This is a genomic window from Pseudoalteromonas sp. Of11M-6, assembly GCF_022347905.1.
Lineage (GTDB): Bacteria > Pseudomonadota > Gammaproteobacteria > Enterobacterales > Alteromonadaceae > Pseudoalteromonas.
This window is the reverse complement of sequence record NZ_JAKRFW010000009.1, coordinates 1-57,671: the sequence shown is the minus strand read 5'-3', so window position 1 is coordinate 57,671 and position 57,671 is coordinate 1. Positions and strand designations below refer to the sequence as shown.

The following is a 57,671-nucleotide window of genomic DNA, read 5'->3' as shown; positions in this document are numbered from 1 at the left end:
TGAGCCTCCACTTTCTTTCGCTCAGCCTCTTTTTCAGCAACATCTAAACGCATTTTATATTCTTGATATAGGTGCATTTGATTCACCTTCGCAACAATCGCACTATGCACACCTTCAGGAATATCAACCTGACGAATAAGCATATCGTCTAAATTAACCAAATTGTGCCCTTGCATTTCGCTTTTTTCTTGTTTGAGTATCGACTTCTCTTGTAGCTGAACTTCTCTCAACACAGTGCTTAACAGTTGATCTTGGATCTTTAATCGCTGATTAGCATAAACCTCTTCAGCGGTATAATCAGAAACAATCATGCGAACCGCTGATGCAACTTCAGGGATCACAATTTCATCTAAATAATCCTCTCCAACTAATTTATGTAGGTAGGGAATATGTTCCACAACAGGACGGTATCGCACTGTTATTTCCATTTTGATCCTGAGCCCCTCGGAGGTAATGGCGTGGATCTCTGTGGTCGCAGTTTGAAATCGACTCGAATAAATCGTCAACGTATCCCAGGGATAAACCAGCACCGTGCCCTCATAAAATGGATGTTCTACGAACGTACCGCCGCCAAGGCGCTTCCACAGCACTCCAACTTGACCTGAGTCGACTTTAATAAAAATAACTTTGACCAATGCAACGGCAATAAACAGTAGAATAAGTAACGTCACACCTGCGCGAAAACGCCAAGACAAAATACGCTTATGCCACTTGGGCTTGTAACGCTTTAACACCCGCATGAGCAAATTAGATAGGATCAGTGCCAGTATTAAGCCGCCGGCGACGAGTAAGGCAAAATCCCCTGAAATATTAATGTTCATGATGGTACTCCATTACTTTCACTGTCGAGGTGTGCTAACAACTGACCTTCCTCCATTTTTAAGTGCACATCGGCCAAATGGAAATAGGCGTCGTCATGGGTGATGGCAATAATGGTGTTACCACGCGCTTTTAAACGAGGTAACACTTGTTCGTAGAATTTTCGTCTAAAGATAGGATCTTGATCTGCCGCCCACTCATCAAAGATGTAAATGGGACGATTTTCTAAAATGGTACTCAAAAGCGCTAAGCGCTTGCGCTGACCTGATGATAAATCTATGGTGCTAAACGCCCCATTTTGAATACCCACTTTGGCGCGCATCTCTAAAAAGTCCAACCATTCGTCGATTTCTTCAGTACTCAAATCACGAATACCATAGAGCTGCTGGAACAAATGAAAATCTGCAAAAACGGCTGTGAATAGGCTTCGATAAGCAAGGCGATTATCTTCCGTAACCGCTTTGCCATTCAAAAGGATTTGTCCACTCTGTAATTCATAAAGGCCAGTCAACATCCGTATAAACGTTGTTTTACCGCTACCATTACCACCGGTAATAAAAGTGATTTTTCCTTGCTCAAAGGTGATATCCACCGGCCCCACGGCAAACGGACGATCGCTCGATTTTTTCTGATGTTGATAAAACGCCCCCGCTAAGGTGATGGCACTAAATGAGGTTAGGCTTTCACTCGGTTCAGGTCGTTTAACCTCTTGCTCATCTTGGACATTTTTTAAATCGCGCTCCAATGCTAAGACGTTTTGCGCCGCCTCTGTTGCGGTGGTGAACACAGGGATCCCACCAACAATACTGGTAATAGGGCCGATTAAAAATAGCGATGCGGTGGTGACTTTAATGACCACATCGGTATACACGTCAGAGAGCATAGGGACGATAAACACCATCGCGCCTGTGGCTGCGAAAAAGGTGATTTGCGACAGAATAAAGTCGGTCGCAAACAAGGTTTGGGTTTTGGTTTTTGCACGCCTTGCACGATTCGAATCACGGCGGTACTCATGTTCTAAATCTTCCGCTCTTGGCTCACTGAGCTTTACTTCTTTAAAGCCATCGAGCAAGTCAGATAAGCGTTGAATAAGCTGGTTTTCGCTTTCAAAAGAAATGCGCATGTTGCGCTGGATTTCATTGGCGCGTAATCGGTGAATACTGGCTCCGACCAAAATCAGTGTCGAGATAACCATAAAAGCCACAAAAGAGTGCCAGGCAATATAAAGAGATGTGAAAAACACCAAACTGATGGATTGACCAATGATCACAAACAGCTGCGCCGACTGAGATATGGTCTGTAACTCTTTGCTGATGGTATTAAAGATCCGCTCCTTGCCAATTTTCTCTAGCGTTGACAGTTCGGTATGACGAATGCTTTCAAACAGATCGACTCTCAATTTATCTATAGCACGCTCCACCATTTGCGCGGCTTTAGTCATCAATCTTTGCTGAGTGAAACCATATATTGCAATCGTCAGTGTAAATAGCACCAAGTAGTAAAGAATATGATTTTCTTTATTAATATCAGAGATATTGGCAGCTACGTTGTTGATAAGCGCAAGCACCAACGCGTTGGCCAAACCAGAAATACACCCCAGTGCAATAAAGGTCCTTTTCTTTATCTGAATATGTCGGCGAATTAATTCGTACAATACCATTGTTATTATCTTTTATTGTTATTGGGCTACCGCCCGCGCATGCTACTTAGCATAGTCCCTAAAAATCAAAACTGCCTGTTGGATTTAAATAAATATTGCATTAAAACATTAAGTTATATTTATAAATCGCCCAGTTTTACCGGCAATGTAAGATCTCATTCCTCGTCATTCACCTCTGTGGGCTTGCGCTTTTGCCCAACTAGTAAAATGATCAAGCCAACAATAGGCGTAAACATCAACGAAATTAAAAAGAAGCCCACAGGTCCGGCAAAGGTGTTTCGTCCCCAATAACCAGTTAAAATGCATAACACTAAATATAAAGCGATAAGCATAATTTTCTCCAAGTTGTTGATAAATTCGGTGCGAAGAATAAACCAGCAGTTGCCTGCCGGTTTATGTCAGCCAGTATCGGTTATACTGTGGCTTTTTCCGCTGTAGCTGTTGCGTCCGCATTCCCTTTATTTGCACGATACTTAGCTGCGATGTCTGCGATATCCCCTTTCATACTTGCTAGATTAAGGTCTATCAGCGTGCCGCCATTTTCAAAGTGTCGAACAAAAGTTGCGCCTACTGCGTGTGTTGATGCCGCAGACACAACAGGCATAAATGCGATTGCGCTTAACGTGCCAAGGACAGGAACCGCCTTCAAAAAGCTGCTTAGTCCCGCGCCCCCTAAGGTTTGTGGAAAAGAGCCGCCGATCAATGCGCTTACTGTGCCACGCAGCTTGTTGTCACCATATGATTGACCATAGACTTTTGCTACTTCGCCTATCATCTTCATTTGGATCCCTGTCAACGCCACTAAATCAACCGCAGGAACGGGAATAAACCCAGAGCCAAACGACCATTTTGTGTATTTGTCGACAATCAGCTGAGCAACGGCTGCTCTGTCTTCATCAGCAACAAGTTGTGATTCCTGTTGTTCTGGAGCGTCGCTCGCCTTGTCATCCTTCGCTGTTTTTGTCACTGCCATAATTCATCCTCTATGATTTATTTAAACAGTTGTCGAACTCATCAAGCACCATGTTGGCACTTGCCCTAGTACCCAAAATCAAACAAGTTGCACTTATTCAACTCTGAGCTTTACCGCCTTCATCCATGATGAAGAAGTAAACCTAAGAACAACCAAGGATTTGCACAGTGTCACAAATACAACTGAGCGAAACGTTGCCACCTACTGCAGGCGTTCTATTAATTTGTTTAACCGAGCACGAAAGCTCGGTATTTTTCCCTACCGCGTTATGCCTGATTCAAATCTTGCTGGCATTGCTCGGTACGGTGTTTATCACTATAGAAGATAATGTTGCGGATCTCCTTGGCGATACAATCTGACTCAATCCCCTCTTTCACATAGTTGCTAAACACCATGATGCTTTGATCTCGTTCCAGTAAACGGGTGAAACTGGTCACCCATGAATAGGGGTAACTACCAGAGTACTGTAAAAATTTTTCATACATTCTGAGATTTGCATCGGCTGGGTTTTCGGGGCAATTTGCCACTTTGCCGTACTGGTTTGGGTCGACATAAGTCACAAACCAACCATAGCCATAGTATTCACACTCGTCGCTGCTACCAGTGTTAGAGTAGGGAGCAAAGGCCGCTAGTTTCTGGGTATCGTTTAAGATTTGAGTGCCATACAAGCCTTGATCCCACTTATGCATGTCTTCCACTGTGGAATACAAATCTCCAGCGGAATACAGTACCAAAGGGTTGCTATATGGATTCACTAAAATGTCTTCGTAAGGTGCAGGTCCACCTGTAGCTGGTGGACGACCATTGGCAAGGGGTAAGTATTGGTTTTGATTATAGATATAGCCTGTGGTCATATTTGAATAGACACCAATCGCACTGTAAGAGCCGCTGTCCGTCATGCTAAGCGGGTTTAGAATTTGCTCTTGAACGATATTAGCAAACCAATACTCACGACTAATATTGCCTTGTTTGCCAGCCGCTAGCTGCTCAATGATATTACCGATGAGATAATAGTTACAGTTGCTGTATTCATACTTGCTACCCGGGGTAAATGACGGTGTGCCACTTTGCCCCGCTTCGGCACCACAAGTGCAAAAGCGATTACTAAAATCTTCCGGACCGTTAAGATCTAGACTCGAGTTATATAAATAAGGCCGCCAACCGTAGTTATCGTATACGGCTTCGTTGTCGCTGTAGTTATTGATCCCAGACGACATGGTAAGCAAATGATGTAGCGAAACATCCGCACATTGGTTATCTGGGTACCAAGGCAAGTGATCGCCAATGGTTTCCTGCCGTAAGTCCTTACCATCTAACATCTTCATTAAAATAGCAGCCGAAAACGCTTTGGTATTGGAACCGATGCGATACTTGGACTTAACGCTGTTATCAACATCATATTGCATGTTCTGTGGTCCGCAGTTGGACTGGTACACCACCTTATCAACCGAGGTGATATAAACCGTGCCAAAGAATAGGTTGGCATCGCAATATTCCTTCACCACCGCCGCTATCATTTCTAATTGATTAGGCATAATCGTGTGATTATCTGCGATGCTCTTTTTCTGCAAACAAGAAGCCAGTGCTAAGGTGATGCAAAATAGCATCATCATTCTTAGCCGTAGTTGTATTAGCCATTTCATTTTTTCATTCCTTACATTGCCAACCACGTAACCACTAACAAATGTTGTTGCCCGATTTTCATCGGAATGAGTACCAACTAGTTATGCTGACGCGATATTTGCCATGCCAACTAGTACTTTACGAGTGCCTGTATAGGCCTCTCTGCCATGAGTAAACAGCATATTATCCAGCAGCAAAATATCGTTTCTTTGCCACGGGTAAGCAAAAGTGAGGTCTTGATAAACCTGATTGATGAGCTTGATGTCTTGGTCACTTATTTCGCTACCATCACCAAAAAAGGCGTTACGAGGTAAAAATTCGCTGCCGATACTGTCACGCATTTGTGCACTGAGTTGATTATCTAGGCTCGAGCAGTGGAACAAGTGAGCTTGATTAAACCATACCTTTTCACCACTTTTTGGATGGCGCATGACCGCCGGACGCCATTGCTTGGTTTGTAGCCTTTTATCATCAAGCCAAGTAAATTCGATTTCATTTTGTCGGCAATATTGCTCAACTTCGGCTTTACTCTCAGTCTGAAAAACCTCTTGCCAAGGTAGGTCGATATCACCGTAGTTACGCACGTACTGCACACCTAAACGCTCAAACTTGTCTCTTAATTCACTGGGAATACGACGATATACTTCACGGCTGTCGGCAAGTGGTGTGCACCCACCCGTGGTTGCTGGGATCACACAAAAAAAGCCCATTCGCATCGGCCAAACATTGGAGTAAGCATTTTCGTTATGCTGCAGGATCACTTGATCGGCATGATATTCCGTGGTGGTGTAAATATTGTTGTTCAGTGCCGTTCGTGGCGAAGAGCGATAAACATACTGGCTTAAACGCTCACCAAACAAGGTCTCAAGTATGGCGCTAAACTGATTCGTGCTCACAATATTTAAGCCACGAAGCAATGCAAAACCATCTCGCTCAACCCAGTTATTCACCTCTTGAACGTGGTTTTTCACCCATGCCATACCGCTTTGTTTAACCTCAGATAAGTCATGTATCCGAGGGTCTGCTGCAATCGATGTCGGATCCAATTCCAAAGAAAGTGCGTGATCCATTGTTTTCCCATCCTTAAAAGTATGTACTTTTGCTAGTGCAACACATAGTTGCGCTCAATTATGTTAACCAACTGCCCTACTTGCTCGGCTTGCAGGCAGGACAAATGATCTCCTTTGACTTCATAACAAGAGAGAGAGTGACTAAATGGTTTCCATCCCATGTCTTTATTCACAGGATGGCCTTCAAATTCTTGCGTTTGCTGCGTTTTTACAACACAGATTAGGGTGTCGCTAAGCATAGACGGCATCTCAATATTTGCTCGCAGTTGGGCACTAAAAACTTGTTGAAAGTGGCGTAAATGCGCATCACTAAAGTTAAATCCAGCTTGATGTATCCAGTGATTGAGATAGGCAATGCGTGCTGGAGCATCACCTTGCTTATAGGCACTGATTTCAGCATCAGAGACACTGAGGCGAAAAAACGTTATCAGATTATCCAGCATCATTTGTGCGATTTGCGCTTCATCTAAGTTAAGCGCTGGGTTGCTCGGTACAGGCGTATCAATCACAGTTACCGAACAGCCAATTCGACCTTGCTGCTCAAGTAAAGTGGCAAGTTGATAGGCGATAAAGCTGCCAAAAGAATGTCCGACCAAATGCACTTGCTCACCAAGTTCAGCGCCTGCTAATACACTCAAGTAATACGCTGCGGTGTGTCTAATCGAGGTTAGCGTCTCGGGTTCCTCGGCTAGCGCCTCTGGCTGCAAGCCATAAACGGGTATACGGCTATCAAGCCCATTCACTAACGCATGAAATGCCATTAACCAACCCCCCGCTCCCGCAATCAACACCACTGGTGTAAAACCAAGCTCGCCCTCTTGCAAACACACTAAGGTTTCAAGCGATTGAGGTTTACCATGACATTCGCCGAAACTATCCCTCAATGCTTGAATATACTGGCTGAGCCCACGCACAGTCGGATGCTCAAAAAGTGCCGACAGTGGCAAATTGAGTTGTAGGTGCTGATTAATATCACCCACTAAACGCATCGCTAATAGCGAATGACCACCTAAATTAAAGAAGTTATCGTCAAGGCACACTCCATCCACCAGCAAACGACTAGCAAACTGCTGCACTAATTGAGTTTGTAGTGGTGTAAGCCTTTCCAGCTTAGCCTCTTGCCGCAAGGGTTGAGGCGGAGTGTATGATCCGGCCAGCGCAATGAGCTGTTTGCGATCTACTTTGCCGTTCGTTGTCAGCGGAAGTTGGCTAACTGATTGAAACAACTCAGGGACCATGTAAGTGGGTAGTACTGCGCGTAATTGCGCTCGCAGAGCTGCATCATTCACTTCCGTATGTTGCGTTGGCTGCACAAATGCCACTAATTGCGCGTTGTTACTGCTATCTTCACGCACCACCACAGCACACGCAGCAACTTCGTCTAGCAGCTGAAGTTGCCGCTCAATCTCACCCAGTTCGATGCGGTAACCGCGCACTTTAACTTGGTCATCACCACGGCCTAGATACAGCAATTCATTTGAGGCTAAGCAGCAAGCACGATCGCCGGTTTTATAAAGTCGCTGGCCGCTATTTGGCTCAATGATAAAGGCCTGCTGCGTCTTTTCTTCGTCATTGAGGTAGCCTCTGGCAAGGCCAATACCTGCAATGTATAAATCCCCTTCCACACCGGTAGCCACCGCTCGAAGCTGTTCATCAAGTAAATATAAAGATAAACCCTCGACGGGTTGACCGATCGGCACGCGTGCACCGCGGAAGTGTGTGACATCATTAAGGGTTGCAGAAATGGTTGCTTCGGTCGGGCCATAGGCATTAATAATTCGAATATGGTCGCCATAGCGCTGCTGCCAATCGGTGAGCGCGGCAATCAGCATTTGCTCGCCACCTATGGTGATGATCCTCAGCGAGGTTGGCAAGGTGACTGAAGTCGCTGCAAGTTGATGCCAATACGCCGTTGGTAAACTCATCAGTGTTAACTCGGCATCTTGGCTTAATTGCGCCAGCTTGTTGGGATCCAACATGTCGTCTGTCGGTGCCATCACCAAGGTTGCACCACGAAGTAAAGTACAAAAGACCTCTTCCGCAAACACATCAAAGCTCATGCTAGCAAATTGCAGGTAATTGTCGCTGGGCGTAATCGCATATTGCGAGGCTAATGCCTGCACATAATTGGCGACACTGGCATGCTCCACCATCACCCCTTTTGGCATGCCCGTGGTGCCCGAGGTATAAATTACATAACAGAGGTCGTCAACCTGGCATGGCGCAGTAAAGCAACGGCTAGGCTGCTCAGCCAAAGCGCCCTGAATACTATCTAAATCGACTTGAGGCACCACCTGCTCCGAGCTACCCTGCCAATATTCTGTTTTAGAAACCAGCATGGCTGCATTGGCATTTTGCAGCAGCAAACGACGTCGAGACTCGGGTAGTGTTGGTGCAATTGGTAGATAAGCTGCGCCCAATTTGAGCACCGCAAGCATAGCCACAATAAGCTGGTAATTCGCCTCTAGACACAGGCCAATAATAACGGGGGCCGTACTCGGCTCTAGTCGTGAAGCAAGGTAATGGGCGAGCTGATTGGCGTCTTTATCCAGCTGTGAATAGCGATAACAGCGAGCCTCCCCAGAGGCGGTACTATATTCACGAATAGCAATATGCTCAGGAAATTCAGCAGCAACTTGAGCAAATAATTGCTGAATTGGTATATTTGGCGTTTGATATTGCACCGCTTGCGCCAGTGAAAAAGTAGGTAGAGGCAATGCCTTGCTGTACTGCGCGTGTTGAGGCTGCCAAGACAATTTCCCAAGTGTTTGTTCGGGCTGTTGTGTCGCAGCTAACATCAGCTGCTGCATCGCCGCAAGGCTTTGCTCGATAAACACTTCATCAAAGCATTGCTGCTGATAGCTCAGCGTGAGCGATAAACTCGCCCCTACGCCGACCACAAAGGTCAATGGGTAATGTGTTTCGTCAACTTCGCTTAAGGTTGTTGCAATAAATGGCAGCGCAGCGCTATTTTGCAACGGATCTTGCGGATAATTTTCAAAAACATACAAGCAATCAAACAATGGACTGTCGTTCTCAATACCCGACCACTGATGAACTTGTGTCAGTGGTGTATGCGGGTGCTGCGCCAATGCCGTAAGCTGCGACTTCACCGCTTGCAGGTAATCTTTCACACGCGCAGCTTGATCTATCCCGACATGGACCGCTTGCGTATTGATATACAAGCCAACGCGCTGCGCCATTCTACTAAGCGCTGTAGGTCTGCCCGCAATGGTTTGACCAAATAAGGCATACGGTTCGTTGCAGCAATTTGCCACCCAATACGCCCAGAGCCCTTGGATAAACTGATTGACGGTAAGTCCTTGTTCGCCTGTAAAGCGAGTCACGGCATCTTGCAGCGATTGCGGTAAAGTCACACTAAGTTCTTTAACACCAGCCGCTTTATTTTCAGTGTGATTTTCAGTGTGAAGTACCTTTTCGCTGAGTAATGTGGGCGCGGTAACTCCACCCAGATACTCCCGCCAAAACGCTTCGTCGCGGTCAACATGCGTATGCAAATATTCGATATGATCGCGGAAATTATCTACCACAATGGGCCGTAACTCACCTTGGCAACGGGCTTGATAAAATGCCAATAATTCAGCAAATAATACCGGCAGCGACCAACCATCCATGATGAGATGATGATAAGTCCAAACCACCCCAACATTGCCATCCTCAAAAGCAATTAACTTCAATCGCATACAAGGCGCTTGTGAAAGCCTAAGCGGCTCGGCAAGCTCCACCGCGGCCTGTGATTTCACTATTTGCGATTGCTCTTCTGCAATGACACTGCTGTGCAGCAGTTTGAGTGGCACATCGGCATGTTTACAGACCACTTGCAGCGGCTCGCCAGCAACGTCTATAAATGCCGAGCGTAATATGCTGTGCTGCTTAATCAATTGCTGCCAAGCATAACTCAGCGCTTCAATATCTATACTTCCTTGCAACAATAAGCTGGTTTGCTCGACGTAAGGTAGCGTGCTTTGAGCGTGCGCCTCTCGTGCCGTTTGACTGTGAAACCACATGCCTTGCTGCAAACCAGTTAGAGGGTAAATATCCTCAACTTCACCTTCAACCTGCTCAACTATGCGCTGTAACTGCCGTTCAGAAATGCCGCTGAGAAGTGCAAAGTCACTGACTGTGTAATGACGTTGAGGCTGGGATTGGCAATGCTCGATGACCTGAATTAGACTTTCGAGTATCTCTTTACTTAATCGCTCTGCTGCTTCAGATGCTAAGCGCAGGCTGTCAAACTCTAACGTTAACGCCAATTGACCATCGACAACTGCCGCCGTTAGTTGTGCTCCAAAGTAACTGAGGTTTGACTTTGCAACCAAAGTGCCAGTCGACTCACGAGCATCTCCCAGCAAACCTTGTTGCTCAATAACTGTATCTAGCTGGCCTAAATAGTTGAAAAACAGTAAACCTCGGGTATCAATCTCAAGCGACGAGCGAACGTTTGGTTCTGGGTGTAAATACCGCGCTGCACCATAACTACTGGCGACTTTAGCGCTCCTTTCAAGCTCTGCCTTGATACTGCAAATCACATCATGCAAGCGGCTACCATTACTAAATAACTGCATTGGATAGAGCGCCGTTAACCAGCCAATGGTCCGGCTGCTATCCAGTGATTTCGTCAGTAACTCACGACCGTGTCCTTCTAGCATGATCACTTCACGGTCTACACCGCGCTTTTGCGCACACCAAGCAAGCGCACTAAGCAGCAATGCTTGCGCCGTCGTACCGTAACTGGTGTTGGCGGATCCCAGTAGCGCACGGGTGTGCGCTGCTGACAATGTGTGGCGAACTTTGGCTATGGTTGGGGTCGCGCTTGTATCTTTAAGACTCAATAAGTGCGAAGTTTCAGCCAGTGCAGCCACCTTCTGCCATTTGCGCAAACCACGCTCATCGGTTGCAAGTTCACGATAAAAATCGGCAAGTTCAGCCAAATTCGCGCTTGCAGCAGGAAGCTCCAGCGGCACATTGTTTGTTTGCTGCTGTAATAGCTGACTTACATCTTCAAGTAACACACGCCAAGAGACGCCATCCACTAGCAAGTGATGTGCGCTAAACAGCAAGCGATTGTTGGCTTCGCCGTCAGGTGTAACAAATAACACTGCTTTAAACAGTGGCGTGCCAGTAAACGCAAAACCTTGCTGCACTTGCTCACTGAACTCGCTCAGCTCAGCTTGCCATACGTCACGCTCAAGCGTATGCGCCGTAAATACCTTTTTAATATCAATGCCATCATGTACAAATAGGGTATTTTCATCCGCAACCACCAAACGTAGCGCATCGTGCTGAGCTATCAAGTACCCTATCACTTGCTTGAGCTGCGCTGGTGTGACGGATTTATCTACACTCACCAACACGCTTTGATCCCAATGACTGGGTTTGGCAAATTGTTGGGCGAAAAACCAATGCTGAATTGGTAATTTATCGAGTTGACCAACCAATGGCTGCCTTTCTTTACCCATAGTCAGGCGAATATCTTGCTGGGCAAGTCTTGCTGCAAGTGCCGAAACACTGGGGTAGGTAAACACGTCGGTAGCACTAACAGGTAACTTGAGTGCTTTGGCTTTACTTGCGATTTGAATACTCAAAATAGAGTCGCCGCCCAACGCAAAATAGTCATCTTCAGCGGTCATCGATGGTGTATTTAATACCTGCCGATAAATCGCCAGTAACTGGGCTACGATGCTGTTAGCCTGTGGTGTGACCGCGCTCGGCTCGGTTACTGTGATAGTCTGTTGAGTTTTACCAAGTGTTGCCAAGGCACGATGGTCAACCTTGCCATGCGGTGTCAAAGGTAGCCTTGCGAGCATAACAAAATGCTCTGGCACCATATAACTTGGTAGTCTTTCCTTTAGCTGGGCTTGAAGCACTTGAGGCTCAGTTGTTGTTACCACAAATGCCTGCAACTGTGGCTGCCCTGATGCGCTTGTGGTTATCTGAACCGCACATTCTTGTACGCTCGATAGCAGCCCAATTTGCTGTTCAATTTCGGCCAGTTCAATACGATACCCTCGCAGTTTTACTTGTCCATCGTTACGACCCATATAGGCGATACGGCCGCTGCTAAGCAGGCGAACCAAATCTCCCGTTTTATAGGCTCGCACCATGTGCGAGGGAGAGACTTGTAGCTCAACAAAACGCTCAGCACTAAGCTGTGGTTGATGTAAATATCCACTGGCAAGTCCTGCTCCTGTTACGTATAACTCCCCAATCATCCCCTGAGGCACAGCACGCAGTTGTGGGTCTAAAATAAATAGCTGGCTATTGTCGACGGGCAAGCCGATATCTGGCACCTTTCCGTCAAACTCAACCACACCTGAAGTCGCGACCACCGAGGCTTCGGTAGGTCCATAGTTATTGACTAAGGTAAATCCGTATTCTTTTGCTTGAAGCGCACCGAGTTTATCGCCGCCAACCAATAAATAGCGCAAGCTTTGCGGGTTAAACAAAGACTCAGTGAGCAGCGCTTGAGCGATTGGCGTTGCAATAAAACTATGCGTGACTTGGTGTGTATTGAAACAGGCTGTTAATTCGGCCGGTGACTGTAGCACCGCTTTTGTCACACACACGAGGCTCGCGCCAGCACATAAATAAGGCCAAATTTCCCATGTTGCCGCGTCAAAGGCGGGGTTGGCGGTTTGACTCGCAACGCTATGATTATCCACCGCAAAAGCTCGTCGGTGCCAACCACATAAATTCGCCAACCCTTGGTGGGCTATCATCACGCCTTTAGGATTACCTGTTGTGCCTGAGGTATAAATCACATAGGCCAGCTGCTCCGCTTTAACTTTTGGAAACTGCTGAGGTAGTGATATTGTCGCAAGGCGCGCCTGCACGTTGGCGTCATCAACACAAATGACATGTGAGGAGCGATATTCAGCCTCAATGTCGTTATCATCTAACTCTGCTACCTCAAAGCGAGCGGCAAACTCACACTTGGTTAAAACCAGCGCAGCGCTGCTGTCTTTAGCGATGTAATTGACTCGCGCTTGAGGGTAATGAGGGTCAACAGGCACATAACATCCACCCGCTTTTAACACAGCCAACATCGCCACAATGAGATCTGCGCTGCCCGTCATCGCAACAAGCACAGGCTGCTCTGGTTGCAGCCCTTCACTTAATAACAGCGCCGCCAATGCCTTGGCTCTTTCATTAAGCTCACCATAACTCAAGGTTTGATTTGAGTTTGTGTCAATTACTGCGAACCGCTCAGCTTGTGCAGGCTCTGCCATATGTCGCTCAATTTGCTCAAGCACTGACTGCTCAAAGTGTTCCGGCGCTGATTTGCCTGAAATCGCATGACTCTCTAGCTTCTGCTCCTTGCAAAGTTTTATATCCGCAAGTGCGCAATCAGGCTGCGTGAGTAACTGCGCGATCACAACATTAAAACACTCTGCAATGCTAGCTACGGTTTCTCTTTCAAATAATCCACTGTTGTATAGCCAGTGCAATCTCAACCCTTGCCCATTTACTGTTGCGCTGAGCTCTAGATCAAACTTGGCACGCGCGTTTTCCGACGCTAAAACTTCCGTGCTGAGCCCCACAAACTCTGGTGTGTGCTGTGGCTCGGGATTAAACGCAAAACTCAACTGGAAAACACTTTGGTGACTTAGCTCTCGGCTAACACCAAGATGGTCAATGAGCTGCTCAAAGGGAAGTGATTGATGTTGATGTACTTGCTCAATCTGCTCTCTTTGTATATCGAGTAGCTGACTGAAACTCTGCTGCCAATCGACCTTCACGCGAATTGGCAAGGCATTGACGAAAAAGCCAATCAACTGCTCCACTTGTGGGTGATGCCGCCCTGAAAATGGCGCACCAATCACAATATCATCCACTTGGCTAAACTTAGCAAGCACCACCGCATACGCGCTATGCAACCAAATAAACGGGGTTATTCCCAAACGCTGACAAAACTGTTGCAGCCGTTGCCATGTCTCTACGCTTAGCTGCTCAGTAAATGCTTGCGCGCTATTGTTCACGGCCTGCCCACGAGGCGTATCGAGCGGTAATTGATGCAGTGGCGGCGCATCGTCAAGATGCGCAGACCAAAATGCCATGTCTGCACTTTGCTGCGCGCCTTGGCACTGTGCTCGATGCCAATGGGCATAATCCGCGTATTGCACCTCAGGTGGCGCAATCAAGTCATGGGCAAGTTCACAGCCTTGGGTGTAATGGGCATAAAACTGTGTGAGCTCTCGCATTAATACTTCAATAGACTGAGCATCACTAGCAATATGGTGCATATTGACGATAAGCCGATGGTAGCCTGATGAGAATCGAACTAGAGTTGCACGGATCATTAGATCTTTACTAAGATCAAAACCCTGCGCTTGGTCGTCTCGTACCGCGCGCTGCCAAACCACAGTTTGCCAAAGCGGTGATTGCGTAGAAACGTCAATAAGCGTAACAAAATGCTCAGGCAAAGTGACAAGGTACTGTTTGGGCTCATCGGTAGTGTTGATGATAGCCGAGTGCAACACCTGATGCCGTGACAGCACCTTTTGCCAACTTTGCTCGAACGCGCTCAGATCAAGCTCCCCTGAAAACGCCAATAACGCTTGAATTTGATATTGCTGGCTGCCCTGCTGCATTTGATCTAATGTCCACAAACGTTGCTGAGCAAAAGACAGCACCACGCCATTGCTTTTATCCACCACAGCAATAGTACTTAGCTGCGCGTCTTGTTTTTCAAGTGCTGCCGCCAAGCCGTGCACCGTAGGGTGCGTAAAAATCACTTGCAGCGGTAACTCAATGTGCAGCGTCTTGCGAATATTATTTGCCAGTTTTGCAGCAAGTAGCGAGTGCCCGCCGAGTCTAAAAAAGTCGTCATAGCGACCAACTGATTCGCGCTGCAAAGTCTCGGCAAAATAGCTTGCAAGTTGGGTTTCAAGCTCGCCAATCGGTGCTTCATAAGTGTTTTCGTTAAAGCTTGTATCAAGTTGCTGCAGTAGTGCTTTTTTATCTACTTTGCCATTGCTGGTCAGTGGCATAGCTGCCACCGATTGCACTTTGGCAGGCAACATATGGTCGGGTAAATTTTGTTTTAAAAACTGCTGCATGACTAAAGTGATGTCGTCGAACTCGACCTGTTTGTGTAACACCACAAAGGCGCAGATCCAGACATTTTCTGGGTCTTGCCGATTTAACAGCACAGTGACCTCAGCCACTTCGGGATGATGGCGCAACTGGTTTTCAATTTCGCCTAATTCAATGCGATAACCCCGAACTTTTACCTGGTCGTCAATTCGGCCAACATAACTCAGCTCACCGCTGGCCATTAAGCGCACGAGATCGCCTGAGCGATATAATCGCTGCTCAGACGCTTCACTAAACGGGTTTTGAATAAAGCGGGTCGCGTTTAATTCGTCACGTTGCCAATACCCCCGACAAACCCCCTCGCCCCCTACGTACAACTCGCCCACGGCACCTTGCGGCAAGAGCCTTTGCTTGTCATCAAGTACATAGCAGCTGGTGGTCGGAATAGCACGACCTATATTACTGGTGCCAAGCGCCATATCCGCCAGTTCCAGCGCTTTAAACGTAACATGTACCGTGGTTTCGGTAATGCCATACATATTGATTAACTGGCAATTTGGTAAGTGCTGTGCCCAAGGTTGTAGCTTACTTGGCTGCAACGCTTCACCACCAAAAATCACGTACCGCACTGCACATTGGCTCGCCAACTGACTGTCATTGAGTAGCGTGGCTTGTAGCGCGTAAAACGCACTTGGTGTTTGATTTAAGACCGTAACCTGAGCATCAACCAACAACTGAGCAAAAGCTTGAGTGTCTTGCGCAGTCGCTTTATCCACAACCACAAGGCGACCACCAAAGAGTAACGCGCCATACATTTCCCACACTGAGAAATCAAAGCAGAAGGAATGAAACAAGGTCCAAACATCTTGCTCATTAAAATCGAATAAGTTGGGCTCTACATGAAGTAAGCGCACCACATGACGATGCTCAATTTGTACGCCTTTTGGTCGCCCTGTGGTGCCCGAGGTATAGATCATATAAGCCAAGTCTTGCGGCTCAACCTGAATAGCATCAAGCTGCTTGAGGGCTTCGCGGCTGGCCTGATGCTCTGCCTGTGACACATTAATTAGCTGGTATGAAAGCTGACTAAACTGTGCCTGCGTAGCGTTGTCACAAAGTAGCCATGGGCTTTGCACGTCTCCCAAAATATACTCAATGCGCTCTTGCGGGTAGTCGGGATCTACTGGTACGTAGGCAGCACCGACTCTAAGCACTGCTAGCAAGGTCACTATCATCTCTATGCTGCGTGATACACTCACCACCAGCATGGTTCGTGGCGTGACCCCTTGTTGTAACAGCATTACCGCCAGCGCATTGACTCGATCGTTAAGCTCACGATAATTCAGCATAGTCGTGCTATCTTGCACGGCTGTACGTGTGGCAAAGTGCTCGGCGTAGCGCGTGAATAAACTGGTGATGGTGTCTTGCTTAGGCCAAGTTGCCGCTTGGCATTGAGCGCCCGTTATTAATGCTTGTTGCTGTTTTTGGTTCAGTAACGCAAGTTCACCAACGGCGGTATGAGGGGCTGTAACACAAGCTTGAAGCAGCGTATGGAAACAATCCGCCCAATGCTTGATGGTCTCTGCTGTGTAAAGGTTGCTATCAAACTTCCAATGTAAATAAAGTGCCTGCTCATCAACTACGGCATTGAGTTCTAAGTCGCATTTTACTGCTATGCTATCCGCCTGTTGTTTTTGCACTTCTTGAACCGATAATCCCGGAAGCGTAAAAGCACGCTCATCACGGGTTTCCAGTGTAAATAATATTTGCACTAGCGGATGGTGACTTAAATCTCTTGGAGCACCAACCGCTTCCACCACTTTATCAAAAGGAATATCGCGATATTCAAACGCCGCTAGGTTGAGGGCTTTTTGTTGCTGCAACCATTGGCTAAATGGCATATCACTGTCGAGCTTTGCATGCATCACTAAGGTATTAACGAACAAGCCAATTAACGGCGTTAATTCAGGATGATGACGGCCAAGCTCTGGCGTGCCTACAACTACCTGCTGCGATTGCGTAAGCCTTGCGATAAACAACATAAAGGTATTGAGCAGCCACATAAAGGGTGTGAGCTGGAGCGACTTCGCCTGTGTCGAGATCGCCGCAAATAACGACGCATCAAGCGCTTGGCGATATACCTTCCCCGTTAACGACTGCACCGCAGGACGGACAAAATCACAAGGCAATGACTGCAACGGCGCTAATTCGCCAAATTGCTGTTTTAGTTGCGCCAGTGGTGCCTCGATGCGATCTGGCGTTAGCTGTGCTCGCTGCCACTGACTAAAATCACTATATTGCACCTGCATAGTTGCAAGCGGTGTATAAGATGCGCCTATGTGTTTGCAATAGCCAGCCTCTATCTCTTGTGCAAGTAGCGCCATTGACGCCCCGTCAGAGACAATATGGTGCATATTAAAAGCAAGGTGATGCTCATCGCCATTACTTACCACCAGCACGCGAAGCAAACAATCATGAGCCAAATCAAAAGGCTTGTTCTGATGTGCTGCGATGCGCGAAGCAATGTAGGCTTGCCGTGTTTCCTCAGCTGCTACACTGGCATCAAGCCACTCGAACGGCTCACTAATATCATCCGTTATTTGCAGCTGGGGTTGGCCATCTTGTTCATTTTTTACAAACCTAGCGCGCAGTATTTCGTGGCGCTGCACCACATCTTGTACAGCGCTGCGCATTGCTTGAATATTAAGCTTGCCGCGTAACAAAAACTCGGCGGGCATATAATACTGCTTGCTACCTTGCAGTTGCTCAATAAACCACAGTCCTTCCTGCGCAAAGCTCAGCGGTAAGATTTTCCCCGCGCTTGGCTGCGCGACTATTTTCGGCGATGAGCTCGCCACATCATGGCTTTGTTGCTGAAAATAGGCAATGATCTCTGATTTATATTCAACCACCTGCTGTTTTAACTGTGGAGGAAACCCAGCGGTTTGCTTAAATGCCAAGCCACCGTTTTTTTCATACAAGGTCACGCCAGCTGCTAATGCTTCTGCGATCAATGCCTCTATCTGTCTTTGCTGTTCATTCATCACAAAAACATCTCCTCAGACTGACCGTTTTCGTCCGCCGCTTTGGCTGCACGATGGATCTCACACCAAGTTGCAAGTGCGCTTACGCTTGGCCGCTCGAACAATATTTTTAAGGTAATGGGCACCTCAAGCGCCTGTTCAATTAAGGCAACCGCTTGGCTTGCTGATAAAGAGTGCCCCCCTAATTCAAAGAAGTTACTGTTAATATCTCGGACTTGAGTATTGAGCACTTGAGCAAAAATTTCTGCCAGCAGCGTTTGTAGTTCAGTCATAGGAGCTAAAGGTGCCGTAAGCACTTGCGCCTGTTGCGATTGCACCAGTTGTGCAAGTGCTCCCGCATCTACTTTGCCATTATTGGTGAGCGGCATAGCAGCCAGTGCATACAGCTCGTAAGGCAACATATAACTTGGTAGGACCTCTGCTAACAAGGCTAATATCTGAGTGTGTAGCGTCTGTTCAAGCTCATAAATGGCATCACTGTGCGATGGTGTAGTTAGCACCACACAGCCCAGTAAGTTATCTTTACTTTCATTAAGTAACACATGAGCTTGTTGCACTGCATCTAGTTGCTCAAGCTGGGCCGCAATTTCTTCAAGCTCGATGCGATAGCCACGCAGTTTAACTTGGTTGTCTCGACGACCAATAAACTGCAGCACACTAGGGTTGCCCTGTTCATCTAGCAGCCAACGCACTTGGTCGCCCGTCTGATAATAACGCTGTGAGTCATTGTTCAAAGACAATGACACAAATCTACTGGCGCTGAGCTCTGGCAACCCAAAATACGCCTGAGCCACATTATCGCCTGCGATGTATAGCTCACCGGGCATGCCCATCGGCACCGGCTGTTGATGCTGATCTAATACCACCAAATGAGTGCCCTGAATGGCGCTACCGATTGGCACAAAACGCTGAGATTGCTGTGCAAGCGAAACTGCATCTTGGCCGTTACAGCGATACACACAACAACCGACCGTTGCTTCTGTTGGGCCATATTCGTTATAAAAATAAGCCTGTGGCAGCAGTGCCCCAACTTGAGTAACCACGCTGCTAGATAAGGCTTCTCCCCCCACCACAATTTGGTGCGCAGCATTGCTCGGTTGTAATCGCGCCAGCACGCCTTGCAAGTGGGCTGGTGTCAGCTTAAACAGCATCGCCTCATCACGCGCTAAACACGCACTAAGCTCTGTGATTAACTGCTCGCCATCATTCAATAATACAACTCCAAGGCCATTAACCAGCGCGCCCCATAAGCTCGTTACTGTCGCATCAAACGCTAAAGGCGTGCTGACAACACTCTCGTGTATATCGCCTTGGAGATAACTGTGGCTAACATGCTCAAGGTAAAGGTGTAGATTACGATGGCTGATCACCACACCTTTGGGTCGCCCTGTAGTGCCAGAGGTATAAATCATATAAGCAGGCGCATCAATATCACTTAACGGCGCAAGCGCTTCTACAGGCATGTTCTGCCAATGCTGTGCGGTGTCCATTAGCACCAAACGGCAGCTAAGCTCTGCGCTGTTAGGAAGTAGTTCTGAGATGGTGATAAGGCAAGTCGCTTTACTGTCACGCAATATATAGTGCTGACGCTGACTCGGTGCATTTGGGTCAAGCGGCACATACACGGCCCCAACTTTTAAGGTTGCCAAAAGTGCCACAACTTGCTCACAGCTTGGCGCTAAGCTTATTGCGACCTGCGACCTTGCCGTTACGCCTTGTTCAATCAAGTAACGCGCAAGTTGATTACTTTGTGACTCCAATTCGCCAAAACTTAACCGCTTGCCAGTCATATCTCGTACAGCATTTTGCTGTGCACTATGCTGAGCAAAGTCCCGTATTTTATCGCTGATAAACCAAGGAGATTGCGGCTGCGCTTGCGTGGCAAACCCTAACTCGCTGAGTACTTTGCTATCAACTAATGGTAAGGTATTCACACTTTGCTCAGGGCTTGTCAGCGCCGCGTCAATTAACGTCACAAAAGCATCAACCATCGCCTGTACGCTAGTGTGTTTAAACAAGGCTTTGGCATAATTCCACTGCACCGTGATCTCACTGCCCGATTCTTGTGCATTGACTTCTAAGTCGAACTTCATTGCAGGCTTAAGATCAAGCTGTTGCTCGATTTTTAGGTGAGGTAGCTTGAAGTTACTTTGTTCGTTATTTTGTAGTGCAAAGAGTATTTGTAATATGGGCGAATGCGCTAAGCTGCGCGGTGGATTAATGGCATCAACAAGCTGCTCAAAGGGTAGATTCTGATGGGAAAAAGCCGCCAAGATCACCTGTTTTTGTTCACTTAGCCAGTCGTTAAATGAAGGCGACCCCACTTTGCGAGCGCGAATAGCCAAGGTATTCACAAAGCACCCCAGTAACCCCTCTAACTCTTTCACCTCACGTCCTGCAATGGGCGAGCCAATGACAATATCCTGCGTTTGACTAAGACGAAGCATCAACAGCGAAAAGGCAGTTTGCAACCACATATACAAGGTCACCCCTTGTGCTTGGCAATGCGCTTTTATCGCCTCAACTTGCGACGTTGTAAGAGTATAACGAATGCATTCACCATCAAGGGACTGAACTTGTGGTCGCTCAAAGTCCAGCGGTAATTCATGAACAACTGGACACTGCTGCAACTGAGTTTGCCAATAAGAAAGATCTGCCTGATAGCTATCTTGCTGTTGCTGCTGCCAGTAGGCAAAGTCTGCATACTGCACCGCTAGCGGTTTAGCGTATTGCTCTGGCAACGAATACGCTGGCGCTTCACTAAAGTGCCGATAAAACGCCACAAATTCTTTGGCAAGCAGCGCCATCGACCAACCATCGCTGGCTATGTGATGCATGTTAAACAAGAGTCCAAATCGGTTGTGACTAAACTGCACACAGATAACGCGCAGCATAGTGTCTTGGCATAAATCAAAAGGCTTGCTGAGCGATTGCTGCTGTAATGTTTGCCAACGCTGCTGTTGCTCGGCGGTATTCAGCCCAGACAAATCTACTAATTCCACAGGACAGGCTACTTGATCACGAACCTGTTGCACAGCACCGTGATCACCACTTGCAGGAACGATGACCGTACGGAGTACTTCATGACGTGCAACAATCGCGCTTAACGCTTGTGTTAAAGCGTCAATATCTAAGGCACCTTCACACCAATAGCTCGCTGGCATATGGTATTGCACACTCTGCTCATGTAACTGGTCAATTAACCACAAACGCTGCTGAGCAAAAGACAGAGGTAACGCTTGGGCTCTTGATACTGGCTCAATGGTATTGCTGTGCGCAATCATCGAACTTGCGGTTATCACTTCAGCAAACGCTGCAATTCTTGGCGCATCAAAGAGTTGTGGCAAGGTGATATCTCGCCGCTGCTCACTGCGCACTCGGCCGATCACTTTTATGGCAAGCAGTGAATGCCCGCCTAAGTCAAAGAAACTGTCGTTAATACTCTGTACTGGGCTCGGCAGTAGCTCACGATATAACTCAAGTAAATAACGCTGTATGTCTGTGAGCTTAGATCCATCAATTACCTCGGCGACCTCTTGGCTTTTCGCCTGTGCCTGATAGGCAAGCTGTAATGCTTGCTTGTCTACTTTTCCGTTTGCAGTCAGTGGAAGATCAGCAACGATATCCAGCGCGGCAGGTAACATGTAACTGGGCAGCGACTGCGATAAAGCTTGGCGCAACTGCACAAGTGTGAGCTTAGCCTCACCATTTAAAACCACATGAGCCACTAGGCTTTCTTGTGCTTCATCAACACTCACTGCGCAGCTTTTTACTTGCGCCAACGCGTCGATTTGATGGGCGATTGCCACAAGAGAAATACGGTAGCCTCGCAATTTTACTTGCTCGTCTAACCGCCCCAAATAACAAAGGTAGTCAGCCTCTCCGCGCGCGTTCGCCTGCCACTTTGCCTTGTCGCCACTGCGATACCAACGCAAGCTTGAAGTACCTGACGCAGGCACTGCTTGCTCAACAAAGCGTGTTTGCGTCACACTCGCCAGATTAATATAGCCTTCACACACCCCATCTCCCGCGAGCCAAAGCTCTCCGGGCATATTAGGTAAAGCCAGTTCGCCAAACTCGTCGACTACCGCAAGTGTCATATTATCGATAGCATGACCAATAGGCACTTCTTCGTGGCTCGCTAACAAGTGGCGCGACTCATGGCTTACAGCATAGATACTACAGCCGACTGTTGCCTCTGTTGGGCCATATTCGTTTATCCACTGGGCGTTAGGGAGCTTGTCCATCAGCTTATCAACCAAAGCTGCGCTCAGCCCTTCACCCCCAACCACAAATCGATGGGCAACATTACTATGAGTTTGTGCGTCACTTAATGCGAATACCGCGCGTAGGTGCGCCGGTGTTAACTTGAATAACTTGGCTTCGTTAGCTGCAAAAATCTGTGTTTGTAAGGCGGGCAACAATTCGACGCCCGAGGGAAGCAACTCAAGCTCACCACCTCGCATTAAGATAGGCACTAAGGCGGTCACCGTCGCATCAAACGCCAGCGGTGTACTGAGTACTGCCTTGGTTATATCACCGGATTGTGGCAGATAACGCTGACACGCAAAGCGCAGATAATTATTGAGGTTGCCATGACTAATGGGCACCCCTTTTGGCTGCCCGGTTGAACCTGAGGTATAAATAACATAGGCAAGCTCGGCCTCGTTAAATGCAGATGCGTCTTCATCTACCAGCAAACTGGTATCATAAAACGCAAAGTTCCCCTCGGCTTCGAACAGATCATCAAGCAACAAAAAGTCACTACCGGCTTCAATCAAGCGCTCGGCATCTTCACTTAGCGCCAGCGTCAATACGATGTCTGCATCATTCATGATATAGGCTAAGGTATCGGTTGGCGTGTCATGATGAATGGGCACATAGGTATGGCGCGCTTTTAATATTGCCAGCACCGCGGCCACCATGTAACTCGAAGACGGCAGTAAAATAGCAATGCGACTTTGCTCGGCAAATGCCATTTCTAATAAGCTATTAGCAAGTTGGTTCGCGCATTTTTCTAAGGTGAGATAACTACAAGTGAATTCCCCCATGCGCACCGCAGTCTGTAGTGGAGTCTGAAGAGCCGCCTGACTAAACTGAGTCACCCATGGCTGTTGCTCTGTCACTTCTACCGCAACACTTTGCAGCTGTTTTAATAGCGCTAACTGCTGCTCAGCGGGCCACAATGACAATGCTGACAACGGAGTATTTGGCTCTGCAAGACACTGCGATAACACATAACAAAACTGCTGATGGAAACTAACTACACTCGCTTCGTGCCACAAATTGCTGTCATAAAGCCATTCAACGGTGAGTACATCGCCCTCGTCTATCACTGCGACTTCCAAATCTAATTTGGCACCGCGTACTTTACTTTGGCAGGGCGTCACTTCCAATTGTTCTAGCCTAAGGTTTTCATTTACCTGATTATTTACCCGAAACACGATTTGATGCAGCGGATGCTGGGCGCTTGAGCGTTCAACGTCTAGCTCATCCACTAACACATCGAAGGGAATATGTTGATGTTGCAATGCGTCGTTGAGTAAGCCTTGGGTTTGCTGTAGCGCTTGGGTAAAACTGGTGTCTTCACTCCATTCGCTCCTAAGCACTAAAGTATTGATAAAGTTACCAATCATATTTTCAAATGCTTTGAGGTGACGTCCTGATACCGGCGTACCAACAACCACGTCGCACTGTTGAGAAAAGCGGCTTAACCACAATGAAAATAGCGTTTGCAGTAACACAAATAAGGTTTGCCCTGAGCGAGTTTGATACGCTCGAAGCGCACTGACCAGCACTGCAGGTATGGGCTCAATCACTAACGCACCGCGCGGAGAGGTTTTTGCTTCTCTGCTACAATCTAGCGGTAATTCATGAACCTTGGGCAGACCTTGTAATTGCATACGCCAATAGTCGAGCTCCTGTTGCCATAACGCCCCCTGTTCCAGCTGCTGTTGCCACATTACATAATCAACGTAATGCACCTCTTGTAGCGATAAGGTTTCGCCGCTGAGAGCAGCTTTGTATGCCTGTCTTAAAACGTCACTCAAACACGCAATAGACCAACCATCGGCAGCGATATGATGTAAGGTGATCACAAGGGTAGCCTGCATCGCCTCTTGTTGATAAAGACTGGCACGCAGCATTAAATCACGGCTTAAATCGAAGCTGGTTGCGTAATCTTCTGCGATAGCTTGCTCTAACGCATGTGCTTGTTGCTCAGCGGATTTATCTGTCCAGTCGTGCTTAATCAAGGTAAATCGAGCATCAAGGTTAATGCTTTGGTGCGGTTCTCCTTGCTCATTTTGATGATAATTAAACGCCAAGACTGGATATTGCTTAATCACAGCAATAAAGGCGTGCTCTAAGGCCTCAGCATTCAACTTGCCTTGCAATTGAAATATGCCCTGTAGGTTATACTGGTTGCTGTGCCCTTGCAGTTGGTCAACAAACCACAAGCGCCGCTGTGCAAATGACAAAGGATAATTGGGCTGTGGTGGCGCAGGTTGTAGACTTGGTAATGAAGATTGAGACTGAGAGTTAGCCAGTATCTCGCTTAGTTCAAATACGCTAGGATTGGCAAACAGTTGCTTTAAGCTCACCTCCACCGAGAGCTGGGCTCTTAGTTCATTGAGTAATTGCATTGCCAATAAAGAGTGACCACCGATGCTGAAAAAGCTATCGTGCAGCCCCACTTCTGGTGCGCCCGTTAAGGTTTGATAGAGTGTGATTAACTGTCGCTGCAACGCACTTGTCACCTCACTACTTTGGCTTTGAGAAGTTAATGCCAAAGACTGTAATTGTTGGCGGTCTATCTTGCCATTACTCAGGGTGGGTAAGTGCTGGCAAAGCTCTATCCAGCTTGGGATCATCGGCTCGGGCAAGCGACGCTTCAAGCCTTGGCGGATCACCTCGCGCAGATTGGTTGCAGCGCACTGGCTGCCACCACCACTTACCACAAAAGCAACCAAAGCATCTTGCTTGCCGAGCTTGCGCACCACGACTGCTGCCTGCGATACCTCATCAAGCGCTAACAGAGCAGCTTCTATTTCATTGAGATCAACGCGGTAACCGCGAATTTTCGCTTGTTTGTCAATTCGACCGAGAAATTCAAGCTCGCCGCTCGCATTCAGCCTAACGCTATCACCACTGCGGTAAAAACGGGCGCATTGGGCACTATGTTGCAAGCTACTTGTAAACTGAGCTGCGGTCTCTGAAGGCGCATTTATATATCCTTTGGCGAGGCTCGGCCCGCCAATATAGAGCTCTCCAGGCATGCCAGCGGGTGTTGGCTTCCCCTGTTTGTTGAGTACGCAGGTGGTGACATGTGCCAAAGGCGTACCGATCGGATAACTGTGGCCGGTTAGCCTGCTGTCTGTCACTTCATGACAAACTACTCCAACACAAGCCTCCGTCGGACCATAATGGTTGAAAATACGCGCTGCTGGCGTCAGCACGCGAATGCTATCAACAAGCTGCTCACCTAATGCTTCTCCACCTAACACCCACTGCGAAATAGCGGGCTTTTGCTCAGCAAATTGAGGCAACAGCACCGCGGCAAAAGAAGGGGTTAATTTTATCAAGTTAACTTGCTCAGCCACTAACTTGGCTGCAATTTCAGTCGGTTCTGGCGCTTGGTTTGCAAGGGTGAGTACCACAGTGCCGCCATGAGTAAGCACCGGATACACAGCCGTTAAGCATAAATCCGTGGCAAGTCCTGTGACCACGCCCGCTCGCGTATCTTGGTTGTAACTCAATCTCGCCGCGATGCTGCTGCAATAGTGACTCAGCGCGCCATGGCTGATCTCAACCCCTTTGGGCACACCAGTAGAACCAGAAGTAAACAACACATACGCGCTATCATCAAAACTTGGTGAATAAGTTTGCTGCGGCGCTCCTTTGTTTTGGCTCAGCTCACTATATGTAAGCACTCTGATGTCAGCTTCTCGTAGCGCTTGGCAAAGTGGCGTTTCGACACTTACCACCACCGTATTACACTCAGCTTGCGCTAGCATTTGTAGCGCTCTGGCAGTGGGCATATTGCCATCAATAGGTAAATACGCACGGCTACTTTGCATTACGCCAAGCATAGTGACAATGTCACTCATATCGCCCGTTGTTATCAGCGCAATGATTGACGCTGGAACATCTAAGTTGTTGGCAATTTGTAGGCTTTGAGATTGTAGCTGCTGATACGTTAGGGCCCGCGATGCTTCGCCATTGGTGCTTGGCACAACCACTGCAATCGCCTCACCTTGAGTTTGCGCTATACTTCTGATTGCTTGCGGCACAAGCATCGGCTGGCTGATGTTGTGATTGATATTTGCCGCCTTTGTCGGTAAGTTCGTTGATTTGAGCACCAAGTCGTCAATCGGCAGCGCCTCTTTAGCACAATAGCACTGGACGAGTGCCAAATAATCATCGGCAAATTGCTGAATAAGCGCATGGTCATAAAGCCCTGTTGCATAAACAAAGTCACACACAAGGGCATCATCTGTATCATCAACAGATAGGGTTAAGTCAAATTTCGCTGTGCCATTATCTAGGGCAATTAACTCGGCTGCTAATTGGTTATTTACCGACACCTTACTACTGGCTACACCATTGTAGTTAAATAACACTTGAAACAAGGCGGAATGCGCGGCGGATTTGGGTAGCTCTAGCGCTTCAATGATGTCTTCCACGGCAGCGTTTTGATTACTAAGCCCTTGCAATACTTTGTATTGCAGCGCCTTAATCGCCTCACTCATGGAGTGATGTCCGTTTATCTGCATACGCAGTGGCAAGGTATTAATAAAGCAGCCAAGCATAGCTTCAAACTCGCTTTGCTGACGATTTGCAACCGGCACCCCTAAGGTAATATCGGCTTGCTCACTGTAGCGATAAAGCAAGATGTAAAACACGCCCAGCAAGGCGGTAAAATGTGTTACGCCATCGCTGTGGCAAGCTTTATCTAATCGTTGTATTTGTTCTGCGTTAAACGAACAACGAACCGTGTCACCTTGGTACTGCTTTTCTTTTTTTCTTGGATAGCTGGTGGACAATTCAAACGGTGTAAATGCCGCTAACTGCTCAGTCCAATAAGCCAATTGTTGTTGATAGTCTGGGGATTGTCTTAATTGCTGCTCCCAGTGCACATAGTCAACATACTGTAAATCGGGAAGCTCAACACACGCCTCCGATAGCTCATACAGCAGTGCGTTGATAAATATAGTCACGCTCCAGCCATCACTAATAATATGATGCATGTTAACGAGTAACCAGCGGCAAGCAGTGTGAGAGTTACTCACTAAAGCCGTCACTTGCAGCAGCGACTCGTTGGCAAGATCAAACTGATACCCCACAGCCTCTTTAATCGACTCTGGTAGCTGATTGGGTAGCACTTCTTCATCCACGGTCATCACAGCAATTTTCATCGCCTCAGCAGGTTCAATTTGCTGCACCACCTTCCCTTCAACCGTGATAAATCGTGCTCTCAAAATATCGTACTTAGCTATCAAGCGGCTCAACGCTTGTTCAATATCCGTGACTGAAAATGGCTGCGATAATTTAACTAGCCCAGCCATGTTGTATGCCGCAGTGCCCCCTTCATATTTATCAATAAACCACATTCTTTGCTGTGCTGCCGAGAGCGCAGCAGATTGCTTTTGTTGCCCCTGAAGGTAGGTGATAAGCGCAGTTTTGTGCGCCTTTATCTTATCCAGAATACCCTCAGGCACCTGCCCAAGCGGTGTTCTAAGTTTTAATTTATCTTGCTGTAAATAAACATAAATCTGTTGACGGTCAAGCTCATCTAACCACTGTTTTATTGCAAAGTTTTCCATCATTACAAGTCCATCTCCGTCATAGATTTATCACTTAGCGCAGCACTCAAATCTCGGTCGCTCACAATATCACTGACTTTCTCTACGTTTGGAGTCTGCGTCTCCACCGAAATAGCATCATGAGCTTGTTTTAGCGCTTCTATACACTCAGCAAGCTCTGCAATACAGGCGTGCTCAAAGATGTCGCCAATGGTCAATTTAATATTGAAAGCTCGGTTGAGTCTCGATACCAACTGCATACCAATCACCGAATTGCCGCCGCTATCCACAAAACGTGCTGTGACGCCCAACTGCTCAACAGGGAGAAGCGCTAGATAATGTTGATGCAGCTGTTTTTCTGTTTCAGTGCGAGGAGCCAACGTGCATATTTCTGATACTTGCTCAACAGCAGGCATTGGTAGTGCTTTTCGGTCGCGCTTACCATTTGGTGTCATCGGCCATTGACTTAACCAAACAAAATGCTCAGGCACCATGTAACTTGGTAACCATTCACCGAGCGCTTGGCGCAGCCGAGGCGAAGACCACTCGGTTGATAGCTCACCATCATCAATCATATAACCACACAGACATGGGCCAGTTTCTAGCGTTTGTACGCAAACATCGACTTCACTAGTATTGAGTATCCGCCCTAGGTGATGGCTAATATCGCCAAGCTCTATACGATGACCATGGAGTTTAATTTGATTATCTAAGCGTCCTTTTACTTCAAAGCGGCCATCAGCTAAACGCCTCGCTTTGTCTCCCGTCTTGTATAAGCGGCGGCTAATGGAAGTTGTAAATTGATGATTGATAAAACGCTGCTCGGTCAGCTCCGCTTGATGTAAATAACCCATAGCAACACCACTGCCACCAATGTATAACTCGCCCCATACGCCGTCGGGTAAAGGCAGCCCTTCACCATGGCACTCTGTTGGGAGCACAAATAAGCTAGTATTTTGTATCGCTTTACCAATGGTTATCTCTGCGGCATTGTCGATATGTGCCACCGCCGACCAAATCGTGGTTTCGGTTGGCCCGTATAAGTTATAAACCGCTTTGCTGTGACTAAGTAACTGCGCGGCCAGTGCCTGAGGTAAAGGCTCACCGCCACTCCATACTTTTATGCCAGAAGTGCATGCTGGCGCCGCATTTAACACTAATTGCCATAGCGTTGGCGTTGCCTGCATCACCGTGATCTGCTGCTGTTCAATAAGCGCGCCAAGCACAGCAGGATCGCTAATACTTTCATCACTTGCCAGCACCACCGACGCACCAACGAGTAATGGCCCAAACAACTCTAGCAAGGCAATATCAAACGCTACTGTGGTGATAGCCAATAAACGGTCATCTACCACCAGCCCTGGTTCACGACACATAGATGCAAGCAAATTAGCAAATGCCCCGTGACTAACTTCAACGCCCTTGGGTAACCCCGTGGAACCAGAGGTATAAATCACGTAAGCACGCTGCTGAGCTTGAATTAGCAAGCTTGGGCTGCGAGTCGAACTTTTGGCAATTTCTTCTGCATCGCTATCCATACAGACTCGTTTGAAACGACCGAGATTGAATAACGCAGACTCTGCACTGCTGGCATCACACAGCACAACACTCACTTTGGCATCCTCTAAGATATGCGCGATGCGCTCATCGGGGAACGTTAAATCAAGCGGTAAAAATGCCGCTCCAGCTTTCATCACCGCCATGAGTGCTACCAACAGCTCCGCCCGGCGTGGTAATGCCACCGCCACGATACTATTGGGCGTTACCTGCTGCTTCATCAAGTAGTGAGCGAGCTGGTTAACACGCGCATCTAGCGCCTCATAACTGAGACTCACATCATCCGTTACCAGTGCCGTACGTGCACTGCAACGCGACACATTGTGCTGCCAAGTTTCAACAAAACTCGTCGCAACCTTAACCGATTTCTCTTGCTGTAGCGGTAACTCAACCAATCGATACACATCATCACTACTTTGTATCAACTCATTTTGAGCCCCTATCGGTGTGTTGCCTTGAACCTGCGACAGCAAATGGACAAACTTAGCCACATACTGGGTCATTAATTCAGTATCAAATTTCGCCGTGTGATATTCCACTAACAGTGACCACTGCCCCGCAACACAGGTCATATTTGTCGTCAGTTCAAATTGGCCGAATTTAGCGACACTTGGCTGCACTTCAACTTCTAGCCCATTAAAATTCGGCAAAGTGGTGACTTTATCTAGATTAAACAAAGTGCTAGGTAGAATTAGCTGATCATCGGCAAGGCTTGCATACGGGTGGGTTTGGTGATCAAAGGCATCAAGTAAAGTATTTTGCACCCGCTGTACCAGCTCACCGATAGTGCTAATGCTAGTCATGTCAACCACAATGGGCAAGATATTGGTGCAATAACCCAGTAACGCTTGGTCGAGCAACTCAGGCTCAAACTGCGACGCCAGTCGTTGCCTATCTGATACCGGCACACCTACACTTATTACCGCCTGACCGCTTAACTTGTGTAGCCACAAGCAATAAAGTGCAAGCATGGTTGCAAATTGCCCACAACGCAAAGATTGAGCAAGGGTCTCAGTGTTTCGGATTGCACTCGATGAAATGGGTAATGTGAGCTGATTAACTTGGTATGAAGCCACGCTCACCGTCGTTGATTTTGGCAGCTCAAGTGGTGTTGAACTCGCTAAGCACTGGTGCCAAAAAGCTTGGTTTTTTGCAGCTTCCGGTGAATGCGAATATGCCTGCAGGCTATCAACGTAGTGATTAAAGGAGACAGCTCGGCTTGCCACCTCATTTTGTTTTGCATCTTGATTGTAGCGCTCAGCGATTGCTACCAGCACCATTTGTAGTGAAAGCCCATCGCAGATCACATGATGGGCCACCACACTTAAATAGTGCTGCGCTTTGCCATCACTCAACAGCGTCACTCTACAAAGTGGGTCTTTTGCAAAGTCAAATGGTTGATAACGCAGCGCGGATAACCGCGTTTGCAATGTTACTTGGTCGTCCTCACTCCATGGCTCAACATGCAACTCGGCTTTTTCCACTCGGCAATATTGCATTAAGCGGTCACTATCGACACCAAAACGCAAGATTGGGAAGTCGCGGCAGACTGCGGTAACGGCTTGTTGCAGCCGCGGTAAATCGAGCTTGCCGGAGAGCTTTAATATCGCTTGTAGTTGATATGCACTCGCTCCATCGCTTGAGGTCAACGCCATCGCTAATAGCTGCTGCTGACTATGGCTAAGTGGAAATGCAGCATCGTCATCACTTTGACTCGTTTCACCAAAGTAGCCCGCACGTTTTAAGCTAAGTACACTGGCTTCAACTGCGTTTATCACCGCTGCAATGTCTTCATCTGTATGCGCGGCACTGAAAAAGCAGTTTCGCCCTTCCCAGATAAACACACCGCGCTCTAGCATTTCATAAAAGAACACATCAAGATTTTGCGAAAAGCGAAAACGGAATAATGAGGCAAACGCTTCTATCCGAATGGATACGTCATGGGTTTCAAAAAACGCATTGAGATGTGCTTTAAATGCCGCGGTTTTGTCGTTGATCCCTTGTTGTAACGTTGGACCTTGCGACTTAATAGCTTGCAACACCGCTTTGGCGCTCGCCATGGTCATTGGATGTTTGCAGAAAGTCCCGGCAAAGAAGGTGGTATCGGTCAAAGGGTAGGAGTCATCTCCGTATTGCCAATTCCCTCCGTCAATGGCATCGAGATAGGTAGCGGCCCCCGCGACTACACCGATAGGCATACCACCACCGACGATTTTGCCATAGGTTGCCATATCGGCCTTAACCCCTATCAAGCCTTGAACACCACCGGGGTGTGCTCTAAAGCCAGTGATCATTTCGTCAAAAATGAGGGCAATACCATGTGCTTCGGTAAGCGTACGTAGTTTACGTAAAAACGCCCAAGGCTGATTTTCAGGATGACGGCTTTGTACCGGCTCAACAATCACGGCGGCAATATGTTGCGCCTCTCGGGTAATAACCTCTAGCGCCTCATCATCACCATAAGGTAAAACGAGATTATCGGCGATTGCGCCATAACGCACTCCAGCACACATTGCCTCTACGCCTTGCTCTGGCGACTCAGTTGCTAAAGTACCATCATAGTGACCATGATACGCGCCTGAAAACTGAACAATTTTATCGCGTTTGGTCACCGTTCTTGCCAAACGTAGCGCCGTCATGACCGCCTCTGTACCAGAGTTACAAAACGATGCCCGCTCAAGCCCAGTCAGCTCACAGATAAGTGCAGCAACCTCAGGCGCATCAGGACTTGCAAGCCCCAGTTGCATCCCGGCTTCAAGCTGTTGCGCCAGTGCTGCTTTGATAAAGTCAGGGTTGTGACCAAATAAGTTAGTACCAAAATCCATGGTGATATCAATATAGCGATTATCATCGATATCCCAAATATATGCGCCCTCACAGCGCTTAGAAAACACCGGATAAAGTAGCTCTTTGCTCGACAGTCTAAAACCCGCCGATGCTCGGCAATCCGCAAGGCGTCCGCGATATTCGCTCACTAGCGCTTTTGAACTGTGCGTTTTCGCAATGTAAACATCACTCAATGCAGCAAGATGTTGACGCATGGCTGGGCTGCTATTGGCACGCTGCACTTGTTTTTGCTGTGCGCCTGGTAATACAGATTGGGCTCTGCTTGGCTGGGGCTTTGATACCAAGGTTGCTGTCGAGGTGACTGCACTGTTTTCAACTTTCGCGCCCTGAATATGGCGTAACTGCTGTCCCACCACAGCTTCTAACGCAGCTCTCGCTTCAGCGCTGGTCACTGTGCTTGCCGCCTGCAATTGCGCCTGATAGATAGCGACAAGCGTGTGGTTGTCAGCCTCTACTACACTACCTTTTGGCGTATCAGTCGTCACCGATGCAGGTGATGGCAAACTGCCAGCTTGTTGTGAACCTTGCGGCGCTTTGAGATAGTCACTATGGCTTTGAATATAGGCCACTAACTTATCGACATCGCTGAGCTCTTGATAAAATTGACGAACACTAAACTCTAAACCGAATTCCCGCTCGTACACTCTAACAGCCTGCATGATCATCAACGAATCAACCCCCATTTCTAGCAAAGGGAGGTTGGTTTGGATAGCATCAGCGGGCATCGATAAGAGTCCCGCCAGGGTATTGAGCACAAAGCTGCGAATTTGTGCATCACGGTCACTCGCTTCTACCACTGTCAGTGCTTCGGGCTGTGATTGTTCAGTACCAAAAATCCAGAATGAGCTGCAATCAAACGGATATTGCGGCAAGCCTACTCTAGCGCTCGGGCGATTGCCATACACCTGTTGCCATTCGAGCGCCCCGCCTAAGTCGAGGTATGTGCCTAAACACTCGGCGAACCTCATGCTGTCTTCGCCTTTGGAGTGCAATACATGGGCATAACTGAGCGCTTTGTTATTGCTATTTTCCTGTAGTAAGCCACTCAAAATAGGTTTAGGACCAAGCTCAATCGCTAAGCCATGCTCTAGTGACTCAAGCGCAGTTACACAGTCAACAAAGCGAACCGGTGCCTTAATTTGTTCAACCCAATACTCGGCCGTAGCGATAAGTGTAGACTCCACTTGCCCCGTCATGGATGAAACAAAAGGCAGCCGAGGCTGTTGGAATCTAACCTGTTCAGCGACTTCCCTAAAGGCCTCTAGCATGGGGGCCATCAATGGAGAGTGGAAAGCGTTTGCCGTATGCAGCGCTTTTACTTTAATTTGCTGTGCTGCAAGCACGTCACTGAGGGCTGTGATTGCTTCATCAGCACCAGAGAATACTACCCCAGCCTCACCATGGAAGGCTGAGATAACCACTTGCTCCTGAATCTCACTCAAGCAATTACGTGCGGTTATTTCATCACATCTTGCGGCGATCATGCTGCCTTTTATCGGTAATTCATGCATTAGTTGACCGCGCGCTGCAATCAACTCAACACCATCTCGAAGCGAGAACACGCCAGCAATACAAGCCGCTGCATACTCACCAACACTATGACTGAGTAGCTGGGATGGCTTCACCCCATAATGCATCAATAAGTTTGCCACACTGTATTCAACGACAAACAAGCTCACTTGCGTCCAACGGGTTTGTGCCAGCAGTTCACTATGCTTTTCATCGAATAACACATCCAACAGGCGTGCTCCAAAGCGCTCGCCAATCAGGCTGTCAATTTCATCTAAGTGACTGCGAAACACGGCATAGTGTTGATATAAAGAGAGGGCCATCAAGGGGTATTGTGAACCTTGCCCGGTGAACAAAAATGCGACTTCTGGAGCAGCATTTGCCGAAGACTGTTCAACAATAATGGGACTATTCAGTTGCGAAATAAGTGTTTCTCTACTCACACCACTAAACGTTTTATGCACACCCTTAAGGGGCACTTGCTCGGCATTTTGTGCGCAGAAGTCATCAAATGCTTGAGGAGTCAAACTCGACAATCGTTCACTATAGTGACCAGCAAGTTTCTGCAATGCAGCTTTAGATTTAGCAGCGAGAGGCAATAGATAAAACGAAGGCGGTGTTACTTCAGCTTGCATTTCTGGTTTAGGCACAGGCGCTTGTGCGCAGATCACATGTGCATTAGTACCACCAAAACCAAAAGAGCTTAATCCAGCGGCTCTTATTCCCCCTTGTGGTACAGGCCATGTCTGCATGTTTTGCGGCACCATAAATGGGAGCTTTTGCCATGGGATATGCGGATTTAACACCTCACTGTAACGCTGCGCAGGAATTTGCCCATGCTGTAAACACAGTAGCGTTTTGATAAGCCCAGCAATACCCGCACCAGACTCAAGGTGACCAATATTCGCTTTTACCGCACCGAGAATAACCGGATCATGACGACTATGGTGTTCTCCATACGTGCGGTTTAATGCTGTGATCTCGATAGGATCGCCAAGCTCCGTACCCGTGCCATGGGTTTCCACATAGTGGATATCTCCCGCCTGCATCTTGGCATTATCAAGGGCGGCATTGATCACAGCCTGTTGCGCGGCACTATTTGGCGCGGTAATGCCATTGCTGCGGCCGTCTTGATTAATTGCACTGCCTTTGAGTACACCAACAATTGGGTCGTTGTCTGCCATGGCTTGTTGTAGCGGCTTTAGCATCACCACCCCAACTCCTTCACTTCGCACATAGCCATCCGCTGCCTGTGAAAAGGTTTTGCAATGGCCGTCTGCTGCCAACATTTGTGCGTTTTCACAGGCTTTAGTCACATCATCGCTCAGAATAAGATTAACGCCCGCCACCAACGCCGCGTTCGTTTCTCCATTTCTTAGTGCTTGAATTGCATGATGAAGTGCCACCAGCGATGACGAGCACGCCGTATCAATCGCCACGCTCGGGCCAGTAAAATTAAAGCTATAAGAAATACGGTTTGCTGCAATGCTCAGTGCTGTGCCCGTGCCTAAATACGCGGTACTTTTTTGCTGTTGTTGCGACAATAAAAAGTAATCATTTTGCGATATACCGACATACACGCCAATATTGCTACCTGCGAGCGTGGCGGGTTGGTAACCGGCATGCTGTATAGCGTGATAAGTCGTTTGGAGCAGTAATCTATGTTGTGGGTCGATATGCTTAGCTTCGAGTGGCGAGATGCCGAATAATGCAGCATCAAACTCATCGACATTCTCTAAATAGCCACCGAGTCGGTCGGCTTCAAGATTCGGGCAAAGCTGCTGGCGCTTAGGATCTGGCGTGGTGATCCCATCGCCCTGTTGGCTTAACAGCTGCCAAAATGCATCTAATCCATTTGCTAAAGGATAACGACAGGCCATGCCAATCACGGCAATATCTGTATCCGCAATATCTTCAGTTCGGCGAGAGGCTTGCGTATTATTCGCTTGCTCAGTGGTACCTTTCGACTCGTTAAGCTCTGTCTGCCCTAGAGCTTGAGTAAGCGTACTAAACTGACTTAAATACTGGGCTAGTTCGCGAATGGAGGGATATTCGTAAAGTACCGTAGGCTCAAGGTCTAGCTCGTGTACTTCCATTAACTCCCCTGAGATCCGCACCGCTTTCATCGAATCCACACCTAATGCCAAGAATGGCGCGTCGATATCCAAACTACGCGCGGGCTTATCTATTTCTTGTGCGACTAAATCTTGTAATAACCGCTGAATTTGCTGTAGTGACGATGAGGACGATGGTGCCTCAGCTTGCTGTGGTACAGCAGCTTCACGGGCGCGCGCAATTACTTCAAAACTATTGGCTAAATAACTGCGCTTATTCTCTTGGCGCTGAATTTTACCGCTCGATGTTTTATGAATGCGACCGGGTTTTATCAATACGATGTCATAGGGCGTAATGCCGTGGTGCTCAACGATCGCAGCGGTGATCTGCTGCAGTACCTGCTCAGCATTTAACTTTCTTAGTACAGTACGCTTTACTTGTTGTACTATCACCAAACGCTCTTCATCACCATTAGCGGCGACCGAAAACGCTGCGCCGCCATTTTGTTCTAAGCTATCGCTTGCTTGTGTAACTGTAAGCTCAATATCTTGCGGGTAGTAGTTTTTACCGCGGAAGATAAGCACGTCTTTGGCGCGTCCTGTAACGAACAATTCCCCACGCTGGATAAAGCCTAAATCACCAGTACGGAGATAAGCCCGCTCGTCAGCACCTTTAATTCTGGCATGAAATGTAGCCTCAGTTGCCGCTGGGTTATTCCAATACCCCTTTGCTACACTTGGACCAGTTACCCAAATTTCTCCGGTTTCACCATCATTGCATGCTTCAAAAGACTCAGGGTTAACAATCGCAATGCAATGCTCGCCCCAACTCACGCCAGAAGATACAGCGTAATAAGGTTGCTGTTCATCAGCCACATCTAATGCATAAAACGCATCTACTGTATCTTCATCTGCGACTTGTTCGGCTATGCCCTGCTGTAGCTTGGCTGCATCAATACGTAATATCTTTGGCTTTTCTAGAAGACGTCCACCAGTTGCAAATAAAGTGGTTTCTGCCATACCGTAACAAGGTGCGATACTCTCTCTTTGTAAGCCACACACTTTAAACTTTTGATAAAATCGCTCTAACGTGCTGGCACGCACTGGTTCTGCGCCATTTAATGCTGAGCGCCAATGGGACAAATCTAAGTCTTTAAGGTCTTCATCTTTGACGGTGTCCACACACAGATCATAGGCAAAGTTTGGCGCACTTGACGTTAATGCTTTGGTTTGTGAAAGCAGTTTTAGCCAACGTAGTGGTTTTTGCAGGAAATAAGCCGGATTCATCAGCGCCGCTGTCGCACCGATATAGATTGGATGCATAATGCCAAAAATCAGTCCCATATCATGGAAATGAGGCAACCAACTTACAATCGAAGAGTTGCTATCGTGACCAAACGCTTCTTTCATTAGCGCCTGATTATCAAGAATATTATCGTGAGTTACCATTACGCCTTTAGGTGTGCCCGTCGAGCCTGAGGTATATTGCAAAAATGCCAGTTGCTCACCACGGATTTGTGCACGAGGCCACTGTTGAGTCGTCGATTTAAGTGCAATGTTATCGGTAGTAAATAGTGCTAACTGCGCTAGACTTGGCTCAGAATCAAGCAATGGCTTGGCGATTTCATTGATCTTTTCACTGGTAAGCGCACCTTTGGCACCTGCGTCTTCGATGATGGCACGCAGACGATCAACATTTTGATTCTTTTTAGGGGGATAAACCGGTACCGCAATTATCCCTGCGTATAAACAAGCAAAAAAGGCTTCAATAAATTCAAATCCAGAGTTGTACAGTAATAATGCTCTGTCACCCGGTTCAAAATATTCACTCAATGTCTCAGCAATAGAGGCTGCACGCTCATGCAGTTCTTGGTAGGAAATGGTTTTACTTGGTAATGCCTCATCGTAAAAATACTGATAGGCAATATCTTGAGATCGAGTACGCGCTAAACTCGCGAGTATAGTAACAATATTTGTATTCATGCCATCCCCATAACTTGGTTGGGATTCCTTTGGCAACAGCGCGAGCAGTATCAATTTGGCTTGCGACAGTTAACCATCAGTAACGTTGTAAAAAACCAATCAATTACTTAACCGCAACAAACATAGTACCCACTTAAGTAGGAAAACGTTTGTAGGGTATATCTATAAAGGTTAACTAACCGCTAAAACCGCGAGCCAAGTTAATCAACAGCACCTTTTGCTATTTGCTTGCAGCATATATACAACATTGCTGTAATCACTCACTGTCACTTTAACGCTTGAATATGGCAACTTTTTTACCATCCTTGTACGCGTGGGTGACGACATCAAAGTCTCAAATAGAGTTGTAAAAAAGACCATACCGAAGCTGGTAAAACGCACACAATTTGTATGGCTTCACATCAACGACTCGTGATCTGTACTGAAAAAGGCTAGCACAAGAAACTGATAAATAAACCGCTTTATTAACAAAAAAGTAAATTTATCCATTACACAAGATTACACCAAACCGTTTTTAGGAATTTTTTATTAGGTAGTAACAGGAAAGCCAGAACAATTTGTTTGTTTTTTAAACAAACCTCTGTTTTAGAAACACTTTTGATAAAACTCGGAAATACAATTTAGTCTGATATCGAGGTAACGAAAATAAAACCAGTGCAAGTGTTATATTTTTTGCACTGGTTTTATAGCATCAAACTATTACTTTTGTGATGTGCTTAATACCAATTTGTCTTGATATTTGCTCAATTTGAAGGAGCAAATTTGACGCTAACTGCGTTAAAAATTACTTTAGCGAAGGCGAGGTAGTGAACGGCTTCACTCCAATCGCTTGGTAAATTTCAGCAGGCTTAAACGCTTGCTCACCTTTGATCACCAATGTCGCTTTTTGCAGTGCTGTTATATCCTTAAGTGGATCGCCATCGATCAACACTAGATCTGCCACTTTTCCTTTGGCAATTGAACCGGTTTGATGTGCAACCCCCATCAATTTAGCACTCTCAAGCGTTGCCATATTCAGCACATCGGCCGCAGGAATGCCCGCATCAACGTAAAGTGCTAGCTCACGGATCAAGGTAAAGCCTGCAATATTATCCGTTCCAGGTACCATTGGAACACCAGCATCATAGAGCTTTTTCAGCATTTTTTGCATTGCTTCACCTGACTCTTGATAGCTCAGTTTAAACTGTTCATCAACATGCATCTCAGCCCCTTTTAAACCGCGAGCGAATGCAATTGGCATATGCTCTGAAATAGCAGCAAATTCCGGATTGATCTTTTGATCTTCTGCCATCAATAAGCTTCTGAATGTTGATACGGTAGGATCCACAACGATGCGCTTATCACTTAGTAGCTTGATGAATGCATTCATCTCTGGACTATCAAGTGATAAGCCAGAGGCTTGCTCTCCCATCAGTGAAAACCGTTTTTGTGTTCTGGTATCCACGTCTTCACCAGCAAGGAAATTAAGGAATAGCATATTAATGTGCTGAATCTCGTCATAGCCATTTTCAATTGCTTGCTCTGCCGTCATAAACGCGGGCACGTGACCGCTAAGCCTCAATCCACGGCTATGTGCACGTTCAGAAATAGGCTTTACCCAGTTCGGATCGATAGAAGAATAGAGCTTCACTTGAACATAGCCATTATCGGCAAAGAAATCGACCGTCTCGAGCGCTTCTTCCAATGACTTCACACTTAAGCCTGCTGAGTTTTCGCTGAATTTATCCATAAAGCCAGCACGATATACACGCGAGCCCAACACCTGATTGGTATTAAATAGCGCTTCAATTTCCATAATATTGTCGTGCTCGTTACCCATGTCTCTAACGCTGGTAACACCGTTCGCAATATTTAAAATACCGTTCTCTTTTGATAAATGACCGTGCATATCCCAAAGCCCTGGGATCAAGGTTTTCCCTTTTCCATCAAGGCTAACTGCACCATTTTGTTTTTTAATATGTTTAGCTACTTCTACAATCTTGCCATTTTTAATCAACACATCATGGTTTTTCAGCAGTTTTTTCTGCTCACCATCAAAGACGGCAACATTTTCAATCAGTAATACAGGGACATCGTGTGTCAGCTTGTTAGCGAGGTTTTCTAGATGTTGTTGTTCGGCTTGTTTTTGGATAGTCTCAAGTTCTTCGAACTGTGCTTTGGTGTAGCCGTCGCGCAAGACATACATTGGCCCCCAACTTTGCGCGAAATAGTTACCATCGTCGTCATACCATGCAAAATTAGGAGTAAGACTAAGGCCACTCGTTACTAATAGATGAACGGTTTGTTCCCCCAACTTCATCGTCTTCATTTTTTCGATAAGCATTTTACCTTGAGGGTAAACATCTAATTCGTATTTATTATTTTTTAGAACATAACGCATCGTCGCGTTATCTAGTGCAAGGTGGTTATTAGACGGTACGTAGAAATCGAGTGTCGCGTCAGCTTTAATGCCTGATTCATTGACACTTTTCCACTGCGCAATGCCTCTGTTATAACTAAACGTTTCGTCAATTGTGGAGCCAAAAGCAGAACGTCCTTTAAGACTAAAATTGATGGGTAGCCCTTTTTCATTCAACTTTAAGGTTTCATCAATTAAGATCCGACGGTTGTTCCAGCCAAACTCAATTTTGGCTGTATAGTTTTGCTCGTCGATTTTTTCTTGGCTTAGCGTACCAGCTAAGCCCTTTTCTGAGTAAACATTATTGATAATGGTGTCAGCAAATACTACCCAACTCTGCGTAGTTAAAAGCGCCGCAACGAGTGTCGACAAGGCACTTCGCTTTGTTATTATTTTTGTCATGTTATTGTTCCTTAAATTTCCGTTTAACGACAATAATATTACATCAAGATAACAAAAAGCGAAGTGCTTTAACTGTTACAATTCGTGTGAATTTCACTACCCAATCAGGCTTTTAGTAACCTGCTGCTTGGCCATCCTTTCTTGTTTCGGATGCACCATAGTAAACCCCAGTTTTACCATCTCGCATAATCGCTTGATAACCGCCATAAGGACCAACTGCTTCTTGTAACTTATGACCTTTTTTTATCAGCTCTCTACGGGTTTCCATCGAAAAGCCAGACTCGAGACTGATATACCCTCCATCCGTCATGATTTCACCGGTTGGCTGCGATGAACCACTATGCAAAATTCGAGGCGCATCGCCCGCTTCTTGTAGATTCATACCAAAATCAATCATGTTAATGAGGATCTGCGCATGCATTTGCGGTTGAGTCGCACCTCCCATCACGCCATAACTCATCCATGGTTTACCATCTTTTGTGACAAAGGCAGGAATAATGGTGTGAAATGGTCTTTTTCCCGGCGCATAACCGTTGTAGTGGTTTTTATCTAACGCAAATAGCTCGCCTCTATTTTGCAAGACAAAGCCAAGTTTAGCTGGAGTCATACCTGAGCCCATACCACGGAAATTACTTTGGATCAGCGACACCATATTCCCTTCTTTATCGGCAGTCGTAAGATAAATGGTATCCCCTTCTACAGGCCCTGCATGATCGCGTTTAGCTGCTTTATTTGGATCAATCAATGCACGCCTTTCGTCAGCATATGCTTGCGAAATAAGCGTCGCGACTGGTATCTCATTAAAGTCTGGATCGGCGTAGTATTTTGCTCTATCTGCAAAGGCAAGTTTTTTTGCTTCAACAAAGGTGTGAATATACTCAGGGCTGTCGAATCCCATAGCCTTGATATCATAGCCCTCTAAAATATTGAGAATTTGCTGGGCGGCAATGCCCTGACCATTGGGAGGTAGTTCCCATAACGTGTAGCCGCGATAATCAGCACTTACGGGGTCAACCCACTCACTGTGGTGCTCAGCCAAGTCTTGGTAACTTAAGTATCCACCATTGGCCTTCATGTAACGGTCGATTTCTTTAGCAATTTCGCCCTTATAAAAGGCATCGCGGCCTTTTTCTGCAAGTAACTCATAGGTATTAGCGAGTGCTGGATTCTTAAATATCTCTCCCTTTTTAGGCATTTCTCCCTCAGGCATAAATACTTCTTTAAATCCGGAATATTGCTCACGAGCTGACACCGAGCGCTGCATGTAATAAGCAATCAACTCAGAAACTGGAAAGCCGCTTCTAGCGTAGTCGATACTGGGTTGAAGTAACTGTTTCATTGGCAGTTTGCCAAATTTTTTGTGCAGTTCAAACCAACCATCGACCGCACCGGGCACTGAAACAGGAAGCGGCCCATAACTTGGAATTGTATCGCCTTGCTGCTGTAGCTTTGCTAGCGAAAGGCTTTTTGGTGAGCGCCCTGAAGCATTGAGACCAAATAACTTTTGTTGCTTCGCGTCCCACACAATAGCAAATAAGTCGCCACCGATACCGCAACCTGTAGGTTCCACTAGGCCAAGCATGGCATTGGCTGCAATTGCAGCATCTATGGCGTTTCCGCCTTGCTTCAATACCTCTATTGCGACTTGGGTTGCCAGTGGTTGAGAAGTTGCTGCCATGCCCTGAGTTGCAATAACCTCTGAACGGCTAGCAAAAGCTTTTCCCGTGATCCTGTCATATGCGAGAGCCGCTGAGCTTACAGAAGCACATAGCATACTAACCAGTGTACACTTAACGACCTTATTCATTATTTTTCTCTTTTGTTGTTTTCTTTTTAACCAATATAAAAAGCCAATTCGCTTACAGCAATTCATTTGCGGTCAAAGCGAAAGAAAACGAGATTGGACCTAATGCGAAAACTCAAGACACCATCGCCATAGCACTCGCTCTGCCACAAGAGTATTCCCTCAAATCTAATACAAGCTTTTGCAGCTGGACTACACTTAAATGTTGAAGTGCTGTGCAGAAAAAATAAACCTAATCGAGATCAGGGTAATTGAATTGGTTATTTATGAGTAATCGGGTTATTTCTATAAACTTAAAACAAACATTGACTTGGGGCACGGTACTCTGTGGCTTGGTGATCTCGTCTTTTATTATCTCCATTTCATATGTTAGCCAGCGAGACATGCTGCTCGAAAGCTATGAGGCTAGGCTGAGACAAAACTTTACGCATTTAGGTAGACATCTTTTCACTGAATTTGTGGAGGGTAACGATAATCAAATAAGTCTGACTCTCGAGGATTATTATTCTGACGGTAAATATAAAGCGCTCTTCCTTATTCAAGGAGAAACGCTCCTCAACGAAAGCCAACACTCAGCGGTTGGACTGCAAGTATTTAATCAAGTTATCAGTCAGGCGCAAGCGACAGCAACACTACGCACACTTGACCTCACTGTGGCATTTGACCCTAATCAGCAGCACTTTCTCGCAGCTATTCCCATTTCTCCTAAAGTGCCCGTCGCTGAGTCCGCTGATTTAGTTAGGCTGATTGCTATTTATGACGTAAGCACCGTTTTTCTTGCGTTAAGGCAACAGTTGATAACGAAGGCGGGTATTTTAGCGGTGTTTTTGATACTCATCATTATCGCGCTACTAAGCTTTACCCATTACTTCATTCATAAACCAATCAAAAGACTGATCCAAGTAGGCAATGCATTATCCACAAAGTCTTTGAGCAGTAGAGCCGACATTGTGGGACATGGCGAGCTTGGAGTCCTTGCCAAGCAATTCAATGTCATGGCACAAACGTTAGAAAAAAACTGGCAACAACAATTACAAAGCACCCAAGAATTACAGCGCCGTCACGCACTTATTAATAGTGTTTTTGAGGCATTACCGGATATTTTCTTTATAATCAATACGGATGGCACTATCTTAGAATGTCATACCGGAAAATCAGACGACTTGTATATGTCGCCTGAGCAATTTATCAACAAGAAAATGTCGGAAGTACTGCCCTCCCACGCAGCTAAACACTTTAGCCAAGCCATCAAGTCTGCCAATCAGCGCCACCAATTAACCCAAATAGAATATCCACTGACAATTGCTGATCAAGCGAAGTTATTTGAAGCTCGGTTATCCCCTATTCCAGGAACAGATCAATTGGTTATTGCAGTGCGAGATATCACCGAGAAAAAGCGTCAAGAAGAAGTCATTTTACATCACGCTTTTTATGACTCATTGACCGATTTACCAAATCGCTTTTTAGCGATGGAGCGGCTAGCGCAGCAACTGTTTGATGCCGAACGCAACGATGAGCTTGCGGTGGTGTTTTTTATTGATTTAGATGATTTTAAAAGGATCAATGATTCACTCGGACACGAAACGGGGGATCAAATTCTCATCGCTTCGGGAGAAAGACTCAAGCAATCGCTACGTGAGCAAGATACCATGTCACGTCTTAGTGGTGATGAGTTTATTGTGTTGATGGGAGGATTTAAACATACTGCAGACATTACCTCAGTTGCCGATATGCTCATCAAACTTTTTCACCATCCCATTATTGTCGACGATAAAGATTTTAATATTTCAGTCAGTATAGGCGTTGCTATCTATCCTTTAGACGCGAACTCCCCCCAAGAGTTACTTAGCTGCGCTGATACCGCAATGTACAATGCCAAAAGTAATGGTCGCAACAACTACTGTCTATTTAATCAAAAGATGAGTCAACAGTTGTCTCGACGCATTGAAATTGAGGAAGCACTGCGCGTAGCACTAAATGAACACGAGTTAGAAGTGTTTTACCAACCTCAATTTTATATTGAAAACAGTGATGTATTTGGCGCGGAAGCTTTACTTCGCTGGCACAGTAAAACACTGGGTAATGTCTCTCCTGCGGAGTTTATTCCCGTTGCGGAACAAAGCGGTTTGATCATCGACATCGGATTGTTTGTGCTCTCAACGGCTATTAACCAAGCACACCAATGGCAGCAACACTTAGACTCCGACATCCGCATCGCAATCAATTTATCACCAAGGCAGTTTAAAGACCCAAACCTTTTGAAACAGATTGAGCTATTAGTAAAAGACATCCCGATTGCCAATCGCTTTATCGAGCTGGAGATCACAGAAGGCGTACTGATCTCAGGACAGGCACAGGTAAAACAGACCCTAACCCAATTACATCAGTTAGGGTTTAAATTATCTTTGGATGATTTTGGTACGGGCTATTCGTCACTGAACTATCTCCGTCATTACCCCTTCGATTTACTCAAAATAGACCGCAGTTTTATCAGCGATATGCTCACCACTCACGAGTCTAAAGCGTTAGTTAAAACCATTATTGCCATGGCGCATAATTTATCGATGAAAGTAGTCGCCGAAGGCGTGGAGACACTGGAGCAATTGCGTTTATTGCAGCAGCTAGAGTGTGATTTTGGTCAAGGATATCTGATCAGCAAGCCGCTTTCTGCAGCACAATTTGAAAGCTTTTACCATACTAAGATCGAACCAGTTAAGCGCTCATCTTAGCAAGCAAAACAAACTTTAAAAGCAACATCGCTCCCGAATATCCACTTGAGATAATAAATCTGGGTAAACACAAGACTAATAAAAATAATATGTTAGTATTGCAAGGCAGTGTAAGGATTTTGAATCATGAATATAGAGTTACTAGTTAGCAAAGCCAAGCAAGTATGTGACAACCGTGGTGCACGATTTACTCCTATTAGAGAAAAAGTATTTAGACTACTCGCCTCTAAACAAGGTGGCGTTGGCGCATACGACTTACTTGAAGAGCTCAAGTTGACGGAAGCGGCTGCAAAACCAGCTACCGTATATCGTGCCTTAGACTTTCTTTCTGAGTTGGGTTTTATCCATAAAATAGAAAGCACTAATGCGTTTATGCTTTGCCATCACTTCGACCACACACATCCAGTGCAGTTACTGATCTGTGATAGTTGCGGTAACGTTCAAGAGTTACATTCAAACACGATTTCGCATGAACTGAACAGCCTAGCTGCGGAAACCGGATTTGTGGTTACAGAGCAAACCATCGAGGCTCATGGTCGTTGCGAAAAATGTAAAGATTAAGTGCAGTGAGTAAAAAAGCCCACTACACTTATCACTAAGAGCGACACTAATTTATTAAAAAAGCGTAAGGGAAAGTCAATATGAATGTAGAGTTCATCAACCCCTTTTTATCATCTCTAATCAATGTATTGGCTACAATGGCGCAAACAGAATTGACGCCGGGTAAGCCAAAAGTGAAGAAAGACGAAGTCGCACAAGGTGATGTATCGGGTCTGATTGGTATGGTTGGTCCACAGACAAAAGGGTCATTTTCGATCACCTTTGAAGAAAACTTAGCGCTAACCATTATGGAGCGTATGCTTGGTGAACGCCCAGACTCCATAAATGAAGACGTCACTGATATGGTTGGTGAAATCACCAATATGGTCACTGGCGGTGCTAAAAACCTGCTCGGCGAAAAAGGTTACGAATTTGATATGGCAACACCGGTTGTCGTTTCAGGCCCAGGCCATACCATCACTCATAAATGTGATGGTCCTAAACTTATTATGCCATTCACCTCTCCTGACGGTAATGCCAATATCGAAGTCAGCTTCGACAAACTCGCCTAACAGTTAAAAACACACGTTACTTTATGAGTTGGACTCAAAAACAAATTATCTTGAAGCCTCGAAAGCGAGGCTTTCACTTGGTAGACGACGAGATTATCTCGCAGCTTCCTGAACTACATGACTATCGTATAGGGCTGCTGCACCTGTTTATACAACACACCTCCGCCAGCCTAACAATTAACGAAAATGCCGATCCAACGGTACGTATGGATATGGAAAGCCACTTTAATCATTTTGTACCACAGAGGCAAAGCTACTACCGCCATGACTATGAGGGTGATGACGATATGCCAGCACATATCAAATCCAGCACTTTAGGATGTGAAGTAACCATTCCCATTTCTGAGGGCCGCCTGCGTTTAGGTACTTGGCAAGGTATTTATCTCGGTGAGCATCGTGACCATGGTGGTGCAAGACGCGTTATCGCAACGCTTCAAGGTGACAGAAAAGGCTAGGCGCTTAGCCTTCGATGTATTCGTAGCTTACTCTTGGGGTAACGTTACACAGCAGCTCATATGGAATCGTATCGGCACATTGCGCTATCTCTTCTACGGGCAGGTTTGGTCCCCACATTTCTACTTCTTCACCAACTTGAATGCCATTAGAATTATCACCAATATTCACACTGATCATATCCATAGACACGGTGCCGACTATACCGTAACGCTGGTTACCAATAACCACCGGAGTGCCAATTTTAGCGTGTCTGGGATAACCGTCTCCATAGCCAACACCAATAACGGCAAGATAGGTGTCCTGTTCACATTGCCAACGTCCGCCATAACCTACCGCCTGATGTGCTCTCACCCGCTTGATGGCAATAACTTTAGTAGTCAAGCGCATGACGGGCTTTAAACCATGTTGCTGGCCAACACGCGCAAGCATAGGTGAAACGCCATAAAGCATTAGACCCGGACGGATCCAGTCGCCATGAGATTCAGGCCAACCTATGATCCCCGCGGAGTTTGCCAAACACAATGGTGCGTGACTTTGACCAACCAAAGACTTAAATAACACTTGTTGTACTTCGGTTTTATTGTCTTTGATATCATCGGCACAAGCAAAGTGTGTCATTAAGTGGATTTTATCAGCAACATTTTTTGATCGCTTAAGGCGAGCATAAAACGCTTCAAACTCTTCAGGCTCAACGCCGAGACGATGCATACCGGTATCTACTTTTAGCCACACTGTGAGCGGTGCATCTAAATTAGCACGCTCAATGGCTTCAAGCTGAGAAATGTCATGCACTATGGTTTGCAAATTATTGGCAAGTAAAATAGGTAAATCAGAAGGATGAAAAAAACCTTCTAACAAGACAATTGGTTTAGTGATGCCACCTGTTCTAAGCGCGAGCGCTTCATCAACTCTCGCCACAGCGAATGCATCCGCATCTTGCAAATGCTGAGCTATTTTAACCAAACCATGACCATAAGCGTTGGCCTTAAGTACCGCCATAATCTTACTTTTTGGCGCCAGTTTTTGTGTTAGCTGTAGGTTTTCTCTCAGCGCGGTTAAATCGATTTCAGCACTTGCTAGTCGCATTTCACTACTCAATTGACAGTTAATATTCGTCGTCCATTGCTGGACCCGCATAGTTATCGAATCGAGAGTATTGACCTTGGAAGGTTAACCTAACCTTACCGATCGGACCGTTACGTTGCTTACCTATGATGATTTCGGCCGTGCCTTTGTCTGGACTATCATCGTTGTAAACTTCATCACGATAAATAAACATGATTAAGTCGGCATCCTGCTCGATAGAGCCTGATTCACGTAAGTCAGAGTTTACTGGGCGTTTATCTGCACGTTGTTCTAGCGTACGGTTAAGCTGAGAAAGCGCGATAACTGGACACTGCAGCTCTTTGGCTAGCGCCTTTAATGAACGAGAAATTTCAGCAATCTCAAGCGTACGGTTGTCCGAAAGGCTCGGTACGCGCATGAGCTGCAAGTAGTCCACCATGATCATGCTGATCCCACCGTGATCGCGCGCAATTCGTCTCGCGCGTGAACGCACATCTGTTGGCGTAAGACCGGATGCATCATCTATGTACATCTTGCCCTTTTCCATCAGTAAGCCCATGGTGGATGACAAACGTGCCCAATCGTCATCATCTAATTGACCGGTACGTACCTTGGTTTGGTTGATACGGCCGAGTGAGGCGAGCATCCTCATCATGATCTGTTCTGAAGGCATCTCTAGCGAGTAGATCAGTACTGGCTTATCTTGCGTCATCGCGGCATGCTCAGCCAAGTTCATCGCAAATGTGGTTTTACCCATCGACGGACGCGCTGCGACAATGATCAAATCAGAAGGCTGTAGTCCTGCTGTCATCTTGTCTAAGTCGCCGTAGCCTGTACTTACCCCGGTAACACCATCTTGTGGAGATTGGTAAAGTTCTTCAATTTTATCAACGGTTTTCTCTAGGATGCTGTGAATACTTTGCGGACCTTCAGTGCTTTTAGTGCGCTGCTCAGCAATCTTAAATACCTTGCTCTCAGCTAAATCTAACAGCTCATGGCTATCTCGTCCCTCAGGATTAAAGCCAGCCTCTGCTATTTCATTCGCCACACCAATCATTTCGCGAACAACCGCACGCTCACGTACGATACTCGCGTATGCATCAATGTTTGCAGCACTTGGCGTGTTTTTAGCAATCTCAGCAAGATAGGAGAAACCACCTATGGTTTCTAACTGATTGTTCTTTTCTAGATTCTCAGAAATCGTGATTAAGTCGATAGGTTGACTAAGCTCTACCAGCTTTTCCATCGCTTCAAAGATCAGCTTGTGGGTTCTGGTATAAAAGTCATGAGACACCACCAATTCCGCAACACGGTCGAAGGCTTCATTATCTAGCATCAAGCCACCGAGCACAGATTGCTCAGCTTCAATTGAGTGCGGTGGAACTTTTAAGGTATCGACTTGTATATCTGGTTTAGCCATATCACAACATTGAGAAATTGAAGGCCCTCTATTGTATCTGGTCTACCCATAAGTGCAAATAACAAAAGGCCAGAGTTTGGGGGAAACTCTGGCCTTTTGTTGTTCTTACTGCTCTATTGCTTCACTAGTTACGCTTTAGCTCAATATTGCCGCTAACGGTATCGATTTCTACATCTGCATTACCACCGTTAAGCACAAACTCGAGTGAACGAGCTGGGCCATATTTGGCTTTTTTAACTTGATCTGAACTTAGCTCATTGGTGATATGGCCACCTGAATGCGCGTTGATTTCAAACCTTGCTGATATATCTGCAGGGAAATAAAGCTCAATATCGCCACTAACGCTGTCCATATTTATATTGGCGTTATCCAGTAACTTTGCTGCATATACTGCTATTTCGCCGTTAACGGTAGATAAGCGTAAGTCTTTTAACTCAGCCATCTTCAACTCGACTTCGCCATTGACGTTTTCTAAGCGCAGCTCGGTTGCGGTGGTTTGCGTTTTAATTTCGCCATTAACGGCGTTAAATCTTAGCTTACCGCTCGAAGCGATATCTTCAATGTCCCCATTGACGGTTTCAAACTGAATATTGCCATCTAAGTCACGACTATCAATATCACCATTTACCGTTTCTAATGCAATTTTACCGCTGATTTTACTCGCTTTAATATTGCCGTTGACTGTTTTGATACGGGCGCCCGCCGTTAAATCAGCAGCTTCAACATCAACCACCACCCCTTCAAAATTTAATTCACTACTACGAGGCATGTAAATGGTGAGTTTAGAGCCATCACCACCGCCCCAACTTTTATAGCGTCTTGGCATCTTCACGATAAACTCAGTTACCTCACCAGAGGTTTCTAGTTTATAACCCTCGGCTTTATCGTCTAACTCGCCTGTCACTTTAAAAACGTTTTTATCCCATGTTTTTATCGTTACGTCACCGCGCTGATTCTCGATGACAACTTTACCATTTGCAGGAACCGACAGTTCTTTATCGATAGATTCTCCAGCGAACACTATTGCAGGTAGCGCCGCTAGGCCAATAATTAATGCTTTCATCCTAATTCTCCTAAATTTGTTGCCAACGAGGTTGGTGAACCTTATTGATTAAGTCGAGTTGCTGCTGATAAACCTGAGCTAACATCTTTAACAGCGCAGCATTCTCAGGATCTTGCTTTAAAGACAACTTAATCGCTTGTTCCGCCTGCTCGAGCTCTTGCAATTGTGTCTGCCAATCAGAAGTCAGCGCTGGCTGCGTTTCATATTGAACCAGTAAAGACTGCTTTTGCTGCTCAAAAAAAGCGCTAATATTAGCCAGTGAGTCTTGCTTGGGCTGATTCATAATGACTTGCCAAGCAAGTAAGCCCGCAATAGTACACGCCGCAATACCAGATAACTTTTGCCAATTATTTTGCTTCGGCGGCTGCATCGGTTGTGCTTGATTGATTGCACGCTCAACGCCTTGCCATAAGTCACGTTGTGGCTTTGGCTGCGACTGTTCGTCATTCAGTGCGGTATGCATAAATTCATCAAAAGATGGTTTAGTCATTGTTGTACCACTCCTGTAATAAGTTACGTGCTCGGTGGTATTGCGATTTACTCGACCCTACGGCCATGTTTAACATATTGGCAATTTCCTCGTGGCGATACCCTTCGACAGCATGTAATACGAAAACCAACCTGGCACGTTCTGGCAATCTGACAATGAGTTTATCTAAGCCATTTAGCTCTCCTAGCTGCTCAGCACCTTGCTCATCCAGACCGGACTGCTCAAAGCTTACGACCTTTTGTAACCAGTTTTTTTGCTTTCTAAGATAGCTGATAGCAATATTACTGGTCACACTATGAAGCCAAGTCGTAAATTGTGATTGCCCTTTAAATTGGTCTATCTTTTGCCACAATTGCACAAAAACTTCCTGACATGCATCTTCTGCATGAGCAGGCTCAGCGAGCAATCTAAGACATAATGCATATACGCGACGATGATGTTGCTCAAATAGTTCGCGAAATGCACTTTGATCCCCTTGCTGGCACCTAGCCACTAGCGCATCGGTTTGTTCTTGTGTAAATGCCTCTTTGGCATTAATTATCATGCGTCTGTTCCTTTGGGTTGATTCCTTCATCTTCGCATATCGAATGGAACAAACAAAGTCACCAACGCTCAATTGCCAATTTCTACTTTTTTATAAAGTACTTATTTAGACGCGGGAGAAATCAGAAATGGTTTAAAGGGGTTTGAAAAAATTTTTACTTTTTTATTTAGCAGCAAAAGTGGAGCGTTGGCGCTCCACTTAGGAAAGTTACTATTTTGCTATTTAGTTGTTCTAAATGAGAAATTTTTAACGAAGCTAATATGCTATTTCACCCTTCAAATTGATTAGAGAATTAATTCAATTGGTATTAGCTTCACTCTCATCGGCAACTTGGTACGGTTTGTAGTGCCAGCCCTTAAAGACCAATGTCGGCTTTTGTCCCGGCGGCTGTACGCCTATGCCTGCATTTTTTAATGCTTGATCAAAGTGGATCCCTGTACCACCGGTACCAGTAATCGATGCCCCTCGAACTGTACCGTACAATTGCCCACTGCCGTTCAACAGAATAGAAGTCAACGGTGAATAAATAGCAGCATATAGTGACGATGCGCCGCTAAATACAAAACCATTAGGGCCATCAAATGAAGAATACACACTAAATACCGGCAGTTTGCTCTTCTTGGTTAAGCCTTCTTGCTCAGCAATAACCTTAGCACTTGCGCCAATAGAAACTTTGCCGGTAGTGAACACAGTCAAAGAACTTTCTTTTTCTATCCAGATATGGGTGTCGCCGGTTAATGTGAGGTCACCATCAATCAACCAAATCACATCGCCACCAGAGATCTTTATTTTTCCGTCAGATCCTAACTTCAACCCTTTAAAAGGGAACGCAAGCTGCGTTTTTTCTGTCGCTGTGCCGAGATTCTGATCTACCCCTTGGAACAAATAAATGGTGTGCTCTTTTGCAACATACACACTTGAGCCATTACGCTCGTACACGGCCTGTTTAGGTTTAAAGTGCAAGATTTGTTGCGCGCCTACATTTAGAGGAGTGAATCGATTACGAGGATCGATAATGCTATCCATATTAAAAGGCAACGCCAAAGGATCACATTCTTTATTTGGCCTTGCAGGGTCATAGTCGGGAGAATCTGGATCGTACACTTTTACCGGTTCAACCACTAAGTCTGCGACTCTAAATTTAGCATCGGAGTAATGCACACCATCTTGAACTTGCAAGCCAGTATCTTTAAATTGACCGCTGCCAGTATATTGAATATCGAACGCATCGCCATTTTGGTTGAGGATCTCAGCGCCCCACTCCATTTTCGCGTCACCCATTGCACGTACATAACCTTGGATCTTTCCGCCTCTATGCGTGAAAAAGCCGCGGCTATAGACATTACCTTCCACTCGAATACCACTCGATGACGGCGAAATATCTACCCCGGTATTTGACCTAACGTCACCCAAAATCGGTGAAGAGCCTTTTAAGTAAATCACACCAGATGCTTCAACATCACCTTTAATCGGAGAGTGGCCTGATAGCACCACATCTGCATCGCCTACCACAGTGTGTACATCACCATCATGGCTTTTTGTTTCTTCGTAAGTGCCTTTCGATGAGTCGTAGCTATCGACAGAGCCACTACCAGATAGATTCACCCCTTTACAGCCAGTCACCGCATTTTGGAATATGGACTCTTTCGCCGCTGGCTGTAACTCAAAGCGCGCAACTAGCCGATGGTTCGCGTGCTCACCATGACGTTGACCTAAGCTTTCGATTTCAAACTCATTGCCATTGGCATTAACCGAGATCTGATATTGCGAATCAGGAACTGCACCGCTACCCGTTTTGTTTATACCATTTATCAGCGCATTGACGTCTTGCGGATTGCCACTTAACGCCGCATCCAGCTTTTGACGATATTCTCTGATCCCTTGTTCAGCCACTAATCTTGCATTAATGTCTTTTTGGAAGTTACCACTTAATCTTTCTTGTACAACACCTTCCTTGAGGGAAGCGAATACCACAACGCTAGCCATGCCGCCGAGCAGCATCACTTTAACCAGTGTAAAACCTTGTTGTTGTTTCATTGTATTAGCTACCTAATCCAGCGTAAAAATTCATCTGTATGCCTGCACCATATTGTGTCGGAAAACTACTACCCTGTATTGTGACTGTAATTAACTGACCACTGGCATCGGTTGCAAATGTGAGTCCAGTTACCCCCTTCAAAAGATTGATATCACCCGTGCCGCGATCGCACACTAAATACCCATCTTGTAAAAAATAGCGCTCAGTGTAGTCAACCATGGGGACACTGCCATCACAAGCGGGGACCCCTGCCAATTGGCGGATCGTAATATCGGTCGCCGTCACAGTAGGGACTTCCTGAGTTTGCTTGATGCTGCGCATCATCACTCGATTGGTATAGCGAACAATCTCTTGCGATGTTGCAAGCTGCTGGCTTGTCGTCACCGTTTCTTTTATCGACGTGTACGACGTTGCAATCCCCATAACCAATACCAACCCCACAACCATAGCAACCATGAGTTCCAGTAAGGTATACCCATTTATCTGTTTCATGAGCCCCCTCCTGCCGGCGGAGAACAAGTGTCCGCAACCTCTGGGTAACTGGTAGTTAAAGAAATTTGGTTTTCAGCAGGGTTTTTTACTCGCTTATCTTCCCAGCTCACCGTAAGCTGCATGTTATTGCTATAGGTCGCAGGCAACACTAACGTAAAGCGACTATCCGCAGGATGCAGCTGTTGAATAAGTGGATTGGCGAGCGTCATATCATTGTTGTTATGTTGCAATTCACATAACAACGGCCATATTCTCTCAATTGCGTTTTGACCATGAATTAACGCCATTGTGTATTGAAAGCTATTGGAGGCAAACTGTAATGACTTAAGCTGCGTCGCAGCCAAACCAAGCAACATTAACCCAGCCACCAACATCGACACCACGACCTCAATGAGAGAAAACCCCTTACTTAACTGCAATTTTGTTCCGCCTCAGCTAACCAACTTTGACCGCTGACCAACACACATAAACGATAATCCTGAGTATTGGCAATGTTGTCGGTAATCAATATATTGTTTGTTGCCAGCACTTCGCCACTTTCACGCACAACTTGGTCGGCAAGTGCCACTTCTATTGAGCTATGTTTAATAGAAAACCGCCCTACTTCGGTCAATTGGCCATTTTCATTGGTTTTCACAACCCAGTCGCTGTCCTCTACGACCAGTGACACCTGCTGCTCTCGTCGAACCGCTTCACTGCGGGCCAGACGATATACCGCCTGCAGTTGATTAGCATGCGTCGTGAGTCTGTCTTGCTGAATTTGCTTTATAAAACTTGGCGCAGCTATCGAAGCTAAAATTGCAAGTATTGCCATGGAAATAAGCAGCTCAAGCAGGGTAAACCCTAAATATCTATTGCCAGCAGTCATTGTTCTTCGGTCCCTGTTCACCAAGATGGTTGATACTTAGCACACCACACCTATCAGCCGCTTGTGCTTTTCCAACTATTGGCGTGGCTGTAAATTGATACCCCAAGTTACGGTATTGCCCAACTGCGCCATTTGGTTTATCAGTGGGAATATATTTAAACGTGTAGAATTTAGACTCAGGCAGGTCTGTAAGTAAACTCGCATCAGGGTAGCCACTATTACGGCTATATATGCGCTCAATCACACCTGCCATTTCCAACATTTGCTGTTGTGCTTGCGAACGACGTCCATCCTGAACGTATTCCACATATGACGGATATGCCACGCTGGCTGTGATCGCCACTATTGCAACCGCAATTAATAGCTCTGTAAGCGTAAAACCTTTATTTACCGACATTTAATTATTCCACCACTAAATTGATAGCGCTGTCATTTTATTCCACTTTATGACAGACAAAAGACAAAGAAAAGGATTAACCTATAATATGTAAACATAACATGGAGCGAAAGTTTCTAAAAAGGAAACTTATTACACCACATTACAACAGTATTACCTTTTGATATAAGGCAAACTTTGAGCGAGAGGATCATCCATGTCACACCTTAAATTGGTATGAATAAGATTATTATTATGATTTTCTTCGAGGGGTTACTTAATTCAACCTAAGAGTTAGATACCAACAAAACCAATAGCATTAAGAATATCTGTTAACTAGGTTTTTACTGTCCGAAATTCGGGTTCATTTAGGAAAATTAAGTGAATAAAAAGCCGTGCATAAAAATACACGGCTTTTTTAATTTAAGCTCAATTAAAAATTAAGCTTCAGCAATTACGATTACTTTGATCGTAGCTGTAACGTCAGAGTGTACTTGGATAGCTACATCGAACTCGCCAGTCTCACGGATAGTACCAAGAGGTAGACGAACTTCTGACTTAGATACCTCAACACCTACTGCAGAGATAGCATCAGCAATATCGCGAGTACCGATAGAACCGAATAGCTTACCTTCGTCACCCGCTTTAGAAACTAGAGTTACTTCAGCTAGTGCTTCTAGTTTTTCAGCGCGTGCCTGTGCAGCAACTAGCTCTTCAGCGATTTTCGCTTCAAGCTCAGCGCGACGTGCTTCGAAAGTTTCAATGTTAGATTTAGTTGCAGGAACTGCTTTACCCTTAGGGAATAAGAAGTTACGTGCGAAGCCAGATTTAACATTAACCTGATCACCTAGGCTACCTAGGTTTGCAATTTTGTCTAGTAGAATAACTTGCATGTCTCTACACCTTTTAAAAACTAGTAATCAGCTGCTTACTTGTGTAAGTCAGTGTATGGAAGAAGGGCTAGGTAGCGAGCACGCTTGATAGCAGTTGCTAGCTGACGCTGGTATTTAGCGCTAGTACCTGTGATACGGCTAGGTACGATTTTGCCACTTTCTGTTACGTAGTTTCTAAGAGTAGCCAGATCTTTGTAATCAATTTGTTGTACGCCTTCCGCTTTAAAACGGCAGAACTTACGACGTCTGAAATAACGTGCCATGAGTAATTTCCTCAATTAATTCTTTCAATATGTTGTGCGTGCAATACCAGCTGACTCAAGCCATTTCGGCTCTCGTGGCGATTTATAAAACCGCGAACTTGTAATGCTTGCCCAACGTATAAATGCTCAGTTTGGTTTCGGAACTGTTCTCCACTGGCAACCACTTGAATACGCACGTAGGCATTTCGAGTAAGGTCAGCCTCTAATTGCATTGATTTGTGCTCAAGTACAAATATGCAATGTGGGATCCCAGCTGGGCTTTGACTAAATTTAGGTGTTTTACAAATCACGCCCGAAAGCAGATATTGATTGGTATACAGGTCAACCTGATTACTCACCATTACCTCGAAAGGTTAGTCAAATCCGAAATCAACAACGATTAAGCAGAAGCTGCTTCTTTTTTCTCTTCTTTTGCAAGAGGAGACGCTTCAGTTACCGCGTTTTTAGTACGCATAACTAGGTTACGAAGCACTGCATCGTTGTAGCGGAAAGAAGTTTCAAGCTCGTTGATTACTTCAGTTGGTGCTTCAACGTTCAATAGAACATAGTGTGCTTTGTGAAGCTTTTCGATTGGGTAAGCCAGTTGACGACGACCCCAGTCTTCTAGACGGTGAATAGTACCGCCAGCTTCAGTGATAGCACCAGTATAACGCTCGATCATACCAGGTACTTGCTCACTTTGGTCTGGGTGAACCATGAATACGATTTCGTAATGACGCATGGATATTCCTTACGGTTAGTATAGCCTTGTCCCGTTTCGGCCAGTCGGGGTAAGGCAAGGAACGATAATAGTAAGGCCGAAAGAGCGCGTATTTTACGCGTAGCATTAAAATTAAGCAATCAGTTTGTTATGAAAAGTTGGTGGAATAAGACTATATCTGCAAGGTTTTTTTAGAGTGATTGAAAAACAAGGATATTTAGGAGAGTTGGAGCGGCACACGAGGTTCGAACTCGTGACCTCGACCTTGGCAAGGTCGCGCTCTACCAGCTGAGCTAGTGCCGCATTCCATAGTTAGCTCATTATATTGTCGGTAATTACGCAAGGTCGCGTTGATTACCTACTGCAGCTGAGCTAGCGCCGCATCACATATTTAGCTCTGGATTTGTCGGTAACTACGCTAGGTCGCGTCCTTACCTGTAGCAGCTGAGCTAGTGCTGCGTCACATTTTTTAGTTTATACACCTAAAGTAAGTGTTTGGAGCGGCACACGAGGTTCGAACTCGTGACCTCGACCTTGGCAAGGTCGCGCTCTACCAGCT

General features: G+C 46.1%; 29 protein-coding genes and 1 tRNA gene (1 of these 30 running past the window's edge). 4 read left to right on the top strand and 26 right to left on the bottom strand.

Features of this window, described 5'->3' with window-relative positions; genetic code table 11:
• From MHN32_RS06525 to ggt, 11 genes are all read right to left on the bottom strand, one after another.
• Nucleotides 1-821: the 5' portion of a prohibitin family protein gene (locus MHN32_RS06525; RefSeq protein ID WP_239421240.1), read on the bottom strand. The gene continues 259 nt to the left of window position 1, outside the view; only the first 821 of its 1,080 coding nucleotides appear in the window; it begins with the start codon at nucleotides 819-821; its stop codon lies off the left edge, out of view.
• Nucleotides 818-2,479: a cyclic peptide export ABC transporter gene (locus MHN32_RS06520; protein WP_206473035.1), complete on the bottom strand. Its 1,662-nt coding sequence runs from the start codon at nucleotides 2,477-2,479 to the stop codon at nucleotides 818-820. Before MHN32_RS06520 ends, MHN32_RS06525 begins: the two co-directional genes overlap by 4 nt.
• Before the next feature lie 155 nt (nucleotides 2,480-2,634).
• A complete protein-coding gene (locus MHN32_RS06515; protein ID WP_017217212.1) occupies nucleotides 2,635-2,811 on the bottom strand; it encodes a hypothetical protein in 177 nt (58 codons plus the stop codon).
• An 80-nt stretch (nucleotides 2,812-2,891) separates the two neighbouring features.
• The gene (locus MHN32_RS06510) at nucleotides 2,892-3,452 is read right to left on the bottom strand and encodes a DUF697 domain-containing protein (RefSeq protein WP_010607109.1); all 561 of its coding nucleotides are present in this window, start codon (nucleotides 3,450-3,452) and stop codon (nucleotides 2,892-2,894) included.
• 266 nt (nucleotides 3,453-3,718) lie between these two features.
• Complete coding sequence (locus MHN32_RS06505; RefSeq protein ID WP_239421239.1) at nucleotides 3,719-5,095, bottom strand: serine hydrolase domain-containing protein; 1,377 nt, start codon at nucleotides 5,093-5,095, stop codon at nucleotides 3,719-3,721.
• An 81-nt stretch (nucleotides 5,096-5,176) separates the two neighbouring features.
• Complete coding sequence (locus MHN32_RS06500) at nucleotides 5,177-6,145, bottom strand: TauD/TfdA family dioxygenase (RefSeq protein ID WP_102057605.1); 969 nt, start codon at nucleotides 6,143-6,145, stop codon at nucleotides 5,177-5,179.
• Nucleotides 6,146-6,177: 32 nt separating this feature from the next.
• Entirely contained in the window at nucleotides 6,178-18,246 is a 12,069-nt protein-coding gene (locus MHN32_RS06495) for a non-ribosomal peptide synthetase (RefSeq protein WP_239421345.1), read from the bottom strand.
• Nucleotides 18,246-28,073: a non-ribosomal peptide synthetase gene (locus MHN32_RS06490; protein ID WP_239421237.1), complete on the bottom strand. Its 9,828-nt coding sequence runs from the start codon at nucleotides 28,071-28,073 to the stop codon at nucleotides 18,246-18,248. The genes MHN32_RS06495 and MHN32_RS06490 overlap by 1 nt, the downstream gene beginning before the upstream one ends.
• Nucleotides 28,073-37,999 carry a non-ribosomal peptide synthetase/type I polyketide synthase gene (locus tag MHN32_RS06485; RefSeq protein ID WP_239421235.1) on the bottom strand — a complete coding sequence of 3,309 codons (9,927 nt, stop codon included), beginning with the start codon at nucleotides 37,997-37,999 and terminating at the stop codon, nucleotides 28,073-28,075. The genes MHN32_RS06490 and MHN32_RS06485 overlap by 1 nt, the downstream gene beginning before the upstream one ends.
• Nucleotides 38,000-38,783: 784 nt before the next feature.
• Nucleotides 38,784-40,799, bottom strand: coding sequence for an amidohydrolase family protein (locus tag MHN32_RS06480; protein ID WP_239421233.1), 2,016 nt, complete (start codon nucleotides 40,797-40,799; stop codon nucleotides 38,784-38,786).
• Nucleotides 40,800-40,911: 112 nt separating this feature from the next.
• Entirely contained in the window at nucleotides 40,912-42,606 is a 1,695-nt protein-coding gene (gene ggt, locus MHN32_RS06475) for a gamma-glutamyltransferase (RefSeq protein ID WP_211867131.1), read from the bottom strand.
• 263 nt (nucleotides 42,607-42,869) lie between these two features.
• Between ggt and MHN32_RS06470 the strand changes: the two genes are divergently transcribed.
• The 4 genes from MHN32_RS06470 to MHN32_RS06455 all read left to right on the top strand — a co-directional run bounded on the left by MHN32_RS06470 (nucleotide 42,870) and on the right by MHN32_RS06455 (nucleotide 46,899).
• Nucleotides 42,870-45,332, top strand: coding sequence for an EAL domain-containing protein (locus tag MHN32_RS06470; RefSeq protein ID WP_239421230.1), 2,463 nt, complete (start codon nucleotides 42,870-42,872; stop codon nucleotides 45,330-45,332).
• A gap of 126 nt (nucleotides 45,333-45,458) precedes the next feature.
• Nucleotides 45,459-45,893, top strand: a complete 435-nt coding sequence (gene zur / locus MHN32_RS06465; protein WP_010368795.1) for a zinc uptake transcriptional repressor Zur — start codon at nucleotides 45,459-45,461, stop codon at nucleotides 45,891-45,893.
• A gap of 80 nt (nucleotides 45,894-45,973) precedes the next feature.
• A complete protein-coding gene (locus tag MHN32_RS06460; RefSeq protein WP_010607100.1) occupies nucleotides 45,974-46,444 on the top strand; it encodes a chemotaxis protein CheX in 471 nt (156 codons plus the stop codon).
• A 23-nt stretch (nucleotides 46,445-46,467) separates the two neighbouring features.
• Complete coding sequence (locus MHN32_RS06455; RefSeq protein WP_102057611.1) at nucleotides 46,468-46,899, top strand: secondary thiamine-phosphate synthase enzyme YjbQ; 432 nt, start codon at nucleotides 46,468-46,470, stop codon at nucleotides 46,897-46,899.
• Between the two features lie 4 nt (nucleotides 46,900-46,903).
• Here the strand turns inward: MHN32_RS06455 and alr are convergent, their stop codons facing one another.
• The 15 genes from alr to MHN32_RS06380 form a co-directional block, all read right to left on the bottom strand.
• Nucleotides 46,904-47,986 (bottom strand): alanine racemase, encoded by a 1,083-nt coding sequence (alr, locus tag MHN32_RS06450; RefSeq protein ID WP_010368798.1) that lies wholly within the window; start codon nucleotides 47,984-47,986, stop codon nucleotides 46,904-46,906.
• 19 nt (nucleotides 47,987-48,005) lie between these two features.
• Nucleotides 48,006-49,385, bottom strand: a complete 1,380-nt coding sequence (gene dnaB, locus MHN32_RS06445; protein ID WP_017217222.1) for a replicative DNA helicase — start codon at nucleotides 49,383-49,385, stop codon at nucleotides 48,006-48,008.
• Between the two features lie 124 nt (nucleotides 49,386-49,509).
• On the bottom strand, nucleotides 49,510-50,448 hold the full coding sequence (locus MHN32_RS06440; protein WP_239421224.1) for a DUF4097 family beta strand repeat-containing protein: 939 nt from the start codon (nucleotides 50,446-50,448) through the stop codon (nucleotides 49,510-49,512).
• A 10-nt stretch (nucleotides 50,449-50,458) separates the two neighbouring features.
• Nucleotides 50,459-50,938 carry a hypothetical protein gene (locus MHN32_RS06435; RefSeq protein WP_010607097.1) on the bottom strand — a complete coding sequence of 160 codons (480 nt, stop codon included), beginning with the start codon at nucleotides 50,936-50,938 and terminating at the stop codon, nucleotides 50,459-50,461.
• Nucleotides 50,931-51,482, bottom strand: a complete 552-nt coding sequence (locus tag MHN32_RS06430; RefSeq protein WP_010607096.1) for an RNA polymerase sigma factor — start codon at nucleotides 51,480-51,482, stop codon at nucleotides 50,931-50,933. The genes MHN32_RS06435 and MHN32_RS06430 overlap by 8 nt, the downstream gene beginning before the upstream one ends.
• 297 nt (nucleotides 51,483-51,779) lie before the next feature.
• Nucleotides 51,780-53,519: a polymer-forming cytoskeletal protein gene (locus MHN32_RS06425; protein WP_239421223.1), complete on the bottom strand. Its 1,740-nt coding sequence runs from the start codon at nucleotides 53,517-53,519 to the stop codon at nucleotides 51,780-51,782.
• A gap of 4 nt (nucleotides 53,520-53,523) precedes the next feature.
• Nucleotides 53,524-54,012, bottom strand: coding sequence for a prepilin-type N-terminal cleavage/methylation domain-containing protein (locus MHN32_RS06420; RefSeq protein WP_010607094.1), 489 nt, complete (start codon nucleotides 54,010-54,012; stop codon nucleotides 53,524-53,526).
• Entirely contained in the window at nucleotides 54,009-54,431 is a 423-nt protein-coding gene (locus MHN32_RS06415) for a prepilin-type N-terminal cleavage/methylation domain-containing protein (protein ID WP_010607093.1), read from the bottom strand. Before MHN32_RS06415 ends, MHN32_RS06420 begins: the two co-directional genes overlap by 4 nt.
• Entirely contained in the window at nucleotides 54,422-54,880 is a 459-nt protein-coding gene (locus MHN32_RS06410) for a GspH/FimT family pseudopilin (RefSeq protein ID WP_010607092.1), read from the bottom strand. Before MHN32_RS06410 ends, MHN32_RS06415 begins: the two co-directional genes overlap by 10 nt.
• The gene (locus MHN32_RS06405) at nucleotides 54,864-55,277 is read right to left on the bottom strand and encodes a type IV pilin protein (protein WP_099028967.1); all 414 of its coding nucleotides are present in this window, start codon (nucleotides 55,275-55,277) and stop codon (nucleotides 54,864-54,866) included. The genes MHN32_RS06410 and MHN32_RS06405 overlap by 17 nt, the downstream gene beginning before the upstream one ends.
• Nucleotides 55,278-55,696: 419 nt before the next feature.
• Complete coding sequence (gene rplI, locus MHN32_RS06400; RefSeq protein ID WP_010368808.1) at nucleotides 55,697-56,149, bottom strand: 50S ribosomal protein L9; 453 nt, start codon at nucleotides 56,147-56,149, stop codon at nucleotides 55,697-55,699.
• A gap of 35 nt (nucleotides 56,150-56,184) precedes the next feature.
• The gene (gene rpsR, locus MHN32_RS06395; protein ID WP_002962753.1) at nucleotides 56,185-56,412 is read right to left on the bottom strand and encodes a 30S ribosomal protein S18; all 228 of its coding nucleotides are present in this window, start codon (nucleotides 56,410-56,412) and stop codon (nucleotides 56,185-56,187) included.
• A gap of 11 nt (nucleotides 56,413-56,423) precedes the next feature.
• Complete coding sequence (priB, locus tag MHN32_RS06390) at nucleotides 56,424-56,753, bottom strand: primosomal replication protein N (protein ID WP_010368809.1); 330 nt, start codon at nucleotides 56,751-56,753, stop codon at nucleotides 56,424-56,426.
• 38 nt (nucleotides 56,754-56,791) lie between these two features.
• Complete coding sequence (gene rpsF / locus MHN32_RS06385) at nucleotides 56,792-57,133, bottom strand: 30S ribosomal protein S6 (protein WP_010368810.1); 342 nt, start codon at nucleotides 57,131-57,133, stop codon at nucleotides 56,792-56,794.
• A gap of 206 nt (nucleotides 57,134-57,339) precedes the next feature.
• A tRNA-Gly gene (locus MHN32_RS06380) sits at nucleotides 57,340-57,415 on the bottom strand.
• Between the last annotated feature and the right edge of the window lie 256 nt (nucleotides 57,416-57,671).

Excerpts from the sequence above, each read along its gene's own strand:
- zur (WP_010368795.1), top strand. The coding sequence starts at position 45,459 with ATGAATATAGAGTTACTAGTTAGCAAAGCCAAGCAAGTATGTGACAAC.
- rpsR (WP_002962753.1), bottom strand. The coding sequence starts at position 56,412 with ATGGCACGTTATTTCAGACGTCGTAAGTTCTGCCGTTTTAAAGCGGAA.
- MHN32_RS06485 (WP_239421235.1), bottom strand. The coding sequence starts at position 37,999 with ATGAATACAAATATTGTTACTATACTCGCGAGTTTAGCGCGTACTCGA.
- MHN32_RS06460 (WP_010607100.1), top strand. The coding sequence starts at position 45,974 with ATGAATGTAGAGTTCATCAACCCCTTTTTATCATCTCTAATCAATGTA.
- MHN32_RS06410 (WP_010607092.1), bottom strand. The coding sequence starts at position 54,880 with ATGACTGCTGGCAATAGATATTTAGGGTTTACCCTGCTTGAGCTGCTT.
- MHN32_RS06480 (WP_239421233.1), bottom strand. The coding sequence starts at position 40,799 with ATGACAAAAATAATAACAAAGCGAAGTGCCTTGTCGACACTCGTTGCG.
- MHN32_RS06510 (WP_010607109.1), bottom strand. The coding sequence starts at position 3,452 with ATGGCAGTGACAAAAACAGCGAAGGATGACAAGGCGAGCGACGCTCCA.
- dnaB (WP_017217222.1), bottom strand. The coding sequence starts at position 49,385 with ATGGCTAAACCAGATATACAAGTCGATACCTTAAAAGTTCCACCGCAC.
- MHN32_RS06420 (WP_010607094.1), bottom strand. The coding sequence starts at position 54,012 with ATGAAACAGATAAATGGGTATACCTTACTGGAACTCATGGTTGCTATG.
- MHN32_RS06440 (WP_239421224.1), bottom strand. The coding sequence starts at position 50,448 with ATGAAAGCATTAATTATTGGCCTAGCGGCGCTACCTGCAATAGTGTTC.
- MHN32_RS06515 (WP_017217212.1), bottom strand. The coding sequence starts at position 2,811 with ATGCTTATCGCTTTATATTTAGTGTTATGCATTTTAACTGGTTATTGG.
- MHN32_RS06500 (WP_102057605.1), bottom strand. The coding sequence starts at position 6,145 with ATGGATCACGCACTTTCTTTGGAATTGGATCCGACATCGATTGCAGCA.
- MHN32_RS06505 (WP_239421239.1), bottom strand. The coding sequence starts at position 5,095 with ATGAAATGGCTAATACAACTACGGCTAAGAATGATGATGCTATTTTGC.
- ggt (WP_211867131.1), bottom strand. The coding sequence starts at position 42,606 with ATGAATAAGGTCGTTAAGTGTACACTGGTTAGTATGCTATGTGCTTCT.
- MHN32_RS06495 (WP_239421345.1), bottom strand. The coding sequence starts at position 18,246 with ATGAATGAACAGCAAAGACAGATAGAGGCATTGATCGCAGAAGCATTA.
- rplI (WP_010368808.1), bottom strand. The coding sequence starts at position 56,149 with ATGCAAGTTATTCTACTAGACAAAATTGCAAACCTAGGTAGCCTAGGT.
- MHN32_RS06490 (WP_239421237.1), bottom strand. The coding sequence starts at position 28,073 with ATGATGGAAAACTTTGCAATAAAACAGTGGTTAGATGAGCTTGACCGT.
- MHN32_RS06470 (WP_239421230.1), top strand. The coding sequence starts at position 42,870 with ATGAGTAATCGGGTTATTTCTATAAACTTAAAACAAACATTGACTTGG.
- MHN32_RS06425 (WP_239421223.1), bottom strand. The coding sequence starts at position 53,519 with ATGAAACAACAACAAGGTTTTACACTGGTTAAAGTGATGCTGCTCGGC.
- MHN32_RS06520 (WP_206473035.1), bottom strand. The coding sequence starts at position 2,479 with ATGGTATTGTACGAATTAATTCGCCGACATATTCAGATAAAGAAAAGG.
- MHN32_RS06455 (WP_102057611.1), top strand. The coding sequence starts at position 46,468 with ATGAGTTGGACTCAAAAACAAATTATCTTGAAGCCTCGAAAGCGAGGC.
- priB (WP_010368809.1), bottom strand. The coding sequence starts at position 56,753 with ATGGTGAGTAATCAGGTTGACCTGTATACCAATCAATATCTGCTTTCG.
- rpsF (WP_010368810.1), bottom strand. The coding sequence starts at position 57,133 with ATGCGTCATTACGAAATCGTATTCATGGTTCACCCAGACCAAAGTGAG.
- MHN32_RS06430 (WP_010607096.1), bottom strand. The coding sequence starts at position 51,482 with ATGATAATTAATGCCAAAGAGGCATTTACACAAGAACAAACCGATGCG.
- MHN32_RS06435 (WP_010607097.1), bottom strand. The coding sequence starts at position 50,938 with ATGACTAAACCATCTTTTGATGAATTTATGCATACCGCACTGAATGAC.
- MHN32_RS06405 (WP_099028967.1), bottom strand. The coding sequence starts at position 55,277 with ATGTCGGTAAATAAAGGTTTTACGCTTACAGAGCTATTAATTGCGGTT.
- alr (WP_010368798.1), bottom strand. The coding sequence starts at position 47,986 with ATGCGACTAGCAAGTGCTGAAATCGATTTAACCGCGCTGAGAGAAAAC.